This window comes from Cohnella sp. SGD-V74 (assembly GCF_003001675.1).
GTDB lineage: Bacteria > Bacillota > Bacilli > Paenibacillales > Paenibacillaceae > Cohnella.
The window spans coordinates 56,155-113,825 of record NZ_PVYW01000026.1; the positions used below are offsets into that span (position 1 = coordinate 56,155).

Consider the following 57,671-nt stretch of genomic DNA (forward strand, 5'->3'; position numbering starts at 1 on the left):
GTAACCGGCACATTGCCGGGATTCCCTCCCCCTCCAGGCTCATAAACCCGCACGTAATCGACTTGCATCGTAGCCGGAATGTCGGAAGGGTCGGGAGTCAGCCCGCCGTCGAAGTGCCCGCCGACCGCCAGGTTCATGATGATGTAGAAAGGCTGGTCGAACGGAGCGTTCGGATTGTTGGGCGCCGCAACGGAATACCATTGATCCCGGGTGACTTTGAAGAAAAATTTGCCGTCCACGTACCATTTGAAGTCGTCCTCTTCCCAGATCAGTGTGTACACGTGAAAATCGTTGGCGAACGTTTGACCTTGCGGGAAGTGGTATTCGCCGGCAATGTACCGGTTCACCGGCCACTGGCCGCCGAAGTGCACTGCGCCGCTCGTCGTCCCCGGCAAGCGCCCCTTCGCTTCCATGACGTCGATTTCCCCGGATGCCGCCCATGCGCCATAGACGGCGTCTTCCGGCAGCATCCAGAGCGCCGGCCAGATGCCGTTGCCCGTGGGCAGCTTGGCGCTGAAGTCGATTCTGCCGTACTGGAAGGAGAAATGGTCCTTCGTGTTGACTTTGCCGGAAGAATATTGCGCATACCGGCTAGGGTCCTGCGGGAACGATTTGGGATCGTTCAAGGCTCTAATGTTCAGCTTGCCGTCCTGGACGAATACGTTTTGCGCGCTGTTCGTGTAATGCTGCAGCTCCGCGTTGCCCCAGCCCCAGCTGTTGGGATCGTTGCTGATGTAATAGCCTTCCTCGTAGTTCCACTTGCTCGTATCGAGCTGAGTGCCGCCGAACTCGTCCTGCCAGATCAGCGTCATGCCGGGAATGGCCGGATCGCTCGGCGTTCCGATCGCGACATCCTCGTGATCGGAGACGTCCGGGCGGGGAGCGTTCGGATTGCCTATCAGCGTGTAGTAGACGAAGTTGCTGCCGATGCTTCCGCCTGACTGTCCGTTCAGCGGATAGCCGATCCGGATCTGCATATCCTCCTGAATCGGCTGGAACCACAGCCCGTAAATATAATCGGCCCAATAGCCCCACTGATTGGCGTCCGACATGTTGTTGTAGCCGTTGCCGGAATAGAGGAAGCCGCTCTGGGCGGAATTGCCCAGCTCTACCCATTGTCCGGCAACGTTGATCTGGTAGACGAAGTTGCCCAGCTCCGCGCCGATCGGCGGGCCGCCGTCGATCTTGGGCAGCGGTATGCCGATGGCGCCGCTCTCGTCCGCCGTATAGGTTGTTCCGTCATAGGCGGCAAGCGTATACGAATTTCTGACCGGCTCGTTAAAGACGATCGTGTACACCAAGCTGCTCGCCGATGTCTTGGATTCCAGCTTGACGTTGATCGACTCCGTTACCGTGAACCAGTAACCGCCGCCCCCTTCAGTGAATTGACCGAAGTTGCTGTCGTAAATCCAGCCGCTGGCCGCGTTATTGTCGATATCGATCCACGTGCTGCTGCTTACGGGTTTGACGTAGACCTTCAAGTCATTGGCTACGGCCGCGTAAGGGATGGACGAATCGTTGTTGAAAATCGGATACGTAAAGCCCGCTCCCCCCGTAAAACCCGCCGTAATCTGCGGTCCTTGGGTCGGCGACATCGAGGTTATCGTTGTTTGGTTGATGTTCTGAAACACCAAGGTGTAGTCCAGCGTAACTCCGTTGGCCTTGGAGTAAAGCCGGATCTCCGTGGTGGCGGAGAGGAGGAACCAGAAGCCGTGGAAACCGCCGTCGCTCCAATGTCCCCAGTTCTGGTTGTAGACGTAGCCGCCGACGCTGTCGATATCGACCCAGCTGCCGCCCGTCTTTACCTTGACGCCCAAATCGTCGGAAACGTCGTTCCAACCGGCGGAGCCTCCGTTGAAAATCGGCATGACAAAGCCGTAGCTGGCCTGACCGACTCCCGATTTCGAGATAACGGGGCCGTCTGCCGCCGAGAAGTAAGCCATGGAGGTAATCGCGGTTCCCGCCGCTTGGACCCGAGGCGTTGGCCATAGGCCCAAGCCAACCAACAGCAATGCCGCCAAGACCAAGCTCGTTGTCCTTTGCGTCCACCCTTTCTCCGCATGGCAAATCCGTTCCATAAATTGCCCTCCTTTAATCAAGTAGTTTCTTCGTTCCAATCGCGATTCCGCTAAAATGCCGACCGACGACAGAAAACGCTTACAGATACTTGTTCCTGCAGGACAACTTTATTGTAGCGAACGGAATGCCCGGGAAAAAGGTTCAATATTTTTCATGATAACCCAATTTTTTGTTTTTCCTTGAATTTGGTCCCCCGGTGCTGCGGACGAAGGCCGAATCCGGCGACGTCACAGCGCCGAGTCGCGATAACTGTCCTCCCTATCCCCATTTTGACGAATCCGCTGCCGGTACTCCGTCGGCTGCATACCCATCGCGTCCCGGAACGCCCGGATAAAGCTCTTGTAGCTTTCGTACCCGACCATGGCGGCCACCTCGACGATTTTGTGCTCGGTTTCGGCCAGCAGCCGCCGAGCTTTATCCAACCGAACGTCGCGCAAGTATTCCGCGAAGCCTTTGCCGATATTTTTCTTGAACAGGTTGGAAAAATAAGCGTAATTGAGCGATACGTGGTTGGAGACCATCGCCAAGTCGAGCGGTTTATGATAGTTTTCATGGATAAAACGAATCGCTTCGTTCAAGTCCTGGGAGTTGCGATAGCTGCACTTGAATTCGTAGTAAAACTGGTTCAGCCGAAGCAGCTGCTGCTGCAGCGCCTGGATATAATCGCGGATGCCCGGATAGTCGTACAGATTGCGCAGACATTCGATATCCAGCGCCTCCTCCCCCATGTAAGGACGGATAACGCGTTCGTATTCCTCCAGCATCTGCACGATGGCTCGGCTGAGCTGCTGCGTATAACGCACGTGGTAGCGCTGAAGCACGTTTTTGTGGAAAACAGCAGAAATACCTTCGGCGATTTTGCCCCCGTTTTTCGTGCCGACCAGTTGGAACAGCCCGTATAGCTCTTCGTAGGGAATCTGCCATTGCTGCTCGAGCCCCTCAATGTCGGCGGGCAGGATACAGCGCTTATCGGGAAAAAGGTAGCTGTGCCGGTATAGTTCCATGACTTGCGTATAGCTGTCCGGCAGCTCCTTTAATCCCCGCTTGGCACCGGTGATGGCCGCGACTGCGCCGATCCGCTCCGCCTGAAGCGCCGCGAGCAGAGCCTCCGGTTCCACGGACGCGTCAACCGCCAGAATCAGATGCGGGCGATGCTGCAGGGCGATGCATCCCTTCCTGCCGAATACCCGGTAGGCAATCGATTCGATGCTATGAGCGCCTCCGGCGCCCGGCTGGTTAATCCGCATTTCCTCCCGGAACAGACATAGGCGGTAGCCAGCCCACAGCTCCGGATTTTGCCGTTCGACCTGGCCGATCCACTCGTCGTCGTTCGCAGCGCCCTGCATGAACATGCACAGCTCTTTCCGGTCCGTCTCCCTCGCCCGCCGGGAAATCCGCTTGATATTGCGCGACAGCTCCTGCCGCGTTCGAATCTCCTGCGACACGTGCTCGATCGAGGCTTGCAAGTCTTCCCGCTTCACGGGCTTGAGCAGATAGCCTTTGGCCCCAAGCCCGATCGCCTGCTGAGCGTAGGCAAAATCGCCATAGCCGCTAATGATCAGAAACTCGGCCTTCAAGCGTTCTTCGCGAGCGCGCGCCATAAGAGCCAGCCCGTCCATGTCCGGCATTCGGATGTCGGTAATGACCAGTTGGATGTTGAATTGATGCAACGAATGCAGCGCCTCGATTCCGTTTCCGGCGCAGTGAATGTCGCCCAGCTCCAGGGGGAACTGTCCCAGCATCGCCTGCAGCCCGTCGCGAATTTGCTTTTGGTCGTCCACGATCAAGACGTTGATCATGCCTACCACCCCCCAAGATTTTCGTTTTCGCAAGGCAAGCGAATGGTAACGCAGGTATAGGAGCCCTGCACGCTATCTATCGAGAGCCCGCAGCTTTTGCCGTAGTGGAGCTGCAGACGTTTATGCACGTTTTCCAGACCCAGCCCGTTTTTGCTGGCGACGATCGGCGTGTCGGAGTCCCCTTGCAGAACGGCTTGCAGGTCGGCGAGCACCTGCGGGTCGACTCCGGCGCCGTCGTCGCGGATTTCGACGAGCAGCATGCTGTCGTTTTCCACCCGGACGGCGATTTCGATGCGCACGCTGCCGCCTCGCGGAGCCGCGTGATGGACGGCGTTTTCGACGATCGGCTGCATGCACATTTTGGGAATGGCATAGCGCAGCACGTCCTGGGGCAGATCCGCCGTCAATTCGAAGCCGCTGCCTTCCATGAAGTTAATGAACCGCACGTAGCTTTGGATGTTGGCCAATTCCTCGCCCAGGGCTACGGTATCGCCGCGCCATTTCATGCTGTAGCGAAGCAGCGAGCCGAGCGACACGAGCGCCTCGGCGATCGCAGGCTGCCGCTGAACCTCCGCCAGCATGCGGATCGATTCCAGCGCGTTGTACAGAAAATGCGAATTGATCTGCGAATGCAGCGAGTGCAGCTGCGCATTTTTGGCGATCAACTGCTTATCCACGACCTGCGTCATCAGACGCTTGATTTCATCCAGCATATTGTTGTAGCTGACGGCCACTTCGTCGATTTCGTCTCCGGTTTCGTTTTCTCCCAGGCCGGTATCGATCTTCGCGTCCAGCTGTCCTTGCCGCACCTTGCGCATGGACGCCAGCACTCGGTTTAATCGGCGGAAAATGCGGCGGGTCGTGTGCGAAACGAGGAGCAGCATCATCAGAAGCACGCACAGCGTAATCGCCACCACCCATACGTACCAGCTGCGCGGCCCCTCCATCAGCGCTTGATGGGAGGCGACGTCCACCACGTAGGCGTTCAAGGGCGCAATGTAGCGGTATATCGCGTAATACGTATGATCTCCGGCTTGGACCTTGATCGGGCTTTTCTCCTGCAGCATATCCAGCTGTCCGTGAATGCGGCCCAAAATATTTTGCAGCTCTTCGCCGGCATTGGCCGCAAACGAATGCTCCGGGTTGTATACGAAGCGCGAAGGGTCCTTGCCGTCCATGACGACGGAAAAGAAATCCCCTCCGGTCTCTTCCAACAAGTCGCTGAAAAACTTGCCGTGCCCGATGCGGATTTCCATAATGCTCGGATGCTTGTTCTGCTGGCCCTGAAGGCGTACGAGCCGGTAGTAGGAGAGCGTATGCTCGCCGTCCCTCAACGCAAACAGGCGATAGGCCGAGCCGCCTTCCTCGCGCAGCGAGACCCAATAATCCTGCGGCCAAAACCGGTCATAATGGTAGATTTCAGGCCAGATTTCGTACAATTCCGGATTATCGACGTAGAAGCTCAGCTCGTCGATCGACTCGTTGCTTTTGATCATGTTGTGCATCTGCTCGAATTGGTTTTGCCTGAATTTCACGAGACGCAAGCCGTCCGCGCGCATGTTCGAATGAATGAAGTCGATAAAGGCCTTCTGGGTCAGCGCGGTGGAGGAAGCGTTTTCAACCATGTTCATCCTGCCCCGCAGCCGTTCGTCCAGCCGCGAAACATGGCTGCTCCCGGTAGCCATGGCCTCCTCGTACAGCTGGGTTTCCTTGAACCGGATAAACAAAAAAGAAACCGCGATGGCAGGGATGGCGATCATCAGGCTGAAGGCCAAAAACAGCTTTCGCGAAATGCGGGAGTTTCGGTAAATTCTTTTTATTTTCGTCAACGGCGCCTTCAATTCGATGCCCTCCCCACCTCCGTAATATACCATATCTTGATGCGCGGACGTTAGGGCGTGCCGGCATTAGCGGGGATGGAGTTGTCTCGTACGTCATCCAAGTTGCTGTGAAAGATAATCGATGAACAAGGTGCAAGAGGTATGTACCTCCTTCCGATGCTATACGCTCCTGAAATCTGAATAGGTAAACTCGTTAATAGGTGATTTCAGGAGCGTATTAGGCATTCTCCAGGAGATACATACCCCTTCTTTTATATATCGATCATCTCAAGCAACTTTGCCTGCAAGACAACCCCATCGCCGCGCATAGCCGCGCTTTATTCGGACATTTTGGCTTTGCGGGCGTCCAGCTCGGCTTGGCGGTAAGCCATGACCTGGTCGAAGCCGTAATTGTCGCGGCGGGTCAGATAGCTCTCGAAAATTTTATCGAAAGCGGCTTCGTCCTTGGCCGTGATCAGTTCGGGAAGCGTCTCTTCCCAGTTCTGGGAAATGCGCGACCAGGATACCGCGACCTCGGAATCGCCGAGCGGATCGAGGTTCTTGTAGATACCGCTGTCGATGTCGGCCTGCGCGTTGGCGAAGTCCTCCATTTGCTTGATGACAGGCGCTTTCTCCGGTCTCCATTGGTTGACGATGACCGGGTTGCGCATCATCCAGTACGTATCCATAATGCCGTATTCCTTTTCCAGCTTCTCGATATCGGTTTCAAGCAGTTGCGCCATGTCCGGCTTCAGCTGCGGCTTGCCGTCCTTCGTCTCCCACGTTTCGCCTTCTTTGCCGAGGAACAAATCCCGCTGTCCTTCCTCGCTGGCGAGGTAAGTCAGGAAACGGATGGCGCGCTCCGGATGTTTGGTCGACTTGCTGATCATCGTCACCATCCAGCCGTCCATGTTGCCGGGGAACAGTTTGGCGCTGTCGCCATTGCTGTTCTGCGGTCCGTCGACCGCGATGTAGTACGACTCCGGGTTGGCGCTCGCTGCCAGCATCGGGTTGACGGCGGTCATCCCCGTCCATTCGCGGATCATCATGAAATAGCGGGCGTTATTCGTTTTCTCCTCCACCTGCGTATCGGAATCGACCAGGAAGTCGACGTTGATCAGTCCGCGCTCGTAAGCGGTGCGGAACGTTTTCAGCCAGGCGACGTAGTCGGGATCGGTAAAGCGGTCGTACACTTTGCCGTCTTTCTCATACGGAACGGCGAGCAGGTTTTGCAAATACTCGGTCATCCCGTAAGGGACGTTGCCCTGCGCGAAGAACGGGCTCATCGGTTGCCCTTTGTACTGGGAATATTGATCCTTCAGCAGCTGCAGCGCGTTCAGGAAGCCTTCCCGCGTCGTCAGATCCGGGCGGCCCATCTCCTCGTACAAATCCTTGCGCACGAGGAACGTCTGGTTGGCGGCGGTCATGCCGGTTTCATGCATCAGATTGGGGCTGTAAGAGTCGTTGGGCACCCCGTACGTGTTGCCGTTTTCCTGGCGGTACCACTTCAGCGTGCCGTCGCCCGCCACCTTGAAGAAATACGGATCGTATTGCTCGGCCAGCTCGTTCAGCGCGTACACGTGGTCGCCTTCCCACAGCTTTTTGACAGCGGTTTCCCAAGAGCCCATGCTGATCAGGTCCGGCAGCTTGCCCGACGTCATCATCAGCGTCGCCTGCTCATTGGCGTCGCCGGACGGAACCTCGATTTTAACGTTGACGCCCGTTTTTTCCGTGATGTATTTGGAGTTCAGGCTGTCCCCCCAGGTGCGGCCGTACCAGGAAGCGCCTACGAACCAGGTCAGATCGACGGGACTCGTATCCAGCTGCCATGCGGCTGCGTCGGGATTCGGCGCCGTCTCCCCCGAAGCGGTCGCGGACGGAGATTGCGAGCTGGCCGAAGGTTGGGCGCTCGGCTTGCTCTCCTCGGATTTGGAGCATGCGGCCAGGAGGCCCAGCGCGAGAATCGCCGCCAAAATAAGAGACGTCCCCTGTTTCATCGATCTACGCATCATTGCATGATCATCCTTTCTCTGCTGTTAATGATATATTTTTTAATCACCCTTTAATAGCGCCGATCATGACCCCTTTGACCAGATAGCGCTGAATGAAGGGATAAAACGCCAGAATGGGCAGCGTGGCGACCATCATCGAAGCGAACTTGATGGAATTGCCGGGCAGCCGGGCGCCGAATTGCGCCATCGCCTGCTGCTGCATGAAGGACATCGAATTTTCCGCGATAATCTTGTACAGCATCGTCTGCAAGGGCAGCAGATCCTGGGTGCGGATGTAGATGACGCCCTGATAATAATCGTTCCAGTGATAGACGGCCGAGAAGAGCGAGATGGTGGCGATGACGGCCATGCTGTTGGGCAGCACGATCCGGAACAGAACGCCGTAGTCCGATGCTCCGTCCACCTTGGCGGATTCCTCCAGGCTTTCCGGAATCGTGCGAAAGAAGCTCATGAAGATGACCATATTGAAAAAGGTGTACATCCCCGGAATGACGAATACCCAGAAATTGTCGTACAGTCCCAGCTTCGTCATCAGCAGGAAGGTCGGAATCAGTCCGCCGGAGAACAGCATCGTAATCAGGGCGATCCGCATGTAAAACTTGCGCCCGATCAGGTTGGACCGGCTCATGCCATAGGCCACGATTGCAGTGAACAGCACGTGCGCCGCCGTTCCGATCACCGTCCGCAGCGTTGTGATGTAAAAGCCGTTCATCAGGTTTTTATCGTTAAACACCACTCGATAGCTGTCCAGCGACCAAGCCTCGGGAAACCAGTTGATCGTGCCCAGCAGCGCCCGTTCCGGCGCGTTCAGCGAGTTGATGAAGACGAACCACATCGGATAGAGCGTAATAAAGCAGACGGCCAGCATCAGCAATGTATTGCCGACCTCGAATAAACCGACTCGCCGAAACCTTCCGCGCGATTCCATCGCTATCGTTTTCCCCCCGTTCAAAAGATGCTTTCGCCGCTTAGTTTTTTGGACGTGTAGTTGGCGAGCAGCAGCAGGCCCAGCGCCACGACGGAGCGGGCGAACAGCACCGCGGTCGAGAAGGAATGTCGTCCGGATACCAGGCCCATGTTGTAGATATACAGATCCAGGCTTTCCGCCATCCTCATGTTCATGTTGTTTTTCAGCATGAAAATCTGTTCGAAGTTGCTGCCCAGCATGCCGCTGACGGCGAGTATGAACAAGATGGCGATCGTCGGCCGGATGCACTGAATGGTGATGTGCCACATGCGCTGCCAGCGGTTGGCTCCGTCCAGCTCCGCCGCCTCGTACAGCGCCGGATCGATGCCGGCTATGGCGGCAATGTAGATGATCGCGCTCCAGCCGGTTTCCTTAAGCACGTCGGAGAAATAGACGATCCACCAGAAATACTGCGGATCGCTGTTGTACAAAATTTCGCGATCCTGAATGCCCAGCGCCATCATCAATTGATTCATGACGCCGCCCTCGCCCAGCCAGTTGAGCAGAATGCCGCCGAAGATCGTCCAGGCGATAAAGTGCGGCAGATACGAAATCGTCTGAACCGCGCGCTTGAAGCGAAGGCTTCGGATCTCGTTGAGCAGCAGCGCGAATAGAATCGGAATCGGAAATCCGAGCGCCAGCTTGATCGCGCTCATGCCCAGCGTATTGCGGATCGAGCGCCAGAACCGGTCGTCCGCGGCGAAATCCTCGAAATGCTTCAGCCCGACAAGAGGCGATTGCAGCATCGGCTTGGCGATGCTGTAGTCCATAAAGGCGATAATCAGCCAGAACATCGGGATGTAGCAGAAGACGAACATCCAGACAATGCCGGGAATGACCATGCTCTGAACCTGCCACTGTCTAAAAAACGCTTTCATCTGTCCGGATCTGTGTTGGCTCATCTTGACTGCCTCCTTCCCTTTCATCGTAAAAAACCGCGCATCTTAAAAAAAGACCACGGTTTTTGAAGCCATCCCATTTTTTTAGATTCGTTTGACTGCCCTGCGAAATTCAGTATTCTGGGAGTATCACGGAGAGGGGTGCGAAAGGATGAGCAAGCTTTTGTGGGAACAGGATTTCCGAAACGGCGGCGCCGATCTGAGCTTATGGAATATTCGCCTTGGCAACGATCTGCTGGATGATGACGGCAATGCGATAGATCCGGGGTGGGGCAACGGGGAACGGCAGTTTTATACGGGGGATCCGGGCAATCTGTACATCGATGACTCGGGGCTGAACCTGTGCGCCCGCCGCGAAACGGTCGAAAAGGACGGGCGCAGCTTCTCCTATACGTCCGCGCGCATCGATACGAGGGACCGCTTCTCCTTCCGCTACGGCAAGCTGGTCGTCCGCGCCAAGCTGCCGGTGGGACAGGGGCTGTGGCCGGCCATCTGGCTGCTTCCGCAGGACAAAGCCTACGGCGAGTGGCCCGCTTCCGGCGAGATTGATATGATGGAGGCCAGAGGTCGCCTGCCGCGGCAAGTATCCGGAACGCTGCATTACGGGAAGGATTGGGATCATAAAGTGACCGACGAATCCTCCTATCAGCTGGAAAACGGAACGATCAACGAGTTTCGCGATTACGGGCTCGAATGGGACGCCGGCTCCATCCGCTGGCTCGTGGACGGACACTGCTATGCCGAACGCCGCCTGGAGCCGGGCGTTATGCCGTTCGACCAGCCTTTCTATCTGGTGCTCAACCTGGCCGTCGGCGGCTGGTTCGACAATGTGGAGATAGACGAATCGGCGCTGCCAGGGGTCATGACCGTGTCCGGCATCCGGCTCTACGAGTAGGCTGTCGCGTTGTGCGAGAAACGAGAAAATCCGCTCTCCCCGAAGCTCTCGGGAAAGCGGATTTTTGGAGTTCAGTGCCCCGCCCCTGCTTGCGGCGATGGAGCGGGCGAAGGTGCGGGCGCGGCGTCAGCGCCGGGAAGAGGCAGAGCGATCGCCGGAGCTTGCGCGGCGCCGCTGCCGACAGGCTGGCCGCTGCCGTCGTAATAGTAGGACGGCACGTCGCCGACGACGAGAGCATAGGAGAGCGGGATTTTCGTCTCCACGATTTCCGGTTCCCGATCGAAGGGGATCACGACGGCGATTTCCGTACGGATGCGCACGAACACTTCGACCAGAAGCATATTGATGCCGGCTTCTCTCTGGTCCAGCCCGACTTCCGCTTTAATGACGCTGGCCGGGTGGAACTTCACGGCGACGCTCGGGCCGATGGACGAGATGAGCGGACTGTTCAGCGCGTGACCGATCGGAATGCGCTCCGGGACGTCCTCGTGCGCCTTGAGCGAACGTTCGACGACATCGATCGTCTTCGAGGTAATCGCCATCTGCTGCTTGTAATCCAACTCGAAGCCGGTAATTTTCCCGTCTCCGTTCGTGCGCCAATGAATCATTTTGTCCGATTCGGCCGCGCGGGCGAACTCGGCTTTGATTGCCGCGTTAATCGCATCGGTTGCGAGTTGATTCACTTTGACCTTCGCCAGAAACATAAGCGGCTGCCTCAGCTCCCGGTCGAGGAAGATCATCCCCTGAATGACCGCCAGCGCGATCAGCAGCAGCGCGATGATCCATATGTGCTTGCGTTTCATTTTCGGACCTTGGCGCTTGGTCGTCCACCTCTTGACCGGCGTATAGGCCGGACCTGAGCCGGAACCGGAACCGACGTTCCCTCCCCCGAAACGCCTCCCCGTTCCCCACTTGCGCGGAGGAGGCTTGGACGGAGACGACCCGATCCGCGGAAAAACCGACTTCCTGCCCCATCTGCGGGGAAGGGGCTTGATCGGCCTGAGCGGCGAACCGTTCCCGAACAAATTGATTTGAAACCCTCTGCCCCATTTTTTTCGCATCGCTTAAACCTCCCTACGTAGGCCCCTGTCGGGGTCGTCCCGGGATTCCATGGTTCAAGCTTATGCTTGCCCTCGCGCAAAAAGAAGCTGAACGAATTGAACCGATGAACGGGAAGTCCGTTCCATTGGGCTATCCCTTCGGCTCAGCTTCGGTTCAACCTCTCCTCTTACGCCTGGTTCCTGTATTTGAGCGGAGTCGTTCCGATCACCTTCTTGAACAGCTGGACGAAATACGAAGCGTCGGGCAGTCCGACCTCGGCCCCGATTCGCTCTACCGGCAGCGTCGTCGTCTGCAGCAGTCGGCAGGCGTGCTTGATTCTGCGCGCCGTCAAGTAGTCGGTCAGACTGCTGCCCGTCTCGGCCCGGAAGACGCGGGAGACGTAGAACTTGGACAGATGCGTCTCCTCCGCGATCCGTTCGAGGCTGATTTCTTCGGCGAAATGCTCCTCGATCCAGCGCATGATCTTTTCCGAATAGCGAAGCGGCCTGCGGACGATTCCCGCGGAGTCCACCTGGCGCAAGCTTTGGTCCACCTCCTGCACGACGCCGAGCAGCTGCAGCAGAATCAGCGCGTCGTCCTCTTCCGAAGACCGGCCTTCTCCGGCGCCGCCCCCCTCGTACCGCTGAAATATCTGCTCCATATAGTCGACGTGCTCCCGCAAATCCCAGGCGAACATCGCATCCCGCTCCTCCCAGAGCCGCCGGAGCACGCCGTATCGCTGCGGGAAGACTTGCAGCTTGTCGGCCATTTCCTCCGGAACGAAATGCAGCTTCGTTCGGATATAAGGCCGCTCCCGGCTCGGCTTGGGATACACTTTGTGCAAATGAAAAGGCTGGAACACGAACAGCATCCCCCGCCTCATCTCGTAAGCGATCTGATTCACGATGACCGCCCCTTCCCCTTCGTGGACGAAAAGCATCTCGAAGCACGGATGCCAATGGTAATAGCCCGGGAACGGCGCGTCGCTGCTCATCCGATGATCCCAGACGATGCGCCTGCCTCCGAACGAAATCGGCGTGAACAATCGTTTCATTTTCTCCCCCCGCTTAGGCTATCCTCGGAGTATGCATACACGCCCTAGGACAAAATCGCAACATTTTCACATATCGTACCACAACTTCGGCGAGCCGGGTCAAGCTATAATCCACTTAAAAAGGAGGAATCGACGAGATGGACAAAGCTTATTTGGAACAAACATGGAGCAAGCTTGAGGGGAAAGTCGATCGCGTGATCGCCCAGCTTGGCGGCAAAACGCCCCATGTAGCCGGAGCTGACGGCAAGTACGACGATACGCCGATGGAATGGTGGACTTCGGGGTTCTGGGCGGGCATTCTGTGGGTTATGTACGACATGACCGGCAAGGAGCATTACAAGGAAGCCGCTTGGAACTGGGACGTTAAAATGGAGGAGCGGTTCGTACAGAAGGCGCAAAACTTCCACCACGACGTCGGCTTCCAGTTTCTGTCCACGGCCGTCATCAAGCACGCAATTACAGGGGACGCAGAAGGGCTTCGCAGGGGACTCGATGCGGCCAACTTCCTCGCCTCCCGCTTCAATCTGGCGGGGAATTTCCTTCGCGCCTGGAACGGCGACAAGGTCGGCTGGTCGATCATCGACAGCATGATGAATGTTTCCCTGTTGTTCTGGGCGAGCGAGACGACCGGGGATCCCCGCTACAAGCAAATCGCCGTCCGCCATTCGGAGACGACGATGAAATACGGCGTTCGCGAAGACGGCTCCACGAACCACATTATATCCTTCGATCCGGATACCGGCGAATACATCGAATCGTTCGGCGGGCAAGGGCTCGCGCCGGATTCGACCTGGAGCCGCGGCAACTCCTGGGCGCTGCACGGCTTCGCGAACGTCTACCGCTACACGGGAGACGTCCGCTTCTTGAACGAAGCCAAGCGCGTCGCCCACTATTTCATCGCCGCGCTGCCCGACGATTACGTGCCTTACTGGGATTTCCGGCTCGAATCGCTCGAAGGGATGTCCCGGGACAGCTCGGCCGCGGCCATCGCCGCCTCCGGACTGCTGGAGATCGCCGACGCCGTTCCCGCGGGCGAGAAACGGTTGTACGCCGACGCAGCCGAACGGATCTTGCGGTCGCTTACCGAGAACTACGCGACATGGGACCGGCCGGACCATGAGGCGATTCTGCTGCACGCCACCGGCAGCGGCACCGTCAATATCGACACGTCGCTCATCTACGGCGATTACTATTATATAGAAGCATTAGCCAAGCTCAGAGGATGGAAGCGGCGGATCTACTAGTAGAGCGTTCCAGAAGTAAAATGTGATTCCGATCGAAGCCGATGCAGTCTCCTTACGGTTAGGACATTCGCCGCGCGGCTGTTCTAACCGGATACTGCAGGGTTACAGCCTCGACGGGCCGCACTTTGCTGCTGTAACCCGACTGAGCAGGGTTACAGCCTCGACGGGCCGCACCTTGCTGCTGTAACCCGACTGAGCAGGGTTACAGCCTCGTCGGAACGCACTTCGCTGCTGTAACCCGATTGAGCAGGGTTGCGACCTCGCCCGGCCGCACTTTGCTGCTGTAACCCGACTGAGCAGGGTTGCAGCCTCGACGGGCCGCACTTTGCTGCTGTAACCCGACTGAGCGGGGTTGCAGCCTCGACGGGCCGCGCTTCGCTGCTGTAACCCGACTGAGCCGAGTTACAACCTCGCCGGAACGTGATTTGCTGTTGTAACCCGACTGAGCGGGGTTACAGCCTCGACGGGCCGCTGTTTGACGCTGTAACCCGACTGAGCAGGGTTGCAGCCTCGACGGGCCGCACTTTGCTGCTGTAGCCCGACTGAGCGGGGTTACAGCCTCGACGGGCCGCACTTTGCTGCTGTAACCCGACTGAGCAGGGTTGCAGCCTCGACGGGCCGCACTTTGCTGCTGTAACCCGACTGAGCGGGGTTGCAGCCTCGTCGGGCCGCACTTTGCTGCTGTAACCCGACTGAGCAGGGTTGCAGCCTCGACGGGCCGCACTTTGCTGCTGTAACCCGACTGAGCCGGGTTACAACCTCGTCGGGCCGCACCTTGCTGCTGTAACCCGACTGAGCAGGGTTACAGCCTCGTCGGAACGCACTTCGCTGCTGTAACCCGATTGAGCAGGGTTGCGACCTCGCCCGGCCGCACTTTGCTGCTGTAACCCGACTGAGCAGGGTTGCAGCCTCGTCGGAACGCACTTTGCTGCTGTAACCCGACACAATCGGGTTAGACTTTTCGACCTCTTGGTTGCGCTGCTTCGGAATCGATCTGCGCTAGTCGCGTCAGCAGACGCCTAATCGTGCGACAGCAACTGTCCGAGAAGCTCATAGGAACGAAGCCTTGCCCGGTAATCCGCGATCATCGTGACGACGATGAACTCGTCGATGCCGTACGAAAGGGCGAGCGATTCTAACTGGCCGCGAAGACTGCCCGGGGAACCCGCGAGCAGTCTTCTTGCGATCAGAGGCGTCTCTTCTCCTTGCTCGGCGAAAACTCCCCTTCGGAACAATTCGGACGAGGCGAGACGCGCCGCCTCCTCGTCGGTGTCCGCGCATACGACGCCGACCGCGACGAGGGCGCACGGTTCCGGACACAGCGGAGAAGGAACGAAGCCGTCGCGATACGCCAGAAGCGCCTCCTCCCCGGAAGAGTCGCTCATGAATTGGCCGAACGCATAGCCGGTTCCGAACCGCGCGGCGTAAGCCGCGCTCTTCTTGTTCGTGCCAAGCAGCCAGGGCCGAGGCGGCTCGGGCGGAATCGGACGCGCCGCCACCGGACGTCCGTCGTACTCGTATTTCCCTTGAAGCAGCCGCATCAGATCGTCCAGCAGCTCGGGCATTTTGCCGACGTTCTCGATGAAGTTGCCGCTGAGCGCCAGACTCGCTTCGCCCGAGCCTCCAGGCGCCCTTCCGAGCCCGATATCGATTCGCCCCGGATACAGGCTGGCGAGCATATGGAACGACTCCGCCACCTTGAGAGGCTTGTAATGAGGCAGCAGCAAGGCGCCGGAGCCGAGCCGTATGCGCTCCGTTCTCACGCCCACGTGAGCCAGCAGCACTTCCGGGGAAGTGCAGGCCAGCCCGGGCATATCATGATGCTCGGCCACCCAATACCGTCTGTAGCCGAGCCGTTCCGCCATTCGGGCCAGCTCGACCGCCTGTCCGAGCGCGTAAGGCGCATCGGCTCCGTCCAGCACGGGAACCAGATCCAGCACGCTCAGTTGGAGCTTTCTCGTCTTCATCCCTGCGAACCTTGCCCCCTTCCCGCCGCCTCTACCCTGCCGCGTGATTGTGCCGTTTCCGGATTTCGTGCATCCCCATAATGACCGCGACCCACTCGTAGCCGTCGATCCAACCGGTATGTACCGCCAGGCGAAAAGCCGACGATTCGAACCAACCGCTCACTTTCTGGAAAGAGACGACGAGCCCGCCTTTGGCGTCCCTGATCTCGTAGTCCCGCGAAAAAGCCGGGGAAGTGATCTCGAACGTGCCGACGCCGTAACGGTCGTACTCGAATCTCTTGGACATGAACGACATGCGGTGCCTCAGCAGTCCGCATTCCTTGCCGCTCGCGTCCATCACCGTCCACTTGTTGGACAGCAGCCGGAACTTGCCGGCGAACAGCGGCCTGCCGTCTCCGCCGAAGACGTCCAGCGCCGATCCGAACGCGCTGCGCAAATCGACGAGCCCGACCGACTCTCTGTATTCATTGACGATTTCCGTTCTGCCGGCGTTAAAGAAGTTGTCCCGAAAATATAGAATCATTGCGAACACTCCCTCCATAAGCAGAATTGTAAGGGTTAAGCACCCAGGTTACAAGAAACGTTGAAATGTTCGAGTTCCCTCCGCGGCGCGTTGTATAAAAAAGAGCCGCTTCGCAAGGCTCATTGCAGCCTGCGAAACAGCTCCGTTACTACAAAGAGCCGCTTCGCAAGGCCCATTGCAGCCTGCGAAACAGCTCCGTTACTACAGTTCGACCGTTAAGCCGTCATACGCCACTTCGATGCCGTGAGGCTCGAAAATCCCGCACAGGTCGGAGTGCGTCAGGCCGCCGTTGTGCGAAAAGTGGGTGACGACGACACGCGCGTCCGCGTTCAGCATGCCGTATTGCTCCATTCTGGCTTTCGCCTCCAGCACGGCGTCGACGTTCATGTGCGACTTCCAGTAGTCGACTTTGCCCACCGTGCATTCGAAAATGGCAAGATCCAGCTGCTTGTCCTTCAGCCACTCCCACGTTTCCTCGGGAAACTTGCCGGAGTCGTGGCCGTAAAAGATGTTCTTGCCGTTCTTCTCGATGTAATAAAGCAGGCACGTTTCGTTCGGATCGTGAGCGGCCAGCAGAGGGACGGCCGTTGCCGTCTGCATCTCCACCTTCGCGTACGGGCGCAGCCGGTGAAGCTCGTAGAAGCCGCGGGCTCCCCCGTTAGTTTCGAACATCTGCCGGATCTTGGCCAGCGTAATATCGTTCCCGTACACGTGAATCGGGCGCTCCTGCGCCTGTGCGTATCCCGGAAATCTCGCGACGAGATCCTCCGCGTACAGATGGTCGGAGTGGGAGTGCGTGAACAGCAAATCTTTGACCTGATCGAGATCGATCCCGTCGCGGTGCATGTGCAGCAGCGTATCCGGCGGAAAATCGACCTTCAGGTCGTCATCGATCATGACGGATGTGCGCGTGCGAATCTCTTTGCCCCCGAGCTTCTTCGCCTTCGCGCACAGCTCGCACCCGCAGAACAAAGACGGAATGCCTTCGAAAGCGGCGGTTCCCAGAAAACGGACATTCATGCTCTTCATCGCTCCCCATCGATAGAAGTGTCGGACCGCCGCAAGCGGAGCAGTCCCGACGGCGGCACCTTCAGCCGGTGCACGCCTTCGTCCAAGCGGACGTTGACTCCAGAGATTTCCGAGCCTCCGCAATCGAGAACGGTCATCGTCCCCTCCAGCCTCTCCCCGAGCTGCACGATGATCGCGTCGCCGGCCGTTCCGTTAACGAACAGATACTCGTCCGCCCGCTCGCCCGCCTTCGCCAAGACGCCCTGCCCGTACACGGCCGCCAAGCTGCGGCTTCCGTCGAACGCGCAGACGACCGGATACAGAAAATCGGGCGCGGACGGATGCAGCGGCGCGTCGAGCAGCAGTTCCCGGTGCTCGCGCCAGAACGCCAGCCAGAACCCGACGACGCCCCGATGCGCCTCCGGAATCCGGTCCAGCAGCACGGACAGCTGCGGGACAGAGAACAGCGCATGTATAAACTGCAAAGCGACGTTCTCCGGCTTGTCGTCCGGATGCCACATCATCATGTCGGAATGCACGGCGGTATTGCCGCTCAGCAGCCGGATATCGATCGATCCGATCCGGTTCTGACTGTAGTTGTTCGGGCAATCGGCGACGCGGAACATGTTGCCGTATTTGCGCATGAGCGGGCCGACGTACTTCTGGCGGAACTCGATCATGACGTCCGGCTTGATCGCTCTCAGCCGGGCCATGACGTCGGACAGCAGACGGTCGACCGCCTCGGGCACGGAGTCGTAATCCCTTCCTTCGCCAAGAGTATACCTCATCTCCTCCGACAAGTTAAAGGAATCGACGAAATCGAGCTTAAAGCCGTCGATATCCCACTCCCTCAGCGCTTTCTCGTAAATGCCGATCAAATATTCGCGGACGTCGGGAAACCGCGGATCGAAGACGGCCGTGTCCGACCCGTCGTACGTATTGATGAACTTGCCCGCGAAGCGGCTCCAAGCCTGGGAATGCCGCCCGACGAAAGGGACGGAATACCACAAAATAAACTTCATGCCCAGAGCGTGCACCCTTTCGACGAACCCCTTCATATCGGGAATTCGGTCCGGGGATACCTCCCAATCGCCGCAGTAGGCGTAGCCGCGCTCGCTGTTCAGCGTCTGCCAGCCGTCGTCGACGATGACCGCTTCGCAGCCCAGTTCCTTGGCGAGCAGGCACATCTTCTCGATCTCCGCGGGAACCAATTGCTGATGAAAGCTGTACCAGGTGGAGTACATCGGCAGCCGCGCCGCCGCCGGAACGGCCGAAGGGGCATAGCCGGGCAAGCCCGCCCACCATTCTCCCACCTCGCGCAAGCTTTCGGCGTAGAAAATATCCCGCGTATCGATGCGGCTGATTGCCTCGTACCGGTCGATCGGCGGGCAAGCTTCCGTGAACAGCTCCAGCCACAGCTCGAATTCGGCCGTCTCCTCGCGCAGCCCGGCCCGCATGCGGATCGGTCTCATCGCGTCGGACAGCGCGACGGTCAGCCGGTTTTGCCCGGCCGCATTGTAGAGCGAGCAAACCGGGGCAAGCGACGTCGCTTTGGCATGGAACGGCTCGTTGAAGTCGATCCGAATACCGCGCTCGCGATTCGCCCCCGGGTCCCAATACCCCGCGATATCGACGGCCGGATGCGTCCACGACAGCCGGACCGCCTGCGGAATGCGGGGTTCGTCCCCTTCCATCGCGAACCGGTAGTACGCGATGCCCTCCCCCTCGCCATGCGCCGTTGGTTCGACCGAGAATCGGAAGCCGTCTTCCTCGCTCCCGCCCCGGACCGCGATATCTATCCGTTCTGTCCGTACCATTTTCATCCCATCCCCCTTATTACCCTTTAACGGCCGAGCTGACGGTCAGCGCCTTCTCGATCTGCTCGGAGAACAACAGGTAGACGACGATCGTCGGAATGGTCGAGATGACCATGACCGCCCCCATCGCGCCCCAATCCGAACCGAACTGCGTCTGGAAATAGAGCAGGCCGAGCGGCAGCGTCTTCAGCGCATTGTCGCTGATCATGATGAGCGCGACGAGGAACTCGTTCCAGGCGAACAGGAAGACGAAGATGCTGACCGACGCGATCGCCGGCTTCACGAGCGGAACCATGATACGGAAGAACGTCGTATATACGCTAGCGCCGTCAATGGCAGCGGATTCTTCGATTTCATAAGGCAACGACCGGAAGAACGCGTAGAAAATGATCGTCGCGAACGAGAGCTGGAACGCCACGTAAGGAACGATAACGGCGAAATAACTGTTCTGAAGATGCATGTCGCGAACGAGAATAAGCAGCGGAATAAGAATGATCTGCATCGGAATGAACATGCCCGAAGTCATGTAGATGCGGCTTATGTTGGCGAATCTCCACCGCATTCGCGCCGCGGCGTAGGAGAACATAAGCGCCAGAAACCCGGTAAAAACGACGGTTCCGATCGAGACGATCAGACTGTTCTTGAAATAGGCGACGATGTCGAACACGCCGAAGGCGTTGCTGTAATTTTCCCAGCGCCACTCGCCGGGAATGCCGAACACGTTGGTCGAGAAAATTTCCTCGTTGTCCTTGAACGAATAGAACAGCAGCCAGATCAGCGGATACAGGCTGACGAGCAGAAAAAACGAGAGCGGACCGTAAGTCAACGCCCGGACAGCCAACCGTTTGAACATAGGAACGCCCTCCTTAATAGCTGATTTTTTCCCGTGCGATATATTTGTTGATCAGGATCGTGAACAGCAGGCATTCCAGCACCAGAACCGCGGCGGCGGCGGAGCCGTAGCCGTATTCGCCCGAACGGAACGCGGCTTTGTACATCATGAACGTCAGCGTGTAAGAGATGTTGCCCGGTCCTCCGTTCGTCATGACGAACATGTTCTGGAACGCGTTGAGTCCGCCCGTAATGGCGATGACGAGACAGAATTTGTACGTCTCGCTCAGCAGCGGAATCGTAATTTTCCAGTGCATCTTCCAGAACGGCGCGCCGTCGATCGTCGCGGCCTCGTACAGCTGCTCGGGAATCGACTTGATCGCCGTATAGATAAGCACGAGCTGAATGCCCAGGTGGTGCCAGGCGCCGGAGAAGGCGATCGCCCAGATCGACGTATGCTCTCCGCTGAGCCAAGCTTGCTCGTACTGGATGCCGAATAGGCGGAACAGGCTGTTGATCAGGCCGCCGTCCGCGTTATAGATCGCGATCCACAGCTGCGAGACGACGACGCCGGACAGGACGACCGGGACGAAATAGCTCGTCCGGAAAAACTTGCGTCCTCTGAGCGTCTTCGTGCTGAGCGCGATGGCGAGCAGCGTGCCGAGCCCGATCTGATACACGACGAGCACGAGGGCGAAGATCAGGCCGTTCTTGAGCGATACCCAGAAGTCGCTGTCATCCAGCAGTCGAACGTAGTTGTCGAAGCCGATGAACGTCGGCGGGGTTAAACCGTCCCAATCGAAGAAGCTCTTCTGGAACGTCTGAAGGATCGGGTACACGACGATGACGGTGAAGAAGAGCAGCGTCGGCAAGGTGAACACAAGCAGAGCGATGTTGTAACTGCGTTTGGAAGTCATGGATCCTCCTTTCCGAAAAACAGGTCGTCCCAACATGCCGGGGACAACCTGTTTCCGTTCCGATCGATGTTATTTGCGGGCGTTCTCGAGCGCCTTGGTCATATCTTTGATGTAATCTTCCGGCTTCTGTCCGGCGAACAGCTTCTGCGTGTTGTCTTCGATCGACGTTTTGTATTTGGCATTCTCGTAGCCCCATGCGAACGTCGTCATCGACTTGAAGTTCGCGGAATCGTCGGCGTACTTCTGCTGCACCGGGTTGAGGCCATTCGTCGGAACGACTTTCTCGACGAGGATCGAGTTCGGGTCGGCCAACTGGATGACGCGCTGCTTGGCGAATTCGATCGAGAACAGCGCCGCGTATTTGGCCGCAACTTCGCCGTTCTTGGAGTTTTTGGACACCGCGAACCCTTGGTTAAAGCCGCCGCCGCTCATGTTCCACTGCACCTGATCCGCCTTGTCGGCGTCGATGAGCGGGTTGTACAAAATGTCGAGCTTGTCGCCGAGGTTCTCGTATTGGAACGCCATCGACCATGCGCCGTTGAGCAGCATCGCCGCTTTGCCGGACTTGAATTGCGCCGCGGCGTCGTCGGCCGTCGTGTTGAACGCGTTTTTGTTCAGCAGGCCGGCCTTGACGAGCTCGGAAATTTTCTGCGCGCCCTTCAGGTACACTTCTTCGGAGAAGTCGCCTTCGCCGTTGTCCAGACGCTTCAGTCCGCCCTGTTCAGCGGAGCCGACGACGGCCATGTCGAGCATGAGCACGCCCGGCCATTTCTCCTTCGCGAACAGCGCGAGCGGCGTAATGTCCTTGGCGCTGAACGCCTTGACCGCTTCGAGCAGCTCGTCGTAGTTCGTCGGAACTTTCACGTTGTGCTCCGCGAACAGGTCTTTGTTATAGTAGAACACGCCCGCCCATTGTCCGACGTTCGGGACGGAGTAGGAATGGCCGTCCTTGTTCCACAGCATCGGCTTGGAGCTCTCGTTCAGCAGCGACTCGATGTTCAGCTCCTTCACGACGTCGTCCATCACGTACAGGTTGTCGGCTTTCTTCAGCGTCTCGATCAGGCCGCTGGAAGCGAAGAAGATGTCGGGCAGGCTTCCCGCCGCCGCGTACGTCTTGATCTTCTGCTCGTCGTCCTGCGCCGCCACCTCGAACTCGACGTCGACTTCCGGCATAATTTGCTTCATCGCTTCTTTGGCCGCGTCGTAGACCGGAATCTCGACGCCGCTGTATTGCGCGTAGAACTTCAGCTTGACCGAGCCCGCTTCCGGAGCTTTCGTCTCTTCGGGCGAAGCCGAGCCGCTTGCGGATGCTTCGGCGGACGCCGGTGCGGATGCGCTCGGCTGCGCGTTATTGCCCTTGTCGCCGGACCCGCAAGCCGATAGCGTAAGCGCAACCATCGACAGCAGCGCGAGCATCGTCGCGGGCTTCTTCATTTTGTCGTTCATCGTTTTTTTCCCCCTTGTCGTGTGATCAGTCCCATTGTAAACGGTATTTTCGTTAGGCCGTGAGGGAAGAATCGGAACACATTTGTACATTTCAGCCTTTTTGGCGGGTCGCCTCGTATTCGCTCGGGGACAGCCCGGTATGGCGCTTGAAGCTTTTGCTGAAATGCGCGGGATCGCCGTAGCCGACCATCTCCGCGACGTTCGTCAGACGCAGGTTGCGGCCGGACGTCAGCAGCTCCTTCGCCTTCTGCATCCTCGTCTCGAACAAATAATCGCTGACGCTCATGCCGAGCCCTTCCTTGAATATTTTCAGCAGATAGCGCGGTTGAATGTAGAAATGCTTGGCCACGTCTTCCACCTTCAACTGGCTGTCCATATAGTGCGCATCGATGTATTCCCTGGCGGATGTCAGCAGGTTGCCCGATCTGGAGCGCTTCATGTTCCTGGAATGGCCCGCCACGCTCAAGTACAGGTCGGCGATCCATTCGAACGCCTCGTCCAGCGAAGACTTGTTCGTAATCGCCTCGAACGGGGAGAAGCTCGGCGGCAGGAAGTCGTCCACCTGCTTGCCGATCTCGTAAATGTACGTCAGGCACAGCGATACAAGCCCGGCCATAATCATGTGAATGTACTCGCCGGACAGCTGCCGGTCGCGAATGTACTGCCGAATCTCCCCGAGCGCTTCCTTGATTTTCTCTTCCTCGTGCAGGCGCAGATGAATGAGCAAATTCTCGTTCATCTCGCTCGGATAGAAGCCGATGTTCGCCGCCTGGGACGTCATGTCCCGGTAGACGAGCACGTCGGAGCGGTTCATCGAGATTTTGTTGCGCAGCGCGATGACCGACTCCTTGTAGGAGCGGCGGATCGACGGAATCCCTTGGCCCGCCGTGCCCAAGCCTACCGTTACGCGGAAGCCGAAGTGCTTGGAGATGAGCGCGCACAGCCTTGCGTATCCGTCGGGGGCGAAGCGTTCCGCCGCCTGCTCGTCCGAATATTGAAGCAGCGACACGACGCGGTTTTCCGGTCCGGTAAAATGATGGCTCGCCCCGCCGATCTGGATCAGATCGCTCAGCAGGTTGGCGATAATGTATTTGCGCAGGCGGATTTCCCCGGGGTCGGGCCACTGCTCGTGCAGGTTGTCCATCTCGACCGAGGCGACCTGGAAGACGCGGTCCGCTCCGCTCATCTGGAACGCTTCGAGCTGCTCGCGGATCGTCTCGTTGTCGTCGGCGTACTCGTTGCTGATCAAGAGGTTCAGGAAGCTCTCCTTCCACACTTGGCGCTCCTTCAGCGTCTTGTCGCGCTCGATGCGGTGCTTCTCCATCTCGCCCTTGATTTTGGCCAGCGCCACGATCAGCTCCTCCTCGTCGAACGGCTTGAGGATGTAATCGTCGACGCCGATTTTGAGCGCCTGCCTCGCGTACTCGAATTCGCTGTGTCCGGTGACGAGCAGCACGAATACGGACGGATGCTTCTCCTTGATCTTCGCCGCCAGGTCCATTCCGTTCATATAGGGCATGTTGATGTCGATGAAGGCGATGTCGGGGGTATCCCGTTCGATCAGTTCCAGCGCCTCCAGCCCGTTCTTCGCTTCTCCGATCAGCTCGAACCCGTGCGCCCGCCAGTCGATTACGTTTTTGAAGTACGTCCGGAATACCGCCTCGTCGTCCGCGAATATCACTTTATGCATGGGCTTGATCTCCATTCGTCATTGGAATTTCCACGGTGACCTCCGAGCCTTCCCCGGATGCGCTCCGAATGCGCAGGCCGTACCGTTCGCCGAAATACAGCTTGATCCGCTCGTCCACGCTCTTCAGCCCGAACGAGTTGCCGTCCGGCTTGCTCATCTTCCATCTGTCGAGCTCCTCCTCGGGAAACCCGACGCCGTCGTCGGATACGCTCAGCCCGATCCGGTCTCCGCTGCGATATGCCGTCACTTTAATATGGCCGAAGCTTCCCTTCTCCTTCAGCCCGTGATAGATGGCGTTCTCCACGAGCGGCTGCAGCGTCAGCTTCGGAATCGCGCAGTTGAGCAGCTCGGGCGGGATGTCGATGCGGAAGTCGAACAGATCCGAGTAGCGGGCGCTCTGGATGTACAGGTAGCTCTCCAGATTGCGCGCCTCTTCCCGCACCGTGATGATCTCCTTGCCGTTGCTGAGCGCGATCCGGTAGAAGTCGGCCAGCGCCTTCGTCGCCTTGCCCGCTTCAATGCTCTCCCCGGATTTGCACAGCACGTAGATCAAATCGAGCGTATTGTAGAAAAAGTGCGGCTTGATCTGGTTCTGCACGAGCGCGAATTCGTATTCCCGCTTAAGCTGCTGCTCCTCCTTCACCTTGACCAGCAGATCGTTCACGCGGCCGAGCATGATGTTGAGGCCGGAGCCGAGAATGCCGATCTCGTCGCGGCTCTTCACCTCTACCGGGCGGTCTATGTTCTCGTCGCGGATGCGTCCGACGTGTTTGGCCAGCGAGATGATCGGCGTGGCGATCGCGCGGGACAGCACGATCGCTCCGACGAGGGCGAACAGCAGGCATATGCCTCCTACGATCAGAATGATCCGGGACACTTGGCGCGACTCGCGGGTCAAGTCGTGCAGGGCGACCTCGTTGACCAGCTTCCAGTTCATCTGGCCGAACGGCGTCGCCGTCAGCAAAATTTTGTCGCCGGAGGGATCTTGCGTCTCCTTGATGACGACGTTCTCGGAATCGATCTCCGCTCTCTTCCGCGGCTCCAGCGGTTGAAGAAGCCGGCTCTCGTCGGCGGAGGAGATGACGACTCCCCGGTCGTCGGCAATATAATAGCCGGTCGTCGGGGACGGACCGACCGGATGGTAGACGGAGGACAGCGTTTTCTCGCTAACGTTCACGAACAAATAACCGAGCGTATCCATCGTCTCGGTGTCGAGTATTTTTTTGCCGACCGTCAGCACGGCCTTCTCTCTGTCCATGACCCAGTAGTCCCGGCGTTCCATCGGAAACCACTTCATGACGCCGTTGCTCGCCTGCACCTCGCGGAACATCGCGCTCGCCAACCCTTGGGCGTTCCCCTGCGTCAGTTCGACGTCCGTCGTGTACACGTTGCCGTAACGGTCGACGAAGACGGCCGACTCGACTTCCCGGAAGATCATCTGGGCGAAGTCGAGCTTGTTCTCGATCTGGCTGCGCAGCACGTGGTCATCGCTGAGCGGCGTCGTGCCGACGGAAGCGTCGGGCGTATCCGGCGTCTTCAGCCTGACCTCCTTGTTGAGGTCCAGCATCGCGTTGTTGGCGAAGCTCTCGGCGTTGGCGACGATCGTATCGATTCTCGTCGTGATGAGCCGGGACTCGTCCTGCATGTTTTTCTTCGTCTTGGAGATGATCGCGTCCGTGTTGATCTGGTAGGACAGAAACCCCAGCAGCAGCAGGGGAATAAACACCAGGGGAAAATAAATGAAGATGATCTTGTTCTGAATGCGTTGATTCCTGAACCAATTGCCGGCTCCGTCCCTCATCGTTATCGTCTCCTTGTCGCGGGCGTCGGATGAATAACATCATAGCACAGACGACTGGCGGGACGTAAAGACGGGTTGCCGGAGAAAGGAAGCGGGATTGTAGGGGAAGGGTTGCGCGAATGGGACGTTTCATAGGCCGGCGGCTAACGGGGCTGCCCTCTTAAGTCAGGCAACAGAATCATCGAAAAAGGGGAGGGGTATGTATCTTCTGTAGAGCGAAGCGCCTGCCTCTTACGGTCATGAAATTACCTTGTCACGGGTTTAACCATTCCGGATTTCATGACCGTAACAGCAGCGGAAGAAGATATATACACCGGACTGATTCATCGATGATTCTACGCGTTGCCGAGCCAACCCTTAATTTTCTCCAGAATGAAGTCGCTGTACAGATCGTTATGCTGCTCATGGACCGACGCGGGCGCCGACGACCTTCCCCCGGCCGCTTCTTCGTTGCCGAGGATCATCTTTTTGTACCGGTACGGACTCATCCTGTACTTGAGCTTGAACGAGCGATTAAACGATTTGACGTTCGGGTAGCCGACGCTCAGCGCCAATTCGGTAATCGTCCTGGACGATTCGGACAGCAGCAGCTCCACAGCCTTCTGCAGCCTGACCTGATTCAGACACTCCGAGAACGTCAAGCCGACCTTCTCCTTGAAGAAATGCGACAAGTAATACGCACTCAGAAACTCCTCTTTCGCCACGTCTCTCAGACTGATCGGCAGTTGGTAGTTCTCGTTGATGTAGGCGATCACCCGGTTCAGCCGGTTGAAGTCGACGTCGGACATCGCGTTCGGAGCCTGGTCGAGCATCCGGTGGGGCACTTTGCGAAGCAAATCGCTGATGAAACGGTACAGCAGCGACATGATTTGAATCTGGTAGCCCCTCTTCTTCTGGCACATTTCAAGCACGATGCCGGCCAACGCGCGCTTGATTTCCGCTACGGTGTCGGGATGAACCCACTGCTCGCGCTGCACGGACAACTGGGAGAAATCGTACCCGTGCTGCTTCAGAAACTGCAGATCCAACTGGACGATCAATACGGCGTCGGCGTGTCCCGGGCAATGCGAGGCATGGATTTCGTTGCAATTCATGATCAGAATTTCGCCTTCCTGCAGCGTATACTGCGCTTTCGTCGTGCGAATGACGACAGAGCCTTGCAGCACGAAGAAGATTTCCAATTCCTTATGCCAATGGTAGCTGTAGCTCTTACGGCGATGCATGACGAGCCGGATGGGAAGACTTTCTTCGAGTTCGATCATCTTGTACGCGTATTCCATCGTCTGCCAACCTCATCTCTCGCTTAGCCTCGAAGAAGCGACCTCACCAAGGCCATTCTTTCCCCGACCAATCCCTCATGACCAATCGGCCGTTCGCTTCTCCCGGCTCGACGAAATAACGCGCCGCGGCTTCCGCCACCTCGTCGGCTTCCAGCTCGCCTTCCTCGCTCTTGACGCCGGACATATACGTCTTCATCCACCCCGGATGAAAGAGCCGGAAGGTGTAGCCTTCGGGACGCAGCTGTTCGTACAGACGCATCGTCCCCATATTAAGCGCGGCTTTGGACATGCAGTAGCCGTACCATGCGCGGCGTTCGCAGCGTTCGACGCTGCCCGCCTCCGACGAGACGACGCACTGCCGCTTCATGGAGCCGGCGTCCGTCAACCCCAGGAACGCTTCGGTCACGCGCAGCATGCCCAAGGCATTGATATTGTAAATTCTTTTCATATCCCCGTAATCCAGCCCGCCTCTGAGGTCCAGATCCTTCAACGGCGTGGATACGGCCGCATTGTGGATCACGAGATCGACGGAATTCGTCTGCGCCGAAGCCAGCTTCGCCGCTATGTGTACCGACTCATCCGAGCCAATGTCCAGGGGAACGATGACCAATCGCTCCCCGTACCTCTCGGCCAACGCCGGCAATTCGGGCCAATCCTCCAAGTAGCGGCCGGCAATGACGCGCCAACCGTCGGACAGCAGCCGCGCCGTCAGCGCAAATCCCAAGCCCCGATCCGCGCCGGTAACAAGTGCCGTGTGCATCCCCTTACTCCCCTTTCGCTTCCGCGCAATATCGTCCCATCGGATGCTTCTGCGCCGCTACTCCATTCGGAAAACCCGGAGAACCTCCTGGTCGGCCAAGTCGGACAAGACGCGGCATGCCCCGGCGGCCAGCTCCTCCCGCGGCTCCTCCCGCTCCCTCTCCAAGTCCAGCACCGCCGCCCGGAACGTATAGCCTTCGCCGCCCAGCGCGTTGGCCATGATTTGGACCGACATCCGCCTTGCCGCAAGCGACATATCGTACCCAAGATGGCGAGCTCCCATCGGCTCCGTCAGGCTGTCCCGCACGTCGGACAGCAAGCCGATTCGCTTGCTCCCTTCGCCCATGCAAGGCAGCAGCGCCTCGATCGCGCGCAGCGGCCCGAGCGCGTTGTAGTCGTACAGTTCCATCGCCTCGCCGCTGTCGAAACCTTCGCGCAGCGCGAACTCCTTGCGATTGTCGAGGCAGATTATCGCCAGATCGATCCGCCCCATCGTTTCGCCCGCCTTCGCGGCCATCGCCCGGACGGAAGCCTCCTCTAGAGGATTAAACCAAACCCGCTCCAATTCGTCGGTCCCCGCAGCCGCTTCGTTTCCCGCGCCGCCTGCCCTGGCGGCCAGCACCGCGTTGCCCTCATCCCGCCAAACCCGGCACATCCGATCCGCGAAAGGATGTTCGGCGCCTATCACGACTATGTGTTTCCCCGCCACTTCACCCGCCCCCTTCCATACATCGTCTTATTCCGTTATTTCGCCGCCTGCGGAGTCGATTCCTCCGGCTTTTCCGGCGCACCACCTCACGCCGCCGGCGATCAGCTCCCGATAGGCGGGTTCCCTCCACACCTCGAGGTAATGTCCGGGCGTAAGCGTGCAGACTTTCCCTTGTCCATAAGCTCTGCTCCACCCCGCCGCCTGCATGCCGTGCTCCGACGCGGCCGTCAGGAAGACGTCAAGCGACTCGTCGGCCATGTCCATCATGTAGTGCTCGTCGTGAACGACGACATCGCCCTCGCTCCTTGCGGGAAAAGGAGCCCTGTCGGCGCTAACCGTCAACGTAACCGGACACGGCTCCGGGTGATAAGCGAACACGCCGCCGATAAACCGGCAAAATACCGGATCGTCCTTGAAGCCGGCAGTCCCCGCGTGAATGACGGCAAGTCCTCCTCCGCCCTCCACGTAGGCCATGATCGCGCCTTTGATCTCCGCCGTCAGCCATGGCGCGGAATCGTCCTCGGATACATGATTCAACTTGGCGAGCACCACGACGTCCTTATCCGCCAGCCAGGAATCGATCGACCGCTCCCCTTGCAGCGGCAGCGGCTCCAGCGTCCAAGGTTCATCCTCTCGTGCCGATTGTCCGCCCGTTTCCCGAAGAGCTCCCTCTCCGTTCTCTCCCAGCGCCTCCCGCAATCCGGTCAGGACGACCTCCGCAGGATGCCAACGGTCTCCGCACAATACGCCCACCTTCATCGCTCTGCGCCTCCTTCGTCAATCGGCAGCCACTCCAGCACGCGGCGAATCTGCTCGTCCCAATACGTCCACTCGTGCCCTCTGCCCTCGTCAACCGAGTAAGTCAAATCCACTCTGCCCTCGAATTGCCGGTAAAAGCTCTCGTTAATCGAGAAATTATGATCCAACGTTCCGCAAGCTTGATAAAACTTCGGCAGCTCCGCGCCCGACCGCAAATGGTTCTCCAGCACATAGGCCAGATCGTTGTCGCTGCCCTCGTACTCCCGCTCGGAGCCGAACGTGAGATGCGCCATTCGCAGCATCATCTGGTTGTTGATGCCCGGCGACGGGCCGAGCCGGTCGCGCTGATCGAGGCTGCCGGACAGGCTGGCCACGGCGGCGAACTTGTCCGGACGCGTTATGCCGAGCTTGAAGGCGCCGTAGCCGCCCATGGACAAGCCCGCCGCGAACGTGTCCTCCCTGCGGTCCGACGCATGGAACAACCCTTTCACGACCGCCGGCAGCTCTTCGGCCAAATAGGCGAAATACGGAAAGCCGTATTTCTGATCGCTGTAGAAGCTGTACTGCACCGACGGCATCACGACGATGAGGTTCTTGCCTTCCACATGCCTCTCGATGGAGCTGAAGCGATGCCAGCTCGTATGGTTGTCGGAGCCGCCGTGAAGCAAATACAGCACCGCGCAGCCGTCCGCCCCTCCCGCCCGCCGCTCCGGCGCGATGACGTTAATCGTGCTGGCCAGCGCCAAAGTCTCGGAATAGAACTCCACTTGCAGAAAAGCCATGTTCTTCCTCCCCTTTCTTCGATCAGAACAGCAGCAGCGTCGCGCCCAGCATCGGCGTAAGCACCATGGCCGATTTCAACACGGCTTCGGGCAGACGCTTCGTGAATTTGGCGCCGATATACGAACCCGCCGTAATGGCTGCCAGCACAACGGCGAGCAGCTTCAAGTCCAAATTGCCCGTGCCGTAAAATCCGGCTCCTCCCGCGACGGCGATCGGCGCGATGACCAGCATCGTCGTGCCCGCCGCCTGCGACACCTTCATTCCGAGAATCACCATCAGCGAAATTTGGATAAACGGCGTCGCCCCGACGCCGAACAGTCCCGACAACGCGCCGCAGGCCAAGCCGATCACTCCCGACTTCGGCCAGGATACGGGACGAGCATCCTCTTCGCCCTCCTCCCGCGACTCCGCCGCCTTGCGCCGGCGGCTGACCATGTACATGCGCAGCCACAGCATGCCGGAGGACAGGTACAGGACGGCCGCGGTCATATATTTAAGCGCTCCTCCGTCGATGCCCACCGACACCTGCGAGCAGATCCACGCGCCGCAAGCGCCGAACACCCCGACGACGAGCCCTGTTTTCAACGCGACGTTGCCTTCCCGGTAATGGCTGATCGTCCCCGATACGGAAGAGAAAATCATCGCCGACAGCGCCGTTCCGAGCGCCGTATGGATCGGCAGGCCGAACGCCGTCGTCAGGATGGAAATAATAAAGCCCGAACCTCCCGCGCCCACGAACCCAAGAAGAAGCCCCGCGCCGAAAATCGCCAGGAAAATGCTTGCAGCCAGTATGTCGTCCATCTCCTTCAACCCGCACGGCTCCCTATCGGATGCCCGCCAAGTTCTCTTTCTCTATAGCTCCCTCGCTATCCTTTAATCGAACCGATCATTGCGCCTTTTACGAAATGCTTCTGCAGAAACGGATACACGAGCAGAATCGGCAGCGTAGCCAGCAAAATGGACGCCGAGCGCACGGTGAAGGCCGACACCTGGATCTGGTCGCCGTTCGGCCCGTTGCCCGAGCTTTGCACCGCGTGGTCGATCAAGTTGCGCAGCACCGCCTGCAATTGCCATTTGCCCTTGTCCGTAATGTACAGAATCGTGGAGAAAAAATCGTTCCAGTACATGACCGCCATGAACAAGCCGATCGTCGCCAGCACCGCCTTCGACAGCGGCAGCACGACGCGGAAAAACACGGTCAAATCGTTGGCGCCGTCTATCTTCGCCGCTTCCTCCACCTCTTCGGGCAGGCCGACGAAAAAGCTGCGCATCACGAACACGTTAAACGCGGATATCGTGCCGGGAACGATGAGCGCCCACAGCGTATCCAGCATATGGAGCTCCTTCAGCAGCAAGTAATTGGGCACGAGCCCGCCGTTGAACAGCATCGTGAACAAAATAAAAAACGAAACCGCCATTCTCCCCTGCAGACGTTTCTTGGAAATCGCATAGGCGGTCGTAGCCGTCAGGAAGGTGCCGATTACCGTGCCCGCGATCGTAACGATGACGGATACCCGGAACCCCGACCAGAACGAAGCGTCACCGAGCACCGCGATATACGCGTCCCACGAAAATCCTTTCGGCCACAAATACAGTCCTCCGAGCGCCGTCAGCTTCGGATCGCTTAACGACGCCATAACGAGATACCAAAACGGATAAATCATGGCGACCGTCAGCAGCAGCATGACCGAACGGTTGATGACGCCGAATATGCGCTCTCCGCGCGAAATGCCTAGCATTGCCGTCCCTCCCTACCACAGCCCGTTGTTGCCGGACTTCCGCACGATTTTGTTAGCCGTGTAAATCAACACGAGCGCAATGACGGATTTGAATACGCCCGCCGCGGTCGCCAGGCTGTAGTTCGCGCTCTGGATGCCGACTCTGTATACGTAAGTATCGATAATGTCGCCGACATCGTACACGAGCGGATTGTACAGCAGAAATACTTGCATGAATCCCGCCTCCAGAATGTTGCCGAGATCGAGAATCATCAGAATCAGAATGACCGAACGGATCGAAGGAAGCGTCACGTGCCACATCTGCTTGAACTTGTTCGCTCCGTCCACCCTTGCCGCCTCGTACAGATCCGGATTGACGCCGGACATCGCAGCCAAATAAATGATCGTGCCCCAGCCCATTTCCTTGTAAATATGAGTGCTGACCAGCAGCGTGCGGAAATAGTCCGGGATGATCATAAAATTAATCGGTTTCATGCCCGCCGACGTCAGAACGTAGTTGACGAGCCCGTCCACCGGATTGAGAAACGCGACGATAATGCCCGTAAAAATGACCCACGACAGGAAATGCGGCAAGTAGAGCACCGACTGCGTGAACCGTTTGAAAAAGCCGTTTTTCAGCTCGTTCAGCAGCAGCGCGAGAATGATCGGAGCCGGAAATCCGAAAATGAGCTTGTACAGGCTGATCACAAAGGTGTTGCGGAAAATTTTCATGAAATCCGGCGTCCGGAACAGGCGCTCGAACTGCTGGAAGCCTACCCACGGGCTGTCGAACACGCCGAGGAGAATGTTGTACTCCTTAAACGCGATGACGATGCCGTACATCGGCACGTACTTGAACAAAAAAATGATAAACAGTCCCGGAAAAAGAAGCAGGTACAGGTACTTGTCTCTTTTGATCCGTTTCCAGCGGTCCGCGCGGATCGGCAGCGCGGACCCGGCGCTTCTGAACATGGCGTCCACCCCCTCATCTGCCCGCCAGACGGAAGGAGAAGCGGCCTCAAGCCGCCTCCCCTTCCCGCGGACCGCTTATTTGTAAGGCGCGATGTTGGTCTTGTACCATTCTCCGAACTTCTCGCGCTCTTCCCGCTGCGAAGCATACAGCAGGTTGGCTTCCTCCTCGACCTGCTTGCCTCCCTGCTTGTAGAACCGCTCTACGAAGTCGTCGAAGGCGCCGATGTCGAGATTGCCGGCAATGATGCCGTAGAACGTCTCGTCCCTCAGCTTGATCAGACCCGCCGAATACTCGCTCCATTCCTTGCGGTTCGACGATTTGAAGAAGACGATTTTGTCCCTCATCGGCTGCGACGTCTCGATTCTGCGCTCGAACAGCTGGATCACTTCCGGCGTATTTTTGATATTCGCCTCGTCCTTGCGCGTAATGATCCAGGTGTAGTTGTCGAGGCCGAGCTGCTTGCCTTCGTCCTCGTTGATCAAGTTGACGAACGTGCCGTTGTCCAGCTTGTAATGCTCGCCTTCCTTGCCGAACTTGATCAGCGTATTCGTCTCCTTGGAAGCGATCCGGTTAAGCACCTGCACGACCGCGTCCGGCTCTTCCGCCGCGCCCGTCACCGACACGAAGCTCCAGCCTTTGCCGTCCGAAGGCACGTCCGCGCTGAAGCCGTCCGGTCCGAGCATCGGTTCCAGCGCCGTATATTGCCCCGCCGGATTGATTTCCTTAAACGACATTTGCTTCGGATGTCCGGCGTTGAGGAAAGACACCCAATAATACAGCGAGCCAACCTTCCCTTCGGCGAACAGATCGCCGGCGCTTACGTTCGGCGTCACCATTCTCGGATCGATTACGCCTTCCGCGTACAGGTCTTGGAGCAGCTTAAGCGCTTGCTTGACCTGCGGCATCGTCGCTCCGTACTTGACCGTTCCGTCCTCTTGCACGAGGAACTGATCGACGTCGACGCCGTGCGAATAGAAGAAGGGAGCGAACGCCCGCCAGTCGTGGTCGCCGACGAAGCCGAACGTGTCCTTCTTGCCGTTGCGGTCCGGATCGTCATTCGTAAACGCTCTCAAAACTTCGACGTATTGATCCAGCGTAGTCGGCGTCTGAAACCCCAGGTTGTCGAGCCAGTCCTGCCGCAGCATCGTCGTCATCGAGCCGAGCTCGGCCACGTCGCCGGGCAGTCTGAACATTTTCCCGTCATCCCAGCTGTAGAAAAGCGTGTCCTCGGTGTAGTAGTCGAGAATGTTCCGTCCGTGCTTCTGCAGATGCGGCACGAGATCGACGAGCACGCCCGCCTGAATCCAACTGCTGTATTCCTTCTCCATGTCGGAATGCCACAGGATGTCCGGCATGCTCTTGCGGTCGCCCATCATCAGGTTCAGCTTCGTTTTGTAGTCGCTCCAGCCCGGCAGGAAGAGGTTCTCCAGATCTACCTTACGACTCAAATGCGCCGACAGGTCCTCCTCCAGCGCCGTCTCCACCCAAGCGTCGGGCGTCTTGGGCCCTCCCATCAGCGTAATGCTGACCTGCAGCGGCTTCGAAGCCGCCGCGCCGCCCCCGTCGTTCGTTCCGGAAGACTCGCTTCCGCTCCCATTCCCGCCGGAGTTCGAGCAGCCCGCCAGCATGGCCGATATTGCGGTCAGCAGCAGCAGCTTCTTCTTTCTGTTTGTCATTGCGCTTCCTCCCTCTTCATGGCCTGTTTTCTGATCTTGCAGCTCCAATTATAAGAGAGGGCCGTTCGGCAATACTTCCACGATATTGAGGTGATTTAGGGCAATTATTGCTGTGTTCTTCCCGCTCCGGACAGCCGTTCATATCGCCTTTCGCGAAGAACAAAGAAGCTGTCTTATAAGTAAGGGCGGTACAAGATTATCGATGAAAAAAGAAGGGCATCTATCTCCTGGAGACTGCCTAATACGGTCCTGAAATAACCCTGCGACGGGTCTACTTATTCAAAATTTCAGGATCGTATAGCATCGGAAGGAGATAGATGCGCCTGGCGCCATTCATCGATAATCGTTCGGTACGGCTCTGTTTACTTATAAGACAGCTCCAATTTCCGCGAGGATCAGAACGGCTCCGAACGATACAGAGCGGAGTACGAACCGGCAATGCCTGCCGCGTTATGGGCTTTGATGCGATAATAGGCCGGCTTCGTATGAATGCGGGTCGGGTCGATCCAATATTCGGCGTGGTCCGCGGGACGTCTGTCGTACACGACCGTCCACGGCCCCTCCTGGCTCTCCGTCGTCCGCTCCACCGTATAATAGGCGCCGCCGACCGCGCGGCGGAAGGCGATTCCGCCCTCGGCGCGAATCACGACCGGCGCCGCCGGGACGGAATGCTCCGGCACGTCGAGCCCTCTCATGCGGAACAGATGGGCTCTGAGCTGGCCGATGCGCGCGGCAAGATCGTCATTAACCCCCGTTCCCGGATAATGAACGGAAAATCCGTCGTAATGCTGCACGTATCCGCCGCCGTCGGCATGCGGGAACAGCGACCAGAACAAAGTGCCGGACACCGCGGGCTCCGCTTCGGCCGCGGCCGTGAACGCCTCCAGATCGGCGTCGGGCCAGCCGTATTCGCCCTGGATATACACCTTCCCGGCCGCCTCTACCTCCCGCGCATCGGAGACCGTCTCTTCGGCGTCGGCCGGATAATAATGAACGTCCAAAATATCGAGGCTGTCGATGCCCAGCTTGTCGCGATCCAGTCCGAACTGCTTGCCGTGAGCGACCAGATGGTTCGAATCCAGGCTCTTCACATAATCGGCCATCTCCTTCACCCAAGCGGCCGGCGCATCGTTCAGCTCGTTGCCGAGCTCCCAAGCCATAATCGTCGGATCGTCCTTGTAGGCGATGCCGCTGTACGTATTGACGCGTCCGACGATCGCGCCGATGTACCGCTTGAACAAGGCGACGCACTCCGCGTTCGCGTAGAACGTCAGCGGATCTTCCGAGCCCTGCCATCTGGCGAAGGTGAATCTCCCGCCATGGTAATAATCCCAGTTGCACGCGAACGGAATAATCAGCTTCAGCCCGCGCTTGCCCGCCTCATGAACGGCGAAGTCGACTTTGCGGAGCGCTTCCTCGTTAAATACGCCCGGCTGCGGCATAATCGACTTGGGACTGCCTTGCGAGGCCCCCAGCGTATGCGAACGCACGGCGTTCGCTCCCATCTCCACCGCCGTATCGAGCGCGTCGATGACCCGAAACGGCGTCGGCCAGTCCACGCCGTTCACATTTTCGTCCAGGCCAAGCCAGTAAATATTCGGTCCGGCGAACCGGAACGGCTTGCCGTCCAGCAGCAGTCTCGATTTCTCTCTCGTCACAAACGATGTTGTCATGCTACCCATCCTTGCTTTGTTGGTTTAATAGTCATGCTGCCGCCGTCGTTACCCTTTCACCGCTCCGTTCATGACTCCCGAGAAAATGTATTTCTGCAGGAACAGATACAGCAGCGTCGTCGGAATCATGATGATCAGAATCGCCGCGCAGATGTTCCCCCACTGCGCCTGATTGTTGCCCGCAAAACGCATGATCGACGTCGACACGACGACCAGCTCCTGCTTCGGCATATACAGAAACGGAATGTACAGCTCGTTGTAGATGTTGATCGTCTTCAGGATGACGAGCGTCGCGGTCGCCGGACCGAGCAGCGGGAACAGGATGCTCCTGTAGATGCGGAACAGGCTCGCCCCGTCGATCATGCCGCTCTCGTCCAGCTCGTACGGGATGTTGCGAATGAACTGAAGGTAAATGTAGATCTGGATCACGTCCGCTCCGATAAACAGCAGAATCGGCGCGAGCAGCGAATTGTACATTCCCATCGACTGAATGAGCGAGAACACGACGACCTGCGTCGTAATCGTCGGAATAATCGTTGCCAGCAAGAAGGCGCCGAGCACGACGCTCTCCCCCCTGAATTCGATCCTTCCGAGCACGTACGCGACCATCGTTCCCAAAATGACATTGCCGATCAGCGACGCCGCGACGATCAGGAAGGTGTTCGAAAAAGCTTGCACGATGTTGGCGCGGTCCATGACGTTGGCGAAATTGTCGAAGTTCAGGAAGCTCCGCGGCAGCGCGAACGGGCTGTCTCCGCCTTCGTTCTCCGCCTTGAACGCGTTGACGAATACGACGTAGGGCGGGAACAGCACCGCGAAAGTCGCGATCGCCAGAAATACGTATTTTAATCCGTTCACAGGGTCCCAATGTCCGGTCTGCTTCTTGGTCTGCATCTCTCGTCAGTCCCCCTTCCGGTTCAGAACGGCGTTCTGGACCGCCAAAATAATGACAGTAAAGGCTAGAAGCACGACGCTCATCGCCGACGCCAGACCGAAGTTGTTGAACTGGAACGCCGTTTCGATCGTCTTCATCAGGAACGTCTCGCTCGCTCCGGCCGGGCCGCCCTTCGTCAGCACGAACGGCAGGTCGAATACGGACAGCGCTCCGCTCAGCGTCAGGAACATGTTGAGCTGAATGATTTTGGTCAAATTCGGCAGCGTCAAATACCACAACGTCTGGAACCGGTTCGAGCCGTCGATTTTCGCCGCTTCGTACATGTCGTTCGGGATCGATTGCAGCGCGCCGAGATAAATGACCATGTTATAGCCCATGAACCGCCAGAAGCCGATCGACGCCAGCGAGTAGTTGACGATCGACGTATTGCCGAGCCAACTCTGCTGCAGCGACTCCAGGCCGAGAAAACCGAGCAGCGCGTTCAGCGAACCGTTCGTCGTGTCGAACACATATTGGAACATAAAGGCGACGGCGACCGCATTCATGATGAACGGAAGAAACAGCATAACCCTGAACGCGTTCCGGCCTCTTATTTTCGAATTTAAGATTACTGCAAACAGAATGGCGACGATATTCTGGATAACGCCGATGACGACATAAGGAATCTGGTGAAGGAAAACGCCGAATAAAGCCGGGTTCGTAAACACTTCCTTGTAATTGTCCAGCCCCAGCCATTCGCTGGAGGCGCTGATGCCGTCCCAATCGGTGAAGCTCTGAACCAGCAGCCTGACGGCCGGGTAGTAGGTAAACATGCATAGCAGCGCAAGCGGCACCGCCAGAAACGCTACCATAATCAGCTTGCGCTGCGCGCTGTAAGACCAATTGTTCATACGTTCACTCCATTCCGTTCTATGCCGCTACAGTAATCCTCTTGGTGAACGAAAGTGGATTACCCGGCACGTTCTCCCCGATAATCCACTTCTCCTCGTCCTAGGCCATCTTATTTGCCGACCGCGCTTTTCGCTTTGGCCCACGCTGCATTGTATTTATCGAATACGGATTGCGGATCCTTCGACAAGACGAATTCCTGCACGACCGCTTCCTTCGTGATTTGCGCCTTGTTGACGATTTCGGTGGCCACCTCGTCGTCCGGCACCGCTTCGATGTATGTTGGTCCGAAGCTGTTGAATTCGGCCAGCTGCGGCACGTTAGGCTCTATGTCCTTCAGCACCGGGATGAAGCCGGCGAAGGCGTCAAAGCCGGAATCCTCGAGCATCCACTTCACGAACGCTTTCGCGGTCTCGGGATGCTTGCTGTCCTTGTTGACGCCGTAGCCCCAGTCCGGAGCAAGCGCCACGTTCACCTTGCCGGAATTGTCGTAAGGGAACGGGAAGAAACCGACGTTATCGCTTGTCGTGCCGCTGTCCGCGACTTGCGGGATGACCCAGTTGCCGAGCATGTACATCGCGAACTTGCCGCTGGCTACGTCTTTCTTGGACTGCTCCCAGTTCGTGGAGTTGACGTCCGGCTCCAGATAGCCTTTCTCGTGCATCGTGCGAATAATCGTCATCGCTTGGCCGTAAGGGTTGTCCATCTGGTACGGCGCGTCGGAGTTGACGCGTTCGTTGTTCAGATTCGCGTTGCCCGCGATCGAGCTCGGCACTTCGGACGCCCACGGATACAGCGGCCATTGATCCTTGAAGTTGGAGGCGAGCGGCACGACGCCGCTGGCTTTCAGCTTCTCCGCCGCCGCATAGAACTCGTCGAGCGTAGTCGGGATTTCGGTGATGCCCGCATCTGCAAACGCTTTCTTATTGTACACGATGCCGGTCGTCGTCGCGCCTGCCGAGATGCCGTATACTTTGCCGTCGTAGGCTTTGTAATCTTTGAAGTAAATACGGTCGTTCAGCCCGAGATCGTCAAGCGGTGCGAAGTACTTCGGCAGGTCGGAGTTCGGAATCGTCGGGATCAGCACGACGTCCGGGAATTCGCCGGAGGCGATGCGGATTTTCGTCGTTTTGTCCAAATCCGTGACCGCTTCGAACCTCACTTCCGCGTTCGGGTATTTCTCTTTGAAGCGTTTCGCGTAATCGACGTATTCCTTGTCGATCATGTCGGTGCGGTTCGTCAGGAACGTAATCGTGCCGCTGATTTCCGCGGCGCCGGAATCGCCGGTCGCTTCGCCGCTCGACGTTGCGCTGGCCGAAGGCGAAGGCTGGGCGCTGCTTCCTCCGCTGTTTTTGTCGTTTCCGCCGCACGCTGCCAGCGACGAGGCCAGCAGAACGGTGCTGACCAGAGCCAACATGGACTTTCTCATCGTAAATCCCCCTCATATCGAATGATGAATTGGCTTTCAACGACATATTAACATAAAGAAACTTTTCTTTCAACTATTTTTAATTTTAATTCAACATTTTTCTTTAAACAATTAACTAAACAAATTCAACTTTATTCTGAAAAGAAAAGCCGAGCGCTAACGGGGGATGCCCCACGACTCGACTTGTCGATTTTGCTTGTAGATCGGATACGCCGCACGGCAGGCTCATCAGGCTTGGGCGCTGTTCGCGGGAACGAGCTGGCGGACGGATTCCCGCTCTACCAGTTCGGTGGAGAGCATCACGAGTCCCGGAGCGATCTGAGGATGGCGAATCCGCCTCAGAATAAGCTCCGCCGCGCGGGCGCCTATCGCCGCTTTCGGCACTTTGACGGTCGTCAGATTCGGGCGCAGCAGCTTGGCCAGCGTCGTGTCGTCGAAGCCGACGATCGAGACGTCGTTCGGGCAGTTCAGGCCGATCTCGCCCAGCCGCTTAATCGTCTCCAACGCGGTCAGATCGTTGGCGCAGAACATGCCGGTAACCGGATCGGCTTGCGTGACGCTGTCCTGTATGCCCTTGTCCAGCTCCGGATGCGTGTACATGCCCGTCCCCGACACCCCGATGCCTCCGATCTGCTTCGCCCAGACCGGATGTCCGCATTCCTTGGCGTAATCCGTCACCGCCTCGCGGAAGCCGCGGTAGCGCTCCTTAAAGCTCCAGGATGTGTCCGGATCGCCTACGAACGCGAGATGCCGGTGTCCCTGCTTCATCAAATACAAGGTCGCCTCGTAAGCGCCCAGATAATTGTTGGCGAGCACGTGGTCCAGCTCGGGATCATGCAGATTCGCGTCCAGCATAATAAAAGGGAAATGCTTGTCCTTCAGCGCCTCGATGTAATTTTTCGGAAGATGTCCCATGACGATGGCCCCGTTCACCCGCTGATCCTCGACGGTCGGCAGCAAGCCTTCCTTCGGCGGCAGCGAGATGTCGATGCTCGATAGCAGCATGCTGAAATTATGCTCCAACAGCTCCTTCTCGATCCCTTGAATGACATTGCCCCAGTATTCCATATCGTCCAGATAAGCCCGCGGCATAATGACCGCCATCATGCCGTTCGTCACTTCCATGCCGAATTTTCTCGGCTTCTTGAACCGATACCCCATCTCCTCCGCCGTTTTCCAGATCGTCTCCTTCGTTCCTTCGTTAACGGCGCTGTCTCCAGACAACGCTTTGGATACGAGCGCCTTCGATACATTCAGGCGATCCGCTATCATCTGAAGCGTGACTTTGTTCATCCCTACATCCTCCGTCTCTTCCTCGCCGGCAAACGCGCGGGCGCGGTTGTTGCAGCATGCGCGATTCCATCCCTGTTGCCGCTTCACTTTGTTTGTTATTTATACAATATAAAAAAATTCAACATTCTTCAACTGTTTCCGCAAATAAAAATAAAATTCCAGCCAAACCACCCCTGCCGGCACCGCGTTAAAACCGATTGAAAAAGGAGCTGCCGCGCTTTCGTACGGCACCTCCGTTCTTCAACGCGCTATTCCGATAACCGGCCGACGCCCCGCTTTATGCGCCGTTGCCCTGCACTCGCTTACCCTTTTACCGACCCGATCATAGCGCCTTTCACGAAATGTTTCTGCAAAAACGGATACACGAGCAAAATGGGAACGCTGGACACGATAATCGAAGCCATCTTGATCGTGAATTCGTTCACTTCGCTCTGATAGCTGATCGATATGCCCGCCTGGGCGATCGCGTTGGAGGTGTTGCTGATAAGATCCTTCAACACCATCTGCAGCTGCCACATCTCCTTGTCCGTCGAGTACAGCACCGACGAGAAAAAGTCGTTCCAGTACCATACCGCGATAAACAGCCCTATCGTCGCGAGCACCGCTTTCGATAACGGCAGCACGATGCGGAAGAAGACGGTCAGGTCGTTCGCGCCGTCCATCTTGGCCGCTTCTTCGAGCTCTTCGGGAATTCCCCTGAAGAAGCTTTGCATGACGAATATGTTCCAGGCCCCGATCGCCGCGGGCAAAATGAGCGCCCAGTACGTATTGATCATATTCAGCTCTTTGATCAGCAGGTAGGAAGGAACCAGCCCGCCGTTGAACAGCATCGTGAACAGGACGAGGAACGCGAAGAACATGCGGCCCCGCAGCCTTCTCTTCGATATCGCGTACGCCGTCGTCGCCGTCAGGAACGTCCCGATTGCCGTCCCGCCCACGGTGGATATGAAGGTCACCTGGAAGCCGGTCAGAATGGATACGTTCTTCAGCACCGCCTCGTACGCCGAGAGCGAGAAGCCCGCCGGCTTCAGGAAGAAGCCTCCGTCCGCGACGTAAATCGGGTCGCTCAGCGAGCCCATGATCATGTACCAGAACGGATAAATCATGACGATCATCAATACGGTGAAAAACAAATAGTTCAATACGGAGAACGCCTTCTCGCCCCTTGTCAGTCCCATGCTCCCGCCTCCCTTACCATAGTCCGTCCTGGCCGCTCATTTTCACCAGCTTGTTGACGCTTACGATGAGCACCATCGCCACGAACGACTTGAACAAGCCGGCCGCCGTCGCGTAGCTGTAATTCGCTTCCTGGATGCCTACCCGGTACACGTACGTGTCGATAATGTCCCCGACATCGTAGACGAGCGGGCTGTAGAGCAGGAACACCTGCTGGAATCCCGCCTCCAGAATGTTCGCCAGGCTCAGAATGACCAGAATGATAATGACGGGACGGATGGCCGGCAGCGTCACGTGCCACATCTGCCTTCCCTTGTTCGCGCCGTCGATGCGCGCGGCCTCGTACAGATCGGCGTTGACGCCGGAGATGGCCGCCAGGTAGATGATCGTGCCCCAGCCGACTTCCTTGTAAATATCGCTTAGCACCAGAATGGAGCGGAAATAGGCCGAGCTGCCCAAATAGTCGGTCTTGGCGCCGCCGAACTGCGACGCGATCATGTTGAACAGGCCGTCGACCGGATTCAGGAACGAGATGATAATGCCCGAGAAAATGACCCACGACACGAAATGGGGCAAATAAATGATCGATTGGGTCACCCGCTTGAACAGGACGTGCTTCAGTTCGTTCAGCAGCAGCGACAAAATAATCGGAATCGAAAACGACGCCGCCAGCTTGTACAAACTGATCAGAACCGTATTCCGCAATATTTCGTAAAAGTCCGGGGAATTGAACAAGCGGGAGAATTGGTCGAAGCCGACCCACTCGCTGCCTTTAACCCCCTTGAAGATGTTGAAATCCTGAAACGCGATAACGATCCCGTACATCGGCGCGTAACGAAACAGAAGGATGAGAAAGAGACCCGGCAAGAGAAGCAAATATAAATAGCGATCCCTGGCCAGGTCTTTCCACAACGTCCTTCCGGAGGCAACGCTCGATGAATGTACGGCAGCCGTCGTTTCCCTGGATGCCTCCATTCTTTCTCACCCTCCCGGTTTTCCTGTGCGCTTATTTGAACGGCTCGATATTTTCGCTGTACCACGCCTCGTATTGCTTGTGCTCCTCATCCTGCTTGTCGAGCAAACCGGCTGCTTCCTCGTCGATCTGCTTGCCGCCCATCTTCTCGTATTTCGCCACGAATTCGTCGAACGCGCTCGCCGGCTTCTTGCCCGTAATGATCGACCAGAACGTCTCGTCGCGCTCCTTCTTGATGTCCGCGGAATATTTGTCCCACTCCGGTCTGTCCAGCGCCTTGAATACGACGATCTTCTCGCGCATCGGCTGCGACGTCGCCTTCTTGCTCTCGAACATCTCCGTCACTTCGGTCGTGTTCTTGATATTCGCGGCGTCCTTGCGCTGAATGTACCAGCCGAAATTGCCGAGTCCGAGCTTGCTGCCTTCGTCCGGCGTAATCGTCGGCGTGAAGATGCCGTCCTTCATCTCGTAGTGCTCGCCTTCCTTGCCGAACGTGAACAGCTTAAACGTCTCCGGCGTTGCCATCGTATTGAGCACCTGAACGGCATCGTCGACATTCGTCGTGTCCGTGATGACCAGGTAACACCAGCCGATGCCCGGGTCGGGCTGATCGGAGCCGAAGCCGCCAGGGCCGACGATCGGGTCGATCGAGATATATTCGCCGTCCGGGTTCAGCTTCTTGAACGATACGGCCGCGGAGTTGCCGGGATTGAAGTAATCGACGAAACGGTAGAAGGAGCCCGCTTTGCCGGACGCGTAGATGTCGTTGACGATCTGGTCGCTGCTGTTCGCCGCCGTCGACATGCGCGGATCGATTACGCCTTCCTTGTACAGCGTCTGCAGCAGTTCCAGCACCGTCTTCACTTCGGGCATGACCGAACCGAATTTGATGGAGCCGTCGTCCTGCCGGATGAAGTTCTCCACGTCGACCCCGTAAGCATAGAAGAACGGAATGAGCGAGCGGTAATAATTATCTCCGGACAAGCCGTACGTATCGTTTTTGTTGTTGCCGTCCGGATCGTTCTTCGTGAACGCTCTCAGTACTTCCACGTATTCGTCGAGCGTCTTGGGCACTTGCAGTCCGAGCTTATCCAGCCAGTCTTTGCGGATAATCGTCGTCATATAGCTCGCTTCGGGCACGTCCGCCGGAATGCGGAACATTTTGCCGCTCGGATCCCAATGGTAGAACAACGTGTCCTTCGTATAGTAATTGATGATTTCCTTGCCATGCTTCTGCAGCGACGGAGTGACGTCCTGAACGATGCCGGCGTCCACCCACTTCAAATATTCCTTCGTATCGCCCGTCCACAAAATATTCGGCCGCGTATCCTTGCCGCTCATGAGCAGGTTGATCTTCGTGTTGAGTTCGGACCAGTCCGGCAGAAACACCGGCTCGACGTTCACGCTGCGTCCCAGCTTCGCCGCAAGCTCCTCTTCGAGCGCCTTCTCCGCCCACGAATTCGGCGTCTTCGGTCCGGCCATCAGCGCCATGCTGATGTTCAGCGGCTCGGCCGGTTTCGTCGTCGCGGCATCTCCGCCGGCCTGCGGCGAGTTCGCGGGCGAAGCTTCGCTTCCCTTGCCGCCGTTGCCGGAATTGCCCGAGCACGCCGTTACGGCGAGCGCTAATGCGAGCATGGCTGTCATGGACACTTTCCTCTTCATGATCCCAGTCCCCCAAATGATTGATAAATGCAATCGCGGCCCCTGTAAAAGTTTCTTCAACTGTTTGCGCTTACATTTTCAACTTTATTATAAATATATAATTTTGTTTTGTAAACATATTCGTAATGTTGAAATTTGTTGAGCCTCGGTTGAGCACCATTGAGGAGGAATTACTCGACTTTTAGAACAACTCGCTTTGCGAGGAACTTCAATGTTACGAGTCCTTGTACGCGAATTGGTCAGGCGCAGAAAAAAAATGGCGGTGCAGCAGGGATAGCCCCTGCAACACCGCCATTTACTTCATTTTCGCCGTTTTCGCCGACTCATTCCTGAATCTAGCTGTCTCATTTTATCATCCATATACCGTCTCGAATAGAAGGACGCCATAGCTGCCGGCCGGGGAATCCACCTCGATCCGGTCTCCCCTGCGAGCGAGGAGCAAACGGCTGCCCAGCGGCGACAAGAAAGAAATGTAGCCGAGATCAGCGTCGATCTCGTGCGGCAGCACGATTTTGTAACGCTCCTCCGAACCATCAGTTTCGTCGACGATCGTAACGACCGAGCCGATCCATACGCAGACGTCCGTCTCGCCGATAATATCTCCGTCCAAATAAGCTTGAATATGATCGCAGTAACCGGTTATCAGCTCGTGAATCGCATCCCTCTTGGCCAGATCGGGATACGCTTTTCTCAGCAACTCGGACGTTTCCTTATCGAAATAAGCCAACTGCTCCAGCAAATGTTCGCGGAACGCCGCCTCTGAACTATGGCTCATACAGAGTTTCCCCCTCCTTGCCCGCAGATACGTACTCCGTCAGCAGCCTAAACAACGATTTCATAGACCGATTCCTCCTAATAAGAAAATAGACCCTCCGAAAAGGGCCTTAACCGTATCATAGCAGATAATGCGCCGTCCTGCCTCGGGAAAAAACTGCGGCTGGTTCTTTTGAACAACGCCCTCCGTTTGAGCGCCGTTTGGGAGGAATTACTCGATTTCTTAGAACAACGCCCTCCGTTCGAGCGCCGTTTGGGGGGAATTACTCGATTTCTTAGAACAACGCCCTCCGTTTGAGTGCCATTTGCGAGGAATTACTCGATTTCTTAGAACAACGCCCTCCGTTTGAGCGCCGTTTGAGGGGAATTACTCGATTTCTTAGAACAACTCGATTTGCAAAATTCCCTCATAGTGAGTACGCTCATGAACACCATTTAGTCAGTCGTAGAAAAACGCGGCTTCGAACAATCCCCCCGTTTGCAACGCTTACCGTAACGAAATGTTGCTTTTTCATCAAAAAAGCGTACATACGCTCGCATTCGGAGGTATACTGAGTGATAGAAAAGGCGGTCGGAGAGACGGTCATCCAGAAGAATTCCGGAAAGGAGAGGTCGCGATGAAACCGGACGTGCAATACAAGCTCCCCAAGACGCTGCTTAACAAAGGAACCGGCTTCTTGGGCGGATATACGCATTCCTTGAACCCGTATACGGGCTGCGTTTTCGGCTGCTCCTACTGCTACGTGCGGCAAATGCCTGTGAACTTGTTTAGGGACGGAGAGTGGGGCGAATGGGTGGACGTGAAAAGGGAGGCGGGCGCCCTTCTGCGCAAGGAGCTGCGCAGGGCGAAAGCGAAAGGTCCGGTGACGATCTTCATGTCGTCCAGCACGGACCCTTATCAGCCTGTCGAGCATAAGGAACGGGTGACGAGATCCTTGCTGGAGGCCATGATCGAGGAACCGCCCGACTTCCTGCTCGTACAGACGCGCAGCCCCCTTGTGACCCGGGACGTCGACTTGCTCAGGCTCATGAGCGACCGCGTGCGCGTCAGCATGACGATCGAGACCGACCGGGAGGATATTCGCAAAGCTTTCGCCCCTTACGCCCCGCCGATTCCGGCCCGAATGAAGGCGCTGCGCGAACTCTCCGAAGCCGGAATTCCGACCCAGGCGGCGGTCGCTCCCGTCCTGCCCAGCACCGAACGATTCCCGGAACTGCTCGCCCAAGTAACGGATCGTGTCTGCGTGGACGACTACTTCATGGGCGACGGAAGCGGCGGCAAGCGTACACGCACTCTGGGCATCCACGCGCTGTACGACGAGCTGAACCTGGCGGAATGGAATCGCCCGGCAGCCCACCTCATCGTCCTGGAAAGACTGAGCCTGGCGTTCCCCGCCGACCGGATCTTCGTCAGCCGGGAAGGCTTCGAGCCTTAAGCCTTCAGCCCGAGCGCGAACAACTTCGTTCCCGCTACGTACACCGTCCCATCCAAGCCTACGACCGGCGGCGTATCCAAAACGTGCGATATCGGGATCGTCCAGTTTGTTCGCCCGGTACGCAGATCTATAGACGTGACGGCGCTGTCTTTTCCACTCATCGTCTTGAAGTTCCGACAGGTCATCAACAGATTTTGCCGGCCGTCCATGACCGGATCTTCATAAGAGATCCATCTCAAGGACTTGTTGACGTAGGGATTGAAGTTCCACCGCTGTTTCCCCGTCGAATTAAAAACAGCGTGATCGTAGACGATTTGACCGTTCGGGCCGATAACGGGCTTCCCGTCGGGAAATGCGCCTGCGCTTGGGCGATAGGTTTCCCGCAGCGTCAAGTTCTCGTCGAACGCGTTTAACAGTTGCCCCGCAACGTAAATCCGCCCATTCGCGTATACCGGATCTCCGTTTCGATATCCCATAAAAGAAACCCGTCCTACTCTTTGTCCCTTCTTGGAAAACTTCGTTAAGTCGCGTTTGTCGAACCTTCCGATCTGCATATATTTGCTCACCTGTTCCCTATAGCCGACCGAAGACGCGAGATAGATGCTTCCGTTAACGAACAGCGGGGACGAGAAGTGGATTGGCTTGTCCGATTTGGCCGATTTCTCGATAATCGTTTCGAATGCGGCTTCTCCGTCCATGGTCACGCCAAACAGCTTAACCTCGGTTCTCGTCGTAATCAAATCGCTAACTTTTTCGTAATCCTCGTTAATGGCGAGATATTCTCCGGTGAACGCGATCAACCCGTCTTGGTCAATCGAGATGTCGCCGTGCAAAGACATGATCGTGTCCTCGAAAGTCCTTCCCCATTCCAACGTCCCGTCAGTCGAGTACCGATACAGAACCGTATCCGCGTAGTCCGCCACTACCTTGTTCGGATCGTCGTCGGAAATCCCGATTGAAGAGCCCGTGCCCCGGTCTCCCGCAACGATTAAATAACGGTCCTGATATAGACTCAAGCCCCGTCCGGCATTCATTTCCAGAGGCCGCGACCACAGAAGCTTCCCTTTCGGACTAACGGCGTTCAGTATGCTCTTGTAATTTTCCTCGCACAGCAAGTACAAATTCCCTTTCGAATCGATAACCATACTCTTGACTCTGGCTTTCAGATTGATGCTCCACTTTATCTCCGGCTTGGCCGAAGCGGCGGCCGAGTGAAACAGCGCGTTCCGATTGTTCGTCGGATGAACAGCCGGATTGTCGGCGCGAGCCATCCCTTCCGCCCCGGCAAAAAGCAGAAGCAGCAGCGATAAGGCGAATCTGGACCACGTCATTGAGTTTCTCTCCCCTCAGCCGAATAGAACAAGCGATTTCCTGGCATTAGAAATTTTTCCCTCCCCACTATTCTACCATCTATCGGTATGTTTGTCGGACCCGCATGACAAAAAACGACCCGCCCGATCCCCGGATTTTCGATTCCCTCTTCGAGCGATCCCCTATCGCGCATTGTTTACGCGCAACGAATTAGACCCCCCAAAAATGGAGATACAGAGAGTAGGCGTCAGCCCTTCTGACCATCCCATTGTAAAGGCGAGACAAGATGACGAAACGACACCCATACGCCTTGTCCGAACGGAGACGGGAAATCGAGCTCCGCTTGGGGGAAAGCTCGGATCTCGTTGCGCGGGAATGCCGCATCGGCCAAGAGGCGGTTCCGGCTTTGCTGATGTGGATCGACAACCTGGTGGACAAGCGGACGCTGCAGCTGACAACGCTCTCGCCCCTGCTTTCCATGCAAACCTTGCCGCTGCCCTCTGACGAACCGTCCGAATGCCTGGAAGAACTGTGCCGTTCCGTTATCTCCGCTCCCGAAGCGGCGGTCGTGAGCACGGCGGACGAAGCGATCGCTTCGCTCATGTGCGGCTGGACGCTGCTGTTTCTGAACGGAGCGGCGGGCATCGCCGTCATTCAGACCCAAGGCCTCGACAGCCGCGGCATCGAGGAGGCCCCGTCCTCCACCGTCGTGCGCGGACCTCGCGACGGCTTCGTGGAATCGCTTGACGTGAACGTCTCGCTGGTGCGCCGCAGAATACGCAGCGAAAGCGTCCGCGTCGACAAGCTCGTGGTCGGCTCGGTTTCCCATACCCATGTCGCCGTTCTGTATATCCACGACAGGGCAAAGCCCGAGATGGTCGAGGAAGTCATGAAACGGATCGGCAAAGTGAATATCGACGGCGTACTGGAATCCCAGTATATCGAGGAACTGATCAAAGACAGCCCGAGATCCTTCTTCCCTACCGTATACAGCACGGAGAGGCCGGACGACGTTGCCGGCATTCTCATGGAAGGCCGCATCGCCATCCTCGTGGACGGTTCGCCGTTCGCGCTTGCGCTGCCCTGTACGCTCGCTCATCTGCTCAAAACGACCGAGGATTTGTATTTGGCTTATCCCGTGGCGACGTTTATCCGCTGGCTGCGATACGTAGGCTTCTTGATGAATCTGCTGCTGCCATCCGTTTACGTCGGAACGCTGACCTTCCATCCCGAGATGGTTCCGCCGCAGCTGCTCAGCAGCATTCTGACCGCGCGCGAAGGCGTGCCGTTCCCCGTGCTGATGGAGACGCTGCTGATGGAATTAACTTTTGAGGTGCTCCGGGAAGCGAGCGTTCGAATGCCGCGCTCGATCGGCTCGGCGATCAGCATCGTCGGCGCGCTGGTCATCGGGGAATCGGCCGTGCAGGCCGGCATCATTTCCTCCCCTGCCATTATTGTCGTCGCGGCCACGGCGATCGCATCGTTCACGATCCCATCCATCTCATTGTCCGGCACGGTGCGCATTCTGCGGTTCGGAATGGTGCTGCTCGCCTCGATGTTCGGATTGTACGGCATCATGATCGGCTTGTTCCTGCTCGGCATCCATCTGTCTTCAATCAAGTCGCTGGGGACGCCGTATTTGGCTCCGTTCGCCCCGTTCCGGAAAAAAGAGTTTTTAAAAATGGTGTTTCGCATCCCTTGGTTCGCCTTGAACAAAAACCGAAAATAACAGAACCCAGCCGAAGGAGATGCAGCCAATGAAGGCGGTCAAAGCCGGTATTTGCCTTTTGGCGGTTACGCTGATCAGCGGCTGTTGGGGGCAGATCAACTTCGACCAACTGACCATCGTATCCGCGATCGGGCTCGACCCCGCGAAGAACAATATGATTCGGGTGACGCTCCAGCTGTCCAACCCGACCTTGCCGGTTGCGGCCGGAGGAGGAAGCCAGCAGCGCAGGCCGTTCGTCAACTACGACGCCGTCGGCGTTACGATTCAGGAAGCGGTAGAGCGCATTCAGCACCAGGCGAAGAAAAGCCTCTTTTTCCCCCAGACCAAAGTCGTACTGATCAGCGAACAGTTCGCCCGCCGCGGTCTGGACGATACGCTTGATTATTTTTGGAGGGAAACGAACCAAAACCTGAACAGCTGGGTGCTCGTCTCGAGGATGCCGGCCCGGCACGTGCTGGATAAGGCGATGGAACTGGAACCGGTTCCGGCCGATGAATGGAGGAAGTACTTGGAGGGCGATTGGAAGAGGCCGCTCCAAGTGGACGTCCAAATGTATCAGTTCCTCCCCCGTCTGAACCAGACCGGCTATCAGGCCGTAAGCCCAGGCATCGGTCCCTTCAATAAGAGCGGCAAGAGCGACATTATGGAGATCGGGGATACGGCCGTATTCAAGAACGACCGCATGGTCGGCTGGCTGAGCGGCGAGGAAAGCCAGATCGTCAACTGGCTGACCGGCGCCAGCCGCCGCGGAAGCTTCCACACCGACCTCGCGCAGGAAGAGAGCGTGAGCTTCAGCCTGCACTCCGTCCGCGCCAAGCTGATACCCGTGCTAAGCGGAGGACGGCTTTCCATGAAATTGCTCCTCAAAGGCGAAGCGGAGGTGCTGACCGCTACCGTGCCGCTGCACTTCGGTTCGGAGCATGCGATGCTCCGGGACGTGCTCAATCGGCAATTGACAACCGCGATCGAGAAAACGATAGACAAAGTGTTTCGTCAATTCGGCAGCGACGTGATCGGATTCGGGGAGACGCTTCACCGACGCATGCCGGCGGAATGGAAAAAACGCAAGCCCGACTGGGACGAGGAGATTCGCGGCCTGGATGCGGACATCTCCGTCTCCTTCGAGGTCAAACGATCGGGACTGCTCCATTAAGGAGTCGTTCCGGCTCCCGCAAAAGGAATGAGCGCATTGCACAGACAGCAAATTTCGGAACGCCAGTTTTTCTTTATCATTTTCGTGTCCATCGCCTCCCTTACGTTCTTTTCCGTGCCTTCCCAATTGATTCCCAAGGTCAAGCAGGATCTGTGGCTGTCCATGGCGCTCGGGGCGGCAACCGACGTCTACGTCGCCTGTCTGCTGTATCGTCTCGGGTTGAAATATCCCGGCAAGTCGATCGTCGAATATTCCCGGAGCATTCTCGGACCGGTCGGCAATCTGTTCAGCTTCGTCGTGCTGCTGTTTTTCTGCGGCGTCTGCGTGACGGCCATCTGGATCTACAGCGATCTTCTGTCCAGCTCCCTGCTGCCCGACACGCCCCTGATCGCCTTCTCGGGGACGCTCACCCTGTGCTCGGGCTGGGCCGCGTCCAAAGGCATCGAAACGATCGGCAGGCTAAGCCTCATTCTCGGAACGATCATCCTGATCTCGACGGTCATTCTGTTCTCCACTTCCATTCCGATCGTCGAGCTTCGCCACCTGCTGCCGCAGTTCGAGGACGGCTTCGGCCCCGCGCTGGGAGGAGCCATCTATCCCGCCAGCTGGTTCGGAATTTGCATTCTGATGGGCATGCTGATGCCCCACCTGGCGCACCCTCGCAAGACGCTGAAGGTCAAAGTCAGCGCGGTGCTGCTGGGCGCGCTCATTATGACCGGCTACTTGCTGTACAGCATAGCGGTCATGGGCGTCCATATGGCCAGCCAGATGGAAAATCCGCTTTACGTCTTCACCCGGATTACCAAGCTGATCATTTTCGAACGGATTGAGGTGCTGACGCTGCTTGTGTTCGTCTCCGGTTCGTTCATTACGTACGCCACGCTGTACTATTCCATCGCGCTAGGCTGCTCCCAACTGTTCCGAACGAAAAGCTATAAGCCGTGGGTGTATGCGCTAAGCCCCTTCTTCGTCGTCCTTCCCGTTCTGAGCGTTACGGAGAAATTCGGACAGTGGCCGCCTTATCTGGATTTCTGGTTCCCGGTCATCGCCTTGTCCATCGAGGGGGGAGTCGCCACGCTGCTCTACGTCGGCTCCCTCTTCCGCGGCAAAAAGCGCTGATCGGAGATAGACCTCCGACCGGCGCTTTTGCAAACCAGCTTCTATTTACTTGTTGGCCAGAAACTCGTCCAGTTGACGCTGGATCTCGGCGACGTACTCGTCGATTCCGGCGTCCTTCAGCTGCTTGACGGCCTTCGGATACTCGACATCGAAGTCCACGAAGCCGGAGCGGATCGCGGCGAACTGCTTGCCGGCGACTTCCCGCAAAGCCGTCTCGATGTTTTTCACCTTCTCGTTGTTGAACCGGAAGCCGATCGATTCGGACAGAACCGCCTTGTCGTCCCAGCTCTTGTACTGGTCGATCGCTTCCTGCGACACGTCCGGAGCGAACAGCTGATAATTCTGGTTGCGGAACATCCATTCGTAGAAAAACTCGTCGGACGTCAGCTTCTTGATTCTTCCGTCCGCGATCTCGTAGTCCTGGCCTTCGACTCCGTACAGGGCGAACAAATAGTTTTCCTGCGACGAGTAGAGCCAGTTGATGAACTTCATCGCGCCTTCCGGATTCGGAGCGGTAACCGGGATGCCCAGCACCTCGCCGCCGGTAGCGGTAATGTAGCGAGGTTTGTCTTCCGCCAGCAAGTACGATTTCAATTCGGCTTCCGGCGCGTTTGCCTTGACCGAGTTGATGATTTCCATTTCCTTGCCGAGCGAGCCTTCCACCCACAGATAGAGACCGGTCTGCATGCGGGAATCCCGCTCGTTGTATTTGATCGTCAAATCCTCCGAATACAGTCCCTCTTGATACATGGAACGGTTGAATTTCGCCACTTCCTGGAACGCCTTCGTCTCGAAGTAGCTGTAAGCTTTCTTGGTGTCTTCCCCGAATACGACCAGATCCTCCACCGCGACCCAGTTATACTGCTCGTCGGTGAAATACCGCGTCAGAGGCTTGAAAATAATGTCCGCAGGCCCTTTCAGCTGCGGGAACTTCTCCTTGGCTTTGGTCGCGAAAGCCTTCAGATCGTCCGGCGTATTCACGTCCGTCATGCCGACGGCATCCAGAACGTCCTGGCGCAGCGCCACGAGTTGGTACATCGCGGACGACGGTGCGTAGGCGGAAGGAATGCCATAGATTTGCCCGCCGATCTTCGCGCCTTGCAGCTGCTCCATCGGCAGCACCTTCAGCATGTCCTGGCCGTGCTTCTCGATCAGTTCGTCAAGCGGCTGAGCCTGCTTCTTGTTGACGATCGTCGACAGGTCCGGCAAGCCGTCCCAGTACAGGTCGATCGGCTCGTTGGCAGCCAGCATAATGTCCTTCTGCTCCCAGTACTGCGACCAGGGGACGAACACGACTTCCAGCTGGATGCCGATGTCTTTGGCCAGCTTCTCGGCCAGCTCGTTGTCGATGAACTTCCCGAAGCGGTCCGTCTCTTCTCCCGGATACAGGAAGGTGACCTTCTCGAGCTTCCCTCCGCCCGACGACTCCTCCTTCTTGCCGCTGCACGCCGACGCCATGGATGCGATCAGCACCAAAATTACCGATAAGACAAGCATTTTTTTCAAATTCATGTCCATAACCCTCCTCGGTCTTTGTCCGTGCATCTATATAAAAGCCGTTACGGCTGGCACGCTATTCCTTGACCGCGCCGGTCATGATCCCTTTCACGAAATACTTCTGCACGAACGGGTACAGAAACAGGATCGGGCCGATCGTAATGATCGTGACCGCCATCTTGACCGTTTCGGCCGGGAGCGTGATGCTGCCGGAAGCGCCCGACGGAATTCGTCCGGAGCTGATCGCGTTGACGTTCGACAGAATGTTGTACAGGAAGTACTGCAGCGGGAACAAATCCCTGTCGTTGATGAAAATGAGCGCGTGCCACCAATCGTTCCAATACTGGAGCGCGTACATGAGCCCGACCGTCAGCAGCGCGGTTTTGCTCAGCGGAAGCGCGATTCTCCAGTAGATCGTAAAATGGTTGGCCCCGTCAACCTCCGCCGCTTCGTAGAGCGAAGGCGAGATATGCGCGAAATAGGTGCGCAGCAGGAACATGTTCCAGACGTTGAAGATCGAAGGCACGATCAGCGCCAGCATGCTGTTCTTCAAGCCGTAATAGTTGACGCTGACGATGTACCACGGAATGAGACCCGCGGAGAAAATGATCGTGAAATTGCAGATAAACGCGATCACATTGCGATACCTGAGCTTCTTGATCGATATCGCGTAAGCGACCATGCTCGTAAGCAGCAGGGCGCCCAGCGTGCCCGCGATCGTCACGATGATAGTAACGACGTAGGATCTGGCGATCCGGTCTCCGCTGTTGACGAAAATGTAACGGTAAGTGTCCAGGCTGAAATCCTGCGGAAAAATCGAGTACCCGCTGCGGGCAATCGCCTGCTCCGACGAGAAGGAGACGCTTAACGTCAGCAGAAGAGGGTACAGACACATCAGCGCGAACAGCGTAATGAACGCGTAGGCGAAGCTCGATACGAGCCGGTCGTGAAGCCGTCCGTTCGTCTGCATCAGAACAGCCCCTCCCCGTCGTTGACCTTCTTGGCCACCCCGTTGGCCAGCGTGATCAGAATGAGGCCCATGACGGACTGGAACAGGCCGATCGCCGTCGAATACGAGAAGCCGAGCGTCCGCATCGATTGATAGACGTACGTGTCGATGACGGTCACCTCGTCGATCAGCACCGGATTGTTGCCGACGATACCATAGATCATGCCGAAATCCCCGTAGAAAATGCGGCCTACGCTCAGCAGCGTCAGCACGATGACGGTCGGCTTCAGCATCGGAATCGTCAAGCGCATAATTTGCTGCAGCCGGTTGGCCCCGTCCACCTTGGCGGCCTCGTACAGACTGCCGTCGAAGCTGGACATCGCCGCCAGATAGATGATCGAGTTGTAGCCGCTCCACTTCCACACGTTCGCCAGAATGATGATTTCCTTCCAATACTTCGGCTCCGAATACCAGCGGATCGGGTCGATCCCGAACCAGGCGAGAACGCCGTTGGCGACGCCTACGTCCGTAGAGAAGATGCCGTAGATGATCGCGCCCACGACGACCCAGGAGATGAAGTACGGGAAAAACATCATGCTCTGCGTCAGCTTCTTGAACGCTTTGCCGCGAATCTCGTTCAGCAGGACGGCGATCGTGATCGGGAAGATAATGCCGAGAACGATGCCGAAGAAGTTGATGACCAGCGTATTGTAGGTCACCTTCCAGCCCATGCTGCTGGAGAAGAAGTATTTGAAATTGTCCAGCCCGACGAACTTGCTGCCGAATATTCCGTCCACGACGTTGAAATCGGTGAAAGCCATCCATATTCCCGCGAACGGTACGTAGCAGAACATAATCAGAATGATCAGGCCCGGAATGCACATCAGGTACAGGATCTTGTGTCTCTTCAGCTCGTGGAGAGCGCCCTGACGGCTTTTTTTCGTTTCGGGCATTTCTCTTGCCGCAATCATTGTCCGTCTCCCCCTTCCTCGTCCGGCCTGCCGTTACGACAGCACGGCTTCGCGCAGCTCCAGCTTGAACAGGTCCATGTCCACGACGGTTCCGGTTAATCTGGCCTTCTCCGCCGCATAAGCCATCACATGGCTCTCGACCGATTTATCGATGGACGATCTGCTGTCGCTGCCTCCGCGCTCCAGCTCGTTCAGGAAATCGTGGATCAGCCCCTCGTCCCCGCCATTATGCCCTCCGGAGACGGATGCCGGACGAATGACCCTCTGCTCCACCGCTTCCGCCATGTTGGACGAGAACTTCGTCACCTCGATCAGGTTCTGCGCGTCGTCTCCGCGAATTTCCCCGTGCTCGCACATGATCTTGATCGTGCGGTGCATTTTGTTCGTGAACGCGCTCAGATGGAACGTCACCTTCACGCCGTTCTTGAATTCGATGATCGACACCTGATGATCGCAGACGTCATTGTCGTTGCGGAAGACGCATTGCCCGTACGGCCCGGTCTCCAGCGCCTTGAGCAGCCCTTCCTCCGATTGATCCTCGGACAGGACAGTAGCCGGCCAGCCGCCCGCGATCGGCAAATACATTTTCCTGGCGTCGAATCGGCAATTGTCGGCCGCCGGGCAAGTCAGGCAGCGGTCTGTGCTTCCTTCCGGAGCGTTCTCCTCCTTGAAGAAGGTCAGCTCTCCGTAGGAAGAGATCCGCTTGGCTTCGCTATTCGCGAGCCAGGCCAGAATGTCCATATCGTGACACGATTTCTGCATGATCAGCGGGCTGGACAGATCGCTTCTCCTCCAGTTGCCCCGTACGAACGAATGGGCCATATGGAAGTTGCCGATATTTTCGTTGTGCTGGATCGTCACGACTTTGCCCAGCTCGCCGCCGTCGATAATCCGCTTGAGTTCCGCGAAAAAATTCGTATAGCGAAGGACATGGCACACGGTCACCTTGCGTCCCTTCTCATTTGCCTTCTGCTGGATTTGCACACATTCCCGCGGGCTGGGAGAGATCGGCTTCTCCAGCAAAATGTCGTAGCCCAGCTCGAGCGCCCGCATCGTCTGCTCGTAGTGATCCCTGTCCATGGAAGAGACGATAACCGCATCCGCGATTTTGCCTTGCCGGAACAGCTCCTCGGCGGAAGCGTACTGCCGCTCCGCGGCAATGCCGAATTGCTCCGCGGCCGCCCGTCTCCTTCCTTCGTGCGGTTCCGCGACGGCGACGATCTCCGCGCGCCGGGAAGCGGACGACGAGTAGATCATGCCCCGCTGTCCCGCTCCGATTAAAACCAGTTTCAATGCCATCCCCTCCTGATGTCGCTGCCAAGCCGTCGGATCGATCATTGTTCCGTTTGCGGAGCCTGAGGATCTTCGAGCGGATAATAGCCTTCCGGATAATACGTATCCCATGCGTTGGCCAGCGGATCTCCGTCGACCCGCTCGACGCTTACTTCTCCCGCGTCGTAGTAGCCGTCCGCATGATCCCCGCGAACGTTGAGCCGGATCGGCCGTCCCTCCTTGTCGAACAACCCGATGCCTACGACGTAGGCGCCCTCCGGCATGCCAGGCAGCTCCGCGATCTCGTTATGAACGATGTCTCCGACCGTCCATTCGCTCGTTCGCGCCTGCAACGGAATTTCATAGCTTTCGCCTCCGTCCCGGCGAACGAGCCGCAGCTTCAATTCCAAATCCTCATATACGGGAGACGTTCCGGTATTGACCAGCCACAGCCGGACGGGCAAGCTTCCTCCGCTTGCAACCGCACTCGGGTAAATGAATCTCCGCAGGCCGGCGTTCCAGCCGAGCCCGGCGTCCACGTTCGAGAGCGCCGCGTGCCAGCGCCTCGCTTCCCTGCGGACGTTCGGCCCGCACTCCGGATCGACAACGTGCAGCAGCACCGGCTTGCGCTTCCATACCTCGCTTAGCCGCTGCCTTGCGATCGCTTCGCAGCAGTTCAGCCAATTGTCCTCTCCGCAGACGATGCGCAGGCCGAATTCCCGGCCTTGCTCCCGAAGGTAGCGGATCAACCGTTCCTGCCGCAAATCCGCGAACAGGGTCGTTTTTCCGAAGGCTTCCACGTATGCGTTCCATTGTTCCTCGCCATCCGTCAGCATCGTCATCAGAACTCCGTATAGACGTCCGTCCGAATCCGCGAGGCTTCCGATTTTCCGAACAAACTCGGAGTAGCTGTCCGCCGCTTCGTCTCCCGCCCAATCCGGCGCTTCCGCCGAGAGCGCAAGCACCGGCTTCTCCGCCGAACGGATCGCTTCGAGCAGCGGTTC

General features: G+C 57.5%; 47 protein-coding genes (2 of these 47 only partly in view). 6 read left to right on the top strand and 41 right to left on the bottom strand.

Annotated elements, in window-relative coordinates; all coding sequences use genetic code 11:
* The 6 genes from B0G52_RS30290 to B0G52_RS30315 form a co-directional block, all read right to left on the bottom strand.
* Positions 1-2,078, bottom strand: the 5' portion of a protein-coding gene (locus tag B0G52_RS30290; protein WP_094050164.1) for a family 16 glycosylhydrolase. Its footprint begins 541 nt before the window's first position; 2,078 of the gene's 2,619 nt are visible here — the first part of the coding sequence; the start codon lies at positions 2,076-2,078; its stop codon lies beyond the left edge, outside the window.
* Positions 2,079-2,306: 228 nt separating this feature from the next.
* Positions 2,307-3,878 carry a response regulator transcription factor gene (locus B0G52_RS30295; protein ID WP_094050165.1) on the bottom strand — a complete coding sequence of 524 codons (1,572 nt, stop codon included), beginning with the start codon at positions 3,876-3,878 and terminating at the stop codon, positions 2,307-2,309.
* A 2-nt stretch (positions 3,879-3,880) separates the two neighbouring features.
* Complete coding sequence (locus B0G52_RS30300) at positions 3,881-5,719, bottom strand: sensor histidine kinase (RefSeq protein ID WP_158223952.1); 1,839 nt, start codon at positions 5,717-5,719, stop codon at positions 3,881-3,883.
* 317 nt (positions 5,720-6,036) lie between these two features.
* Positions 6,037-7,710, bottom strand: a complete 1,674-nt coding sequence (locus B0G52_RS30305; RefSeq protein ID WP_094050167.1) for an extracellular solute-binding protein — start codon at positions 7,708-7,710, stop codon at positions 6,037-6,039.
* 43 nt (positions 7,711-7,753) lie between these two features.
* Entirely contained in the window at positions 7,754-8,638 is an 885-nt protein-coding gene (locus tag B0G52_RS30310; protein WP_094050168.1) for a carbohydrate ABC transporter permease, read from the bottom strand.
* 20 nt (positions 8,639-8,658) lie between these two features.
* Positions 8,659-9,579: an ABC transporter permease gene (locus tag B0G52_RS30315; RefSeq protein ID WP_094050169.1), complete on the bottom strand. Its 921-nt coding sequence runs from the start codon at positions 9,577-9,579 to the stop codon at positions 8,659-8,661.
* A 148-nt stretch (positions 9,580-9,727) separates the two neighbouring features.
* On the opposite strand from B0G52_RS30315, the gene B0G52_RS30320 reads away from it, so the two are divergent.
* The gene (locus B0G52_RS30320; RefSeq protein WP_094050170.1) at positions 9,728-10,471 is read left to right on the top strand and encodes a glycoside hydrolase family 16 protein; all 744 of its coding nucleotides are present in this window, start codon (positions 9,728-9,730) and stop codon (positions 10,469-10,471) included.
* A 71-nt stretch (positions 10,472-10,542) separates the two neighbouring features.
* Here B0G52_RS30320 and yunB read toward each other — a convergent pair whose 3' ends face one another.
* Together yunB and B0G52_RS30330 are read right to left on the bottom strand one after the other, a co-directional pair.
* A complete protein-coding gene (gene yunB / locus B0G52_RS30325; RefSeq protein WP_094050171.1) occupies positions 10,543-11,532 on the bottom strand; it encodes a sporulation protein YunB in 990 nt (329 codons plus the stop codon).
* Positions 11,533-11,699: 167 nt separating this feature from the next.
* On the bottom strand, positions 11,700-12,566 hold the full coding sequence (locus tag B0G52_RS30330; protein ID WP_094050172.1) for an AraC family transcriptional regulator: 867 nt from the start codon (positions 12,564-12,566) through the stop codon (positions 11,700-11,702).
* A 137-nt stretch (positions 12,567-12,703) separates the two neighbouring features.
* Here B0G52_RS30330 and B0G52_RS30335 point away from each other — a divergent pair, with 137 nt between their 5' ends.
* The gene (locus tag B0G52_RS30335; RefSeq protein ID WP_094050173.1) at positions 12,704-13,810 is read left to right on the top strand and encodes a glycoside hydrolase family 88 protein; all 1,107 of its coding nucleotides are present in this window, start codon (positions 12,704-12,706) and stop codon (positions 13,808-13,810) included.
* A gap of 1,019 nt (positions 13,811-14,829) precedes the next feature.
* Here B0G52_RS30335 and B0G52_RS30340 read toward each other — a convergent pair.
* The 27 genes from B0G52_RS30340 to B0G52_RS30470 all read right to left on the bottom strand — a co-directional run bounded on the left by B0G52_RS30340 (position 14,830) and on the right by B0G52_RS30470 (position 45,231).
* Positions 14,830-15,777 carry an LLM class flavin-dependent oxidoreductase gene (locus tag B0G52_RS30340; protein WP_094050174.1) on the bottom strand — a complete coding sequence of 316 codons (948 nt, stop codon included), beginning with the start codon at positions 15,775-15,777 and terminating at the stop codon, positions 14,830-14,832.
* A 31-nt stretch (positions 15,778-15,808) separates the two neighbouring features.
* Entirely contained in the window at positions 15,809-16,300 is a 492-nt protein-coding gene (locus tag B0G52_RS30345) for an LURP-one-related family protein (RefSeq protein WP_094050175.1), read from the bottom strand.
* 201 nt (positions 16,301-16,501) lie between these two features.
* Positions 16,502-17,320 carry an MBL fold metallo-hydrolase gene (locus tag B0G52_RS30350; RefSeq protein ID WP_158223953.1) on the bottom strand — a complete coding sequence of 273 codons (819 nt, stop codon included), beginning with the start codon at positions 17,318-17,320 and terminating at the stop codon, positions 16,502-16,504.
* Between the two features lie 5 nt (positions 17,321-17,325).
* Complete coding sequence (locus B0G52_RS30355; RefSeq protein WP_094050177.1) at positions 17,326-19,131, bottom strand: glycoside hydrolase family 36 protein; 1,806 nt, start codon at positions 19,129-19,131, stop codon at positions 17,326-17,328.
* A 13-nt stretch (positions 19,132-19,144) separates the two neighbouring features.
* The gene (locus B0G52_RS30360) at positions 19,145-19,978 is read right to left on the bottom strand and encodes a carbohydrate ABC transporter permease (protein ID WP_094050178.1); all 834 of its coding nucleotides are present in this window, start codon (positions 19,976-19,978) and stop codon (positions 19,145-19,147) included.
* Positions 19,979-19,991: 13 nt separating this feature from the next.
* Positions 19,992-20,873, bottom strand: coding sequence for a carbohydrate ABC transporter permease (locus B0G52_RS30365; RefSeq protein ID WP_094050179.1), 882 nt, complete (start codon positions 20,871-20,873; stop codon positions 19,992-19,994).
* A gap of 69 nt (positions 20,874-20,942) precedes the next feature.
* Positions 20,943-22,319 (bottom strand): ABC transporter substrate-binding protein, encoded by a 1,377-nt coding sequence (locus B0G52_RS30370; RefSeq protein ID WP_158223954.1) that lies wholly within the window; start codon positions 22,317-22,319, stop codon positions 20,943-20,945.
* A 91-nt stretch (positions 22,320-22,410) separates the two neighbouring features.
* Positions 22,411-24,009: a response regulator gene (locus tag B0G52_RS30375; protein WP_158223955.1), complete on the bottom strand. Its 1,599-nt coding sequence runs from the start codon at positions 24,007-24,009 to the stop codon at positions 22,411-22,413.
* A complete protein-coding gene (locus B0G52_RS30380; protein WP_094050182.1) occupies positions 24,002-25,810 on the bottom strand; it encodes a cache domain-containing sensor histidine kinase in 1,809 nt (602 codons plus the stop codon). The genes B0G52_RS30375 and B0G52_RS30380 overlap by 8 nt, the downstream gene beginning before the upstream one ends.
* Before the next feature lie 335 nt (positions 25,811-26,145).
* Entirely contained in the window at positions 26,146-27,090 is a 945-nt protein-coding gene (locus B0G52_RS30385) for an AraC family transcriptional regulator (protein ID WP_094050183.1), read from the bottom strand.
* 43 nt (positions 27,091-27,133) lie between these two features.
* Complete coding sequence (locus B0G52_RS30390; RefSeq protein ID WP_094050184.1) at positions 27,134-27,850, bottom strand: SDR family NAD(P)-dependent oxidoreductase; 717 nt, start codon at positions 27,848-27,850, stop codon at positions 27,134-27,136.
* 57 nt (positions 27,851-27,907) lie between these two features.
* Positions 27,908-28,558, bottom strand: a complete 651-nt coding sequence (locus tag B0G52_RS30395; RefSeq protein ID WP_094050185.1) for a Rossmann-fold NAD(P)-binding domain-containing protein — start codon at positions 28,556-28,558, stop codon at positions 27,908-27,910.
* A gap of 27 nt (positions 28,559-28,585) precedes the next feature.
* Positions 28,586-29,317, bottom strand: a complete 732-nt coding sequence (locus B0G52_RS30400) for a ThuA domain-containing protein (RefSeq protein ID WP_094050186.1) — start codon at positions 29,315-29,317, stop codon at positions 28,586-28,588.
* On the bottom strand, positions 29,314-30,099 hold the full coding sequence (locus B0G52_RS30405; RefSeq protein WP_094050187.1) for an alpha/beta hydrolase: 786 nt from the start codon (positions 30,097-30,099) through the stop codon (positions 29,314-29,316). Before B0G52_RS30405 ends, B0G52_RS30400 begins: the two co-directional genes overlap by 4 nt.
* A 22-nt stretch (positions 30,100-30,121) precedes the next feature.
* Positions 30,122-30,901, bottom strand: coding sequence for a sulfite exporter TauE/SafE family protein (locus tag B0G52_RS30410; RefSeq protein ID WP_094050220.1), 780 nt, complete (start codon positions 30,899-30,901; stop codon positions 30,122-30,124).
* A 65-nt stretch (positions 30,902-30,966) separates the two neighbouring features.
* Positions 30,967-31,839 carry a carbohydrate ABC transporter permease gene (locus B0G52_RS30415; RefSeq protein ID WP_094050188.1) on the bottom strand — a complete coding sequence of 291 codons (873 nt, stop codon included), beginning with the start codon at positions 31,837-31,839 and terminating at the stop codon, positions 30,967-30,969.
* Positions 31,840-31,851: 12 nt separating this feature from the next.
* Complete coding sequence (locus B0G52_RS30420) at positions 31,852-32,790, bottom strand: ABC transporter permease (RefSeq protein ID WP_198960762.1); 939 nt, start codon at positions 32,788-32,790, stop codon at positions 31,852-31,854.
* A 75-nt stretch (positions 32,791-32,865) separates the two neighbouring features.
* Complete coding sequence (locus B0G52_RS30425; RefSeq protein ID WP_094050189.1) at positions 32,866-34,467, bottom strand: type 2 periplasmic-binding domain-containing protein; 1,602 nt, start codon at positions 34,465-34,467, stop codon at positions 32,866-32,868.
* A gap of 395 nt (positions 34,468-34,862) precedes the next feature.
* Complete coding sequence (locus B0G52_RS30430; RefSeq protein ID WP_094050190.1) at positions 34,863-36,140, bottom strand: glycoside hydrolase 5 family protein; 1,278 nt, start codon at positions 36,138-36,140, stop codon at positions 34,863-34,865.
* A 48-nt stretch (positions 36,141-36,188) separates the two neighbouring features.
* On the bottom strand, positions 36,189-37,034 hold the full coding sequence (locus tag B0G52_RS30435; RefSeq protein WP_094050191.1) for a carbohydrate ABC transporter permease: 846 nt from the start codon (positions 37,032-37,034) through the stop codon (positions 36,189-36,191).
* 6 nt (positions 37,035-37,040) lie between these two features.
* Positions 37,041-37,925, bottom strand: coding sequence for a carbohydrate ABC transporter permease (locus tag B0G52_RS30440; protein ID WP_094050192.1), 885 nt, complete (start codon positions 37,923-37,925; stop codon positions 37,041-37,043).
* Between the two features lie 110 nt (positions 37,926-38,035).
* On the bottom strand, positions 38,036-39,352 hold the full coding sequence (locus tag B0G52_RS30445) for an ABC transporter substrate-binding protein (protein WP_094050193.1): 1,317 nt from the start codon (positions 39,350-39,352) through the stop codon (positions 38,036-38,038).
* 228 nt (positions 39,353-39,580) lie between these two features.
* Positions 39,581-40,645 (bottom strand): LacI family DNA-binding transcriptional regulator, encoded by a 1,065-nt coding sequence (locus tag B0G52_RS30450; protein ID WP_094050194.1) that lies wholly within the window; start codon positions 40,643-40,645, stop codon positions 39,581-39,583.
* Between the two features lie 302 nt (positions 40,646-40,947).
* On the bottom strand, positions 40,948-41,823 hold the full coding sequence (locus B0G52_RS30455; RefSeq protein WP_094050195.1) for a carbohydrate ABC transporter permease: 876 nt from the start codon (positions 41,821-41,823) through the stop codon (positions 40,948-40,950).
* A gap of 13 nt (positions 41,824-41,836) precedes the next feature.
* Positions 41,837-42,796, bottom strand: coding sequence for an ABC transporter permease (locus B0G52_RS30460; protein ID WP_094050196.1), 960 nt, complete (start codon positions 42,794-42,796; stop codon positions 41,837-41,839).
* A 31-nt stretch (positions 42,797-42,827) separates the two neighbouring features.
* A complete protein-coding gene (locus tag B0G52_RS30465) occupies positions 42,828-44,456 on the bottom strand; it encodes a type 2 periplasmic-binding domain-containing protein (RefSeq protein ID WP_094050197.1) in 1,629 nt (542 codons plus the stop codon).
* Between the two features lie 352 nt (positions 44,457-44,808).
* Entirely contained in the window at positions 44,809-45,231 is a 423-nt protein-coding gene (locus B0G52_RS30470; protein WP_094050198.1) for a GreA/GreB family elongation factor, read from the bottom strand.
* A 616-nt stretch (positions 45,232-45,847) separates the two neighbouring features.
* On the opposite strand from B0G52_RS30470, the gene B0G52_RS30475 reads away from it, so the two are divergent.
* A complete protein-coding gene (locus tag B0G52_RS30475) occupies positions 45,848-46,666 on the top strand; it encodes an SPL family radical SAM protein (protein ID WP_094050199.1) in 819 nt (272 codons plus the stop codon).
* Here the strand turns inward: B0G52_RS30475 and B0G52_RS30480 are convergent.
* Positions 46,663-47,997, bottom strand: coding sequence for a PQQ-binding-like beta-propeller repeat protein (locus tag B0G52_RS30480; protein ID WP_094050200.1), 1,335 nt, complete (start codon positions 47,995-47,997; stop codon positions 46,663-46,665). The two genes, B0G52_RS30475 and B0G52_RS30480, sit on opposite strands and share 4 nt — an antisense overlap.
* A 266-nt stretch (positions 47,998-48,263) precedes the next feature.
* On the opposite strand from B0G52_RS30480, the gene B0G52_RS30485 reads away from it, so the two are divergent.
* From B0G52_RS30485 to B0G52_RS30495, 3 genes are read left to right on the top strand one after another with little or no spacing between them, the layout of a single operon-like run.
* The gene (locus B0G52_RS30485) at positions 48,264-49,706 is read left to right on the top strand and encodes a spore germination protein (RefSeq protein ID WP_094050201.1); all 1,443 of its coding nucleotides are present in this window, start codon (positions 48,264-48,266) and stop codon (positions 49,704-49,706) included.
* 28 nt (positions 49,707-49,734) lie between these two features.
* Entirely contained in the window at positions 49,735-50,859 is a 1,125-nt protein-coding gene (locus tag B0G52_RS30490; protein ID WP_158223956.1) for a Ger(x)C family spore germination protein, read from the top strand.
* 36 nt (positions 50,860-50,895) lie between these two features.
* The gene (locus B0G52_RS30495) at positions 50,896-51,978 is read left to right on the top strand and encodes a GerAB/ArcD/ProY family transporter (RefSeq protein WP_158223957.1); all 1,083 of its coding nucleotides are present in this window, start codon (positions 50,896-50,898) and stop codon (positions 51,976-51,978) included.
* A 45-nt stretch (positions 51,979-52,023) separates the two neighbouring features.
* Here the strand turns inward: B0G52_RS30495 and B0G52_RS30500 are convergent, their stop codons facing one another.
* The 5 genes from B0G52_RS30500 to B0G52_RS30520 all read right to left on the bottom strand — a co-directional run.
* Entirely contained in the window at positions 52,024-53,490 is a 1,467-nt protein-coding gene (locus B0G52_RS30500) for an ABC transporter substrate-binding protein (RefSeq protein WP_094050204.1), read from the bottom strand.
* Between the two features lie 61 nt (positions 53,491-53,551).
* On the bottom strand, positions 53,552-54,445 hold the full coding sequence (locus tag B0G52_RS30505) for a carbohydrate ABC transporter permease (RefSeq protein ID WP_198960763.1): 894 nt from the start codon (positions 54,443-54,445) through the stop codon (positions 53,552-53,554).
* Positions 54,445-55,395 (bottom strand): ABC transporter permease, encoded by a 951-nt coding sequence (locus B0G52_RS30510; protein WP_233163213.1) that lies wholly within the window; start codon positions 55,393-55,395, stop codon positions 54,445-54,447. The genes B0G52_RS30505 and B0G52_RS30510 overlap by 1 nt, the downstream gene beginning before the upstream one ends.
* 33 nt (positions 55,396-55,428) lie before the next feature.
* Complete coding sequence (locus B0G52_RS30515; RefSeq protein ID WP_094050205.1) at positions 55,429-56,688, bottom strand: Gfo/Idh/MocA family protein; 1,260 nt, start codon at positions 56,686-56,688, stop codon at positions 55,429-55,431.
* Between the two features lie 41 nt (positions 56,689-56,729).
* Positions 56,730-57,671: the 3' portion of a DUF4832 domain-containing protein gene (locus B0G52_RS30520; protein WP_094050206.1), read on the bottom strand. 153 nt of this gene lie beyond the right edge of the window; only the last 942 of its 1,095 coding nucleotides appear in the window; its start codon lies beyond the right edge, outside the window — the gene reads right to left on this strand; its stop codon occupies positions 56,730-56,732.

Coding starts and splice junctions, on each gene's coding strand:
- B0G52_RS30295 (WP_094050165.1), bottom strand. CDS start 3,878: ATGATCAACGTCTTGATCGTGGACGACCAAAAGCAAATTCGCGACGGG.
- B0G52_RS30305 (WP_094050167.1), bottom strand. CDS start 7,710: ATGATGCGTAGATCGATGAAACAGGGGACGTCTCTTATTTTGGCGGCG.
- B0G52_RS30310 (WP_094050168.1), bottom strand. CDS start 8,638: ATGGAATCGCGCGGAAGGTTTCGGCGAGTCGGTTTATTCGAGGTCGGC.
- B0G52_RS30315 (WP_094050169.1), bottom strand. CDS start 9,579: ATGAGCCAACACAGATCCGGACAGATGAAAGCGTTTTTTAGACAGTGG.
- B0G52_RS30320 (WP_094050170.1), top strand. CDS start 9,728: ATGAGCAAGCTTTTGTGGGAACAGGATTTCCGAAACGGCGGCGCCGAT.
- yunB (WP_094050171.1), bottom strand. CDS start 11,532: ATGCGAAAAAAATGGGGCAGAGGGTTTCAAATCAATTTGTTCGGGAAC.
- B0G52_RS30330 (WP_094050172.1), bottom strand. CDS start 12,566: ATGAAACGATTGTTCACGCCGATTTCGTTCGGAGGCAGGCGCATCGTC.
- B0G52_RS30335 (WP_094050173.1), top strand. CDS start 12,704: ATGGACAAAGCTTATTTGGAACAAACATGGAGCAAGCTTGAGGGGAAA.
- B0G52_RS30340 (WP_094050174.1), bottom strand. CDS start 15,777: ATGAAGACGAGAAAGCTCCAACTGAGCGTGCTGGATCTGGTTCCCGTG.
- B0G52_RS30345 (WP_094050175.1), bottom strand. CDS start 16,300: ATGATTCTATATTTTCGGGACAACTTCTTTAACGCCGGCAGAACGGAA.
- B0G52_RS30350 (WP_158223953.1), bottom strand. CDS start 17,320: ATGAATGTCCGTTTTCTGGGAACCGCCGCTTTCGAAGGCATTCCGTCT.
- B0G52_RS30355 (WP_094050177.1), bottom strand. CDS start 19,131: ATGAAAATGGTACGGACAGAACGGATAGATATCGCGGTCCGGGGCGGG.
- B0G52_RS30360 (WP_094050178.1), bottom strand. CDS start 19,978: ATGTTCAAACGGTTGGCTGTCCGGGCGTTGACTTACGGTCCGCTCTCG.
- B0G52_RS30365 (WP_094050179.1), bottom strand. CDS start 20,873: ATGACTTCCAAACGCAGTTACAACATCGCTCTGCTTGTGTTCACCTTG.
- B0G52_RS30370 (WP_158223954.1), bottom strand. CDS start 22,319: ATGAACGACAAAATGAAGAAGCCCGCGACGATGCTCGCGCTGCTGTCG.
- B0G52_RS30375 (WP_158223955.1), bottom strand. CDS start 24,009: ATGCATAAAGTGATATTCGCGGACGACGAGGCGGTATTCCGGACGTAC.
- B0G52_RS30380 (WP_094050182.1), bottom strand. CDS start 25,810: ATGAGGGACGGAGCCGGCAATTGGTTCAGGAATCAACGCATTCAGAAC.
- B0G52_RS30385 (WP_094050183.1), bottom strand. CDS start 27,090: ATGGAATACGCGTACAAGATGATCGAACTCGAAGAAAGTCTTCCCATC.
- B0G52_RS30390 (WP_094050184.1), bottom strand. CDS start 27,850: ATGCACACGGCACTTGTTACCGGCGCGGATCGGGGCTTGGGATTTGCG.
- B0G52_RS30400 (WP_094050186.1), bottom strand. CDS start 29,317: ATGAAGGTGGGCGTATTGTGCGGAGACCGTTGGCATCCTGCGGAGGTC.
- B0G52_RS30405 (WP_094050187.1), bottom strand. CDS start 30,099: ATGGCTTTTCTGCAAGTGGAGTTCTATTCCGAGACTTTGGCGCTGGCC.
- B0G52_RS30410 (WP_094050220.1), bottom strand. CDS start 30,901: ATGGACGACATACTGGCTGCAAGCATTTTCCTGGCGATTTTCGGCGCG.
- B0G52_RS30415 (WP_094050188.1), bottom strand. CDS start 31,839: ATGCTAGGCATTTCGCGCGGAGAGCGCATATTCGGCGTCATCAACCGT.
- B0G52_RS30420 (WP_198960762.1), bottom strand. CDS start 32,790: ATGTTCAGAAGCGCCGGGTCCGCGCTGCCGATCCGCGCGGACCGCTGG.
- B0G52_RS30425 (WP_094050189.1), bottom strand. CDS start 34,467: ATGACAAACAGAAAGAAGAAGCTGCTGCTGCTGACCGCAATATCGGCC.
- B0G52_RS30430 (WP_094050190.1), bottom strand. CDS start 36,140: ATGACAACATCGTTTGTGACGAGAGAGAAATCGAGACTGCTGCTGGAC.
- B0G52_RS30435 (WP_094050191.1), bottom strand. CDS start 37,034: ATGCAGACCAAGAAGCAGACCGGACATTGGGACCCTGTGAACGGATTA.
- B0G52_RS30440 (WP_094050192.1), bottom strand. CDS start 37,925: ATGAACAATTGGTCTTACAGCGCGCAGCGCAAGCTGATTATGGTAGCG.
- B0G52_RS30445 (WP_094050193.1), bottom strand. CDS start 39,352: ATGAGAAAGTCCATGTTGGCTCTGGTCAGCACCGTTCTGCTGGCCTCG.
- B0G52_RS30450 (WP_094050194.1), bottom strand. CDS start 40,645: ATGAACAAAGTCACGCTTCAGATGATAGCGGATCGCCTGAATGTATCG.
- B0G52_RS30455 (WP_094050195.1), bottom strand. CDS start 41,823: ATGGGACTGACAAGGGGCGAGAAGGCGTTCTCCGTATTGAACTATTTG.
- B0G52_RS30460 (WP_094050196.1), bottom strand. CDS start 42,796: ATGGAGGCATCCAGGGAAACGACGGCTGCCGTACATTCATCGAGCGTT.
- B0G52_RS30465 (WP_094050197.1), bottom strand. CDS start 44,456: ATGAAGAGGAAAGTGTCCATGACAGCCATGCTCGCATTAGCGCTCGCC.
- B0G52_RS30470 (WP_094050198.1), bottom strand. CDS start 45,231: ATGAGCCATAGTTCAGAGGCGGCGTTCCGCGAACATTTGCTGGAGCAG.
- B0G52_RS30475 (WP_094050199.1), top strand. CDS start 45,848: ATGAAACCGGACGTGCAATACAAGCTCCCCAAGACGCTGCTTAACAAA.
- B0G52_RS30480 (WP_094050200.1), bottom strand. CDS start 47,997: ATGACGTGGTCCAGATTCGCCTTATCGCTGCTGCTTCTGCTTTTTGCC.
- B0G52_RS30485 (WP_094050201.1), top strand. CDS start 48,264: ATGACGAAACGACACCCATACGCCTTGTCCGAACGGAGACGGGAAATC.
- B0G52_RS30490 (WP_158223956.1), top strand. CDS start 49,735: ATGAAGGCGGTCAAAGCCGGTATTTGCCTTTTGGCGGTTACGCTGATC.
- B0G52_RS30500 (WP_094050204.1), bottom strand. CDS start 53,490: ATGAATTTGAAAAAAATGCTTGTCTTATCGGTAATTTTGGTGCTGATC.
- B0G52_RS30505 (WP_198960763.1), bottom strand. CDS start 54,445: ATGCAGACGAACGGACGGCTTCACGACCGGCTCGTATCGAGCTTCGCC.
- B0G52_RS30510 (WP_233163213.1), bottom strand. CDS start 55,395: ATGATTGCGGCAAGAGAAATGCCCGAAACGAAAAAAAGCCGTCAGGGC.